General features: G+C 68.7%; 54 protein-coding genes, 1 tRNA gene and 1 pseudogene. 35 read left to right on the plus strand and 21 right to left on the minus strand.

The window, feature by feature from the left end:
* From mtrB to secA, 4 genes are all read left to right on the plus strand, one after another.
* Positions 1-940: MtrAB system histidine kinase MtrB (mtrB, locus tag VKG81_RS10635; RefSeq protein ID WP_324395877.1), on the plus strand; the 940-nt coding region annotated here is incomplete at its 5' end.
* Positions 937-2703: an MtrAB system accessory lipoprotein LpqB gene (gene lpqB, locus VKG81_RS10640; protein WP_324395878.1), complete on the plus strand. Its 1767-nt coding sequence runs from the start codon at positions 937-939 to the stop codon at positions 2701-2703. The genes mtrB and lpqB, both read left to right, overlap by 4 nt.
* Before the next feature lie 273 nt (positions 2704-2976).
* Entirely contained in the window at positions 2977-3663 is a 687-nt protein-coding gene (gene hpf / locus VKG81_RS10645) for a ribosome hibernation-promoting factor, HPF/YfiA family (protein ID WP_324395879.1), read from the plus strand.
* Positions 3664-3759: 96 nt separating this feature from the next.
* Complete coding sequence (gene secA, locus VKG81_RS10650) at positions 3760-6639, plus strand: preprotein translocase subunit SecA (RefSeq protein ID WP_324395880.1); 2880 nt, start codon at positions 3760-3762, stop codon at positions 6637-6639.
* On the opposite strand, the gene VKG81_RS10655 is transcribed toward secA, so the two are convergent.
* Positions 6636-7109, minus strand: a complete 474-nt coding sequence (locus tag VKG81_RS10655) for an SRPBCC family protein (protein WP_324395881.1) — start codon at positions 7107-7109, stop codon at positions 6636-6638. The genes secA and VKG81_RS10655 overlap by 4 nt on opposite strands.
* Positions 7110-7223: 114 nt before the next feature.
* On the opposite strand from VKG81_RS10655, the gene VKG81_RS10660 reads away from it, so the two are divergent.
* The 5 genes from VKG81_RS10660 to VKG81_RS10680 all read left to right on the plus strand — a co-directional run bounded on the left by VKG81_RS10660 (position 7224) and on the right by VKG81_RS10680 (position 12551).
* Positions 7224-8633, plus strand: coding sequence for a wax ester/triacylglycerol synthase family O-acyltransferase (locus VKG81_RS10660; RefSeq protein WP_324395882.1), 1410 nt, complete (start codon positions 7224-7226; stop codon positions 8631-8633).
* 79 nt (positions 8634-8712) lie between these two features.
* The gene (ppk2, locus tag VKG81_RS10665; protein ID WP_414685231.1) at positions 8713-9519 is read left to right on the plus strand and encodes a polyphosphate kinase 2; all 807 of its coding nucleotides are present in this window, start codon (positions 8713-8715) and stop codon (positions 9517-9519) included.
* Complete coding sequence (locus VKG81_RS10670) at positions 9519-10016, plus strand: DUF6912 family protein (protein ID WP_414685232.1); 498 nt, start codon at positions 9519-9521, stop codon at positions 10014-10016. The genes ppk2 and VKG81_RS10670 overlap by 1 nt, the downstream gene beginning before the upstream one ends.
* Before the next feature lie 69 nt (positions 10017-10085).
* Positions 10086-11225, plus strand: a complete 1140-nt coding sequence (locus tag VKG81_RS10675; protein ID WP_324395885.1) for a ferredoxin reductase — start codon at positions 10086-10088, stop codon at positions 11223-11225.
* 72 nt (positions 11226-11297) lie between these two features.
* Positions 11298-12551 carry a fatty acid desaturase gene (locus VKG81_RS10680; RefSeq protein WP_324395886.1) on the plus strand — a complete coding sequence of 418 codons (1254 nt, stop codon included), beginning with the start codon at positions 11298-11300 and terminating at the stop codon, positions 12549-12551.
* Here the strand turns inward: VKG81_RS10680 and VKG81_RS10685 are convergent.
* The 3 genes from VKG81_RS10685 to aroA form a co-directional block, all read right to left on the minus strand.
* The gene (locus tag VKG81_RS10685; protein WP_324395887.1) at positions 12544-13536 is read right to left on the minus strand and encodes an alpha/beta hydrolase family protein; all 993 of its coding nucleotides are present in this window, start codon (positions 13534-13536) and stop codon (positions 12544-12546) included. The two genes, VKG81_RS10680 and VKG81_RS10685, sit on opposite strands and share 8 nt — an antisense overlap.
* 81 nt (positions 13537-13617) lie before the next feature.
* Positions 13618-14598 carry a ribosome small subunit-dependent GTPase A gene (gene rsgA, locus VKG81_RS10690; RefSeq protein ID WP_324395888.1) on the minus strand — a complete coding sequence of 327 codons (981 nt, stop codon included), beginning with the start codon at positions 14596-14598 and terminating at the stop codon, positions 13618-13620.
* The gene (gene aroA / locus VKG81_RS10695; RefSeq protein WP_324395930.1) at positions 14595-15893 is read right to left on the minus strand and encodes a 3-phosphoshikimate 1-carboxyvinyltransferase; all 1299 of its coding nucleotides are present in this window, start codon (positions 15891-15893) and stop codon (positions 14595-14597) included. Before aroA ends, rsgA begins: the two co-directional genes overlap by 4 nt.
* 65 nt (positions 15894-15958) lie before the next feature.
* Here aroA and VKG81_RS10700 point away from each other — a divergent pair, with 65 nt between their 5' ends.
* The 3 genes from VKG81_RS10700 to VKG81_RS10710 are packed head-to-tail and all read left to right on the plus strand — an operon-like array spanning position 15959 to position 18482.
* Entirely contained in the window at positions 15959-16879 is a 921-nt protein-coding gene (locus tag VKG81_RS10700) for an LLM class F420-dependent oxidoreductase (RefSeq protein WP_324395889.1), read from the plus strand.
* Positions 16880-16881: 2 nt separating this feature from the next.
* On the plus strand, positions 16882-17697 hold the full coding sequence (locus VKG81_RS10705) for an SDR family oxidoreductase (RefSeq protein ID WP_324395890.1): 816 nt from the start codon (positions 16882-16884) through the stop codon (positions 17695-17697).
* A gap of 20 nt (positions 17698-17717) precedes the next feature.
* A complete protein-coding gene (locus VKG81_RS10710) occupies positions 17718-18482 on the plus strand; it encodes an SOS response-associated peptidase (RefSeq protein WP_324395891.1) in 765 nt (254 codons plus the stop codon).
* Here VKG81_RS10710 and VKG81_RS10715 read toward each other — a convergent pair.
* Entirely contained in the window at positions 18479-19327 is an 849-nt protein-coding gene (locus VKG81_RS10715) for an NAD(P)-dependent oxidoreductase (RefSeq protein ID WP_324395892.1), read from the minus strand. The two genes, VKG81_RS10710 and VKG81_RS10715, sit on opposite strands and share 4 nt — an antisense overlap.
* A 160-nt stretch (positions 19328-19487) precedes the next feature.
* Here VKG81_RS10715 and VKG81_RS10720 point away from each other — a divergent pair, with 160 nt between their 5' ends.
* Both VKG81_RS10720 and rsrA read left to right on the plus strand, forming a co-directional pair.
* Positions 19488-20222 carry a sigma-70 family RNA polymerase sigma factor gene (locus VKG81_RS10720; RefSeq protein ID WP_414685227.1) on the plus strand — a complete coding sequence of 245 codons (735 nt, stop codon included), beginning with the start codon at positions 19488-19490 and terminating at the stop codon, positions 20220-20222.
* Complete coding sequence (rsrA, locus tag VKG81_RS10725; protein ID WP_414685228.1) at positions 20219-20521, plus strand: mycothiol system anti-sigma-R factor; 303 nt, start codon at positions 20219-20221, stop codon at positions 20519-20521. Before VKG81_RS10720 ends, rsrA begins: the two co-directional genes overlap by 4 nt.
* Here rsrA and VKG81_RS21525 read toward each other — a convergent pair.
* Entirely contained in the window at positions 20518-20592 is a 75-nt protein-coding gene (locus tag VKG81_RS21525) for a 50S ribosomal protein bL37 (RefSeq protein WP_085976515.1), read from the minus strand. The genes rsrA and VKG81_RS21525 overlap by 4 nt on opposite strands.
* Positions 20593-20688: 96 nt before the next feature.
* Between VKG81_RS21525 and VKG81_RS10730 the strand changes: the two genes are divergently transcribed.
* Both VKG81_RS10730 and VKG81_RS10735 read left to right on the plus strand, forming a co-directional pair.
* Positions 20689-20904, plus strand: a complete 216-nt coding sequence (locus VKG81_RS10730; RefSeq protein ID WP_324395933.1) for a biotin/lipoyl-binding carrier protein — start codon at positions 20689-20691, stop codon at positions 20902-20904.
* 7 nt (positions 20905-20911) lie between these two features.
* The gene (locus VKG81_RS10735; RefSeq protein ID WP_324395893.1) at positions 20912-22405 is read left to right on the plus strand and encodes a sensor histidine kinase; all 1494 of its coding nucleotides are present in this window, start codon (positions 20912-20914) and stop codon (positions 22403-22405) included.
* 77 nt (positions 22406-22482) lie between these two features.
* Here the strand turns inward: VKG81_RS10735 and VKG81_RS10740 are convergent, their stop codons facing one another.
* Both VKG81_RS10740 and VKG81_RS10745 read right to left on the minus strand, forming a co-directional pair.
* Complete coding sequence (locus VKG81_RS10740; RefSeq protein WP_324395894.1) at positions 22483-22737, minus strand: WhiB family transcriptional regulator; 255 nt, start codon at positions 22735-22737, stop codon at positions 22483-22485.
* Between the two features lie 246 nt (positions 22738-22983).
* Positions 22984-23958, minus strand: coding sequence for a diacylglycerol kinase family protein (locus VKG81_RS10745; RefSeq protein ID WP_324395895.1), 975 nt, complete (start codon positions 23956-23958; stop codon positions 22984-22986).
* Between the two features lie 38 nt (positions 23959-23996).
* Here VKG81_RS10745 and VKG81_RS10750 point away from each other — a divergent pair, with 38 nt between their 5' ends.
* Entirely contained in the window at positions 23997-24425 is a 429-nt protein-coding gene (locus tag VKG81_RS10750; RefSeq protein ID WP_324395896.1) for a hypothetical protein, read from the plus strand.
* Here the strand turns inward: VKG81_RS10750 and VKG81_RS10755 are convergent.
* From VKG81_RS10755 to VKG81_RS10765, 3 genes are read right to left on the minus strand one after another with little or no spacing between them, the layout of a single operon-like run.
* Positions 24380-24850, minus strand: coding sequence for a GNAT family N-acetyltransferase (locus VKG81_RS10755; RefSeq protein WP_324395897.1), 471 nt, complete (start codon positions 24848-24850; stop codon positions 24380-24382). The genes VKG81_RS10750 and VKG81_RS10755 overlap by 46 nt on opposite strands.
* On the minus strand, positions 24847-25944 hold the full coding sequence (locus VKG81_RS10760) for an isochorismate synthase (RefSeq protein WP_324395898.1): 1098 nt from the start codon (positions 25942-25944) through the stop codon (positions 24847-24849). Before VKG81_RS10760 ends, VKG81_RS10755 begins: the two co-directional genes overlap by 4 nt.
* Complete coding sequence (locus VKG81_RS10765; RefSeq protein WP_324395899.1) at positions 25941-26552, minus strand: acid phosphatase; 612 nt, start codon at positions 26550-26552, stop codon at positions 25941-25943. The genes VKG81_RS10760 and VKG81_RS10765 overlap by 4 nt, the downstream gene beginning before the upstream one ends.
* 58 nt (positions 26553-26610) lie before the next feature.
* On the opposite strand from VKG81_RS10765, the gene VKG81_RS10770 reads away from it, so the two are divergent.
* Positions 26611-27405, plus strand: a complete 795-nt coding sequence (locus VKG81_RS10770; RefSeq protein WP_324395900.1) for a ParA family protein — start codon at positions 26611-26613, stop codon at positions 27403-27405.
* A 9-nt stretch (positions 27406-27414) separates the two neighbouring features.
* On the opposite strand, the gene VKG81_RS10775 is transcribed toward VKG81_RS10770, so the two are convergent.
* Positions 27415-28632 (minus strand): hypothetical protein, encoded by a 1218-nt coding sequence (locus VKG81_RS10775; RefSeq protein ID WP_324395901.1) that lies wholly within the window; start codon positions 28630-28632, stop codon positions 27415-27417.
* An 8-nt stretch (positions 28633-28640) separates the two neighbouring features.
* Entirely contained in the window at positions 28641-30110 is a 1470-nt protein-coding gene (locus VKG81_RS10780) for a DEAD/DEAH box helicase (RefSeq protein WP_324395902.1), read from the minus strand.
* Between the two features lie 255 nt (positions 30111-30365).
* On the opposite strand from VKG81_RS10780, the gene VKG81_RS10785 reads away from it, so the two are divergent.
* Positions 30366-31049, plus strand: a complete 684-nt coding sequence (locus VKG81_RS10785) for a ferritin-like fold-containing protein (protein ID WP_324395903.1) — start codon at positions 30366-30368, stop codon at positions 31047-31049.
* Here VKG81_RS10785 and VKG81_RS10790 read toward each other — a convergent pair.
* The gene (locus VKG81_RS10790) at positions 31046-31732 is read right to left on the minus strand and encodes a hypothetical protein (RefSeq protein WP_324395904.1); all 687 of its coding nucleotides are present in this window, start codon (positions 31730-31732) and stop codon (positions 31046-31048) included. The two genes, VKG81_RS10785 and VKG81_RS10790, sit on opposite strands and share 4 nt — an antisense overlap.
* Positions 31733-31911: 179 nt before the next feature.
* Between VKG81_RS10790 and VKG81_RS10795 the strand changes: the two genes are divergently transcribed.
* A complete protein-coding gene (locus VKG81_RS10795; RefSeq protein WP_324395905.1) occupies positions 31912-32136 on the plus strand; it encodes a DUF3107 domain-containing protein in 225 nt (74 codons plus the stop codon).
* A gap of 4 nt (positions 32137-32140) precedes the next feature.
* On the opposite strand, the gene VKG81_RS10800 is transcribed toward VKG81_RS10795, so the two are convergent.
* Positions 32141-32818 carry a TetR/AcrR family transcriptional regulator gene (locus VKG81_RS10800; RefSeq protein ID WP_324395906.1) on the minus strand — a complete coding sequence of 226 codons (678 nt, stop codon included), beginning with the start codon at positions 32816-32818 and terminating at the stop codon, positions 32141-32143.
* 141 nt (positions 32819-32959) lie between these two features.
* On the opposite strand from VKG81_RS10800, the gene VKG81_RS10805 reads away from it, so the two are divergent.
* The 5 genes and pseudogenes from VKG81_RS10805 to VKG81_RS10825 all read left to right on the plus strand — a co-directional run bounded on the left by VKG81_RS10805 (position 32960) and on the right by VKG81_RS10825 (position 37142).
* Positions 32960-33991, plus strand: coding sequence for a DUF3152 domain-containing protein (locus VKG81_RS10805; protein ID WP_414685229.1), 1032 nt, complete (start codon positions 32960-32962; stop codon positions 33989-33991).
* A gap of 124 nt (positions 33992-34115) precedes the next feature.
* The gene (gene moeZ / locus VKG81_RS10810) at positions 34116-35291 is read left to right on the plus strand and encodes an adenylyltransferase/sulfurtransferase MoeZ (RefSeq protein WP_324395907.1); all 1176 of its coding nucleotides are present in this window, start codon (positions 34116-34118) and stop codon (positions 35289-35291) included.
* A gap of 65 nt (positions 35292-35356) precedes the next feature.
* On the plus strand, positions 35357-36211 hold the full coding sequence (locus tag VKG81_RS10815) for a TIGR02569 family protein (RefSeq protein ID WP_324395908.1): 855 nt from the start codon (positions 35357-35359) through the stop codon (positions 36209-36211).
* Between the two features lie 11 nt (positions 36212-36222).
* Positions 36223-36546 (plus strand): annotated as a pseudogene (locus VKG81_RS10820) (uroporphyrinogen-III synthase); the annotation flags it as partial.
* Positions 36547-36620: 74 nt separating this feature from the next.
* On the plus strand, positions 36621-37142 hold the full coding sequence (locus VKG81_RS10825) for a sirohydrochlorin chelatase (protein ID WP_324395909.1): 522 nt from the start codon (positions 36621-36623) through the stop codon (positions 37140-37142).
* Here VKG81_RS10825 and VKG81_RS10830 read toward each other — a convergent pair.
* Positions 37116-37412 (minus strand): MGMT family protein, encoded by a 297-nt coding sequence (locus tag VKG81_RS10830; protein ID WP_324395910.1) that lies wholly within the window; start codon positions 37410-37412, stop codon positions 37116-37118. The genes VKG81_RS10825 and VKG81_RS10830 overlap by 27 nt on opposite strands.
* A gap of 2 nt (positions 37413-37414) precedes the next feature.
* Positions 37415-38239 carry an alpha/beta hydrolase gene (locus VKG81_RS10835; protein ID WP_414685230.1) on the minus strand — a complete coding sequence of 275 codons (825 nt, stop codon included), beginning with the start codon at positions 38237-38239 and terminating at the stop codon, positions 37415-37417.
* A gap of 6 nt (positions 38240-38245) precedes the next feature.
* Between VKG81_RS10835 and VKG81_RS10840 the strand changes: the two genes are divergently transcribed.
* The gene (locus VKG81_RS10840; protein ID WP_324395912.1) at positions 38246-41353 is read left to right on the plus strand and encodes an ATP-dependent DNA helicase; all 3108 of its coding nucleotides are present in this window, start codon (positions 38246-38248) and stop codon (positions 41351-41353) included.
* Complete coding sequence (locus tag VKG81_RS10845; protein ID WP_324395935.1) at positions 41350-44628, plus strand: ATP-dependent DNA helicase; 3279 nt, start codon at positions 41350-41352, stop codon at positions 44626-44628. The genes VKG81_RS10840 and VKG81_RS10845 overlap by 4 nt, the downstream gene beginning before the upstream one ends.
* Here the strand turns inward: VKG81_RS10845 and VKG81_RS10850 are convergent.
* Positions 44568-44993 (minus strand): hypothetical protein, encoded by a 426-nt coding sequence (locus VKG81_RS10850; protein WP_324395913.1) that lies wholly within the window; start codon positions 44991-44993, stop codon positions 44568-44570. The two genes, VKG81_RS10845 and VKG81_RS10850, sit on opposite strands and share 61 nt — an antisense overlap.
* Positions 44994-45033: 40 nt before the next feature.
* Between VKG81_RS10850 and VKG81_RS10855 the strand changes: the two genes are divergently transcribed.
* Positions 45034-46104, plus strand: a complete 1071-nt coding sequence (locus tag VKG81_RS10855; protein ID WP_324395914.1) for a potassium channel family protein — start codon at positions 45034-45036, stop codon at positions 46102-46104.
* Positions 46105-46108: 4 nt separating this feature from the next.
* Positions 46109-47035, plus strand: coding sequence for an NAD(+) diphosphatase (gene nudC / locus VKG81_RS10860; protein ID WP_324395915.1), 927 nt, complete (start codon positions 46109-46111; stop codon positions 47033-47035).
* On the opposite strand, the gene mrx1 is transcribed toward nudC, so the two are convergent.
* Complete coding sequence (mrx1, locus tag VKG81_RS10865) at positions 47032-47292, minus strand: mycoredoxin Mrx1 (protein WP_324395916.1); 261 nt, start codon at positions 47290-47292, stop codon at positions 47032-47034. The two genes, nudC and mrx1, sit on opposite strands and share 4 nt — an antisense overlap.
* A gap of 65 nt (positions 47293-47357) precedes the next feature.
* Here mrx1 and VKG81_RS10870 point away from each other — a divergent pair, with 65 nt between their 5' ends.
* The 3 genes from VKG81_RS10870 to VKG81_RS10880 all read left to right on the plus strand — a co-directional run bounded on the left by VKG81_RS10870 (position 47358) and on the right by VKG81_RS10880 (position 50131).
* On the plus strand, positions 47358-49490 hold the full coding sequence (locus tag VKG81_RS10870) for an ATP-dependent DNA helicase UvrD2 (RefSeq protein ID WP_324395936.1): 2133 nt from the start codon (positions 47358-47360) through the stop codon (positions 49488-49490).
* A gap of 66 nt (positions 49491-49556) precedes the next feature.
* Positions 49557-49721, plus strand: coding sequence for a hypothetical protein (locus VKG81_RS10875; protein ID WP_324395917.1), 165 nt, complete (start codon positions 49557-49559; stop codon positions 49719-49721).
* Between the two features lie 134 nt (positions 49722-49855).
* Complete coding sequence (locus VKG81_RS10880) at positions 49856-50131, plus strand: WhiB family transcriptional regulator (protein ID WP_324395918.1); 276 nt, start codon at positions 49856-49858, stop codon at positions 50129-50131.
* An 86-nt stretch (positions 50132-50217) separates the two neighbouring features.
* On the opposite strand, the gene VKG81_RS10885 is transcribed toward VKG81_RS10880, so the two are convergent.
* Positions 50218-51549: an ABC1 kinase family protein gene (locus VKG81_RS10885; protein WP_324395919.1), complete on the minus strand. Its 1332-nt coding sequence runs from the start codon at positions 51547-51549 to the stop codon at positions 50218-50220.
* Between the two features lie 91 nt (positions 51550-51640).
* Positions 51641-53008, minus strand: coding sequence for a zinc-dependent metalloprotease (locus tag VKG81_RS10890; RefSeq protein ID WP_324395920.1), 1368 nt, complete (start codon positions 53006-53008; stop codon positions 51641-51643).
* A gap of 80 nt (positions 53009-53088) precedes the next feature.
* Here VKG81_RS10890 and VKG81_RS10895 point away from each other — a divergent pair, with 80 nt between their 5' ends.
* The 3 genes from VKG81_RS10895 (at position 53089) to VKG81_RS10905 (ending at position 57338) form a co-directional block, all read left to right on the plus strand.
* Complete coding sequence (locus VKG81_RS10895) at positions 53089-54111, plus strand: PDZ domain-containing protein (protein WP_324395921.1); 1023 nt, start codon at positions 53089-53091, stop codon at positions 54109-54111.
* 68 nt (positions 54112-54179) lie between these two features.
* A complete protein-coding gene (locus VKG81_RS10900; RefSeq protein ID WP_324395922.1) occupies positions 54180-57188 on the plus strand; it encodes a UPF0182 family protein in 3009 nt (1002 codons plus the stop codon).
* Positions 57189-57261: 73 nt separating this feature from the next.
* A tRNA-Met gene (locus VKG81_RS10905) sits at positions 57262-57338 on the plus strand.
* Positions 57339-57671: the final 333 nt, after the last annotated feature.

Genomic DNA, 57671 nt, shown 5'->3' on the forward strand with positions numbered 1-57671 from the left:
GCGGTCGGCGTCGCGGATCGCCGAGCGGTTCGCCGAAGGACACCTCACCGAGCGGATGCCGGTACGCGGCGAGGACGACATGGCCAGGCTGGCGGTGTCGTTCAACGACATGGCCGAAAGCCTGTCGCGGCAGATCACCCAACTGGAGGAGTTCGGCAATCTGCAGCGCCGCTTCACCTCAGACGTCAGCCACGAACTGCGCACACCACTGACCACCGTGCGGATGGCCGCGGACCTGATCTACGACCACAGTGAGGACCTCGATCCGGCACTTCGGCGTTCCACCGAGCTGATGGTCAACGAGCTGGACCGTTTCGAGACGCTGCTCAGCGACCTGCTCGAGATCTCGCGGCACGACGCCGGCGTGGCGGAGCTGTCAGTCGACTCGGTGGACCTGCGGACCACCGTGCGCAGCGCCTTGGAGAACGTCGGTCACCTCGCCGATGACGCCGGCATCGAGTTGAAGGTCGATCTGCCCGACTACGAGGTGATCGCCGAAGTCGACGCACGCCGCGTCGAGCGGATCCTGCGCAACCTGATCGCCAACGCCATCGACCACGCCGAGCACAAGCCGGTGCAGATAACGATGGCCGCCGACGTTGACACCGTGGCGGTCACGGTCCGCGACTACGGCGTGGGGCTGCGCCCCGGCGAGGAGAAACTGGTGTTCAGCCGGTTCTGGCGGTCCGACCCGTCGCGGGTGCGCAGCTCCGGGGGCACCGGCCTCGGCCTGGCCATCAGCATCGAGGACGCGCGGCTGCACCAGGGCCGCCTCGAGGCGTGGGGTGAACCGGGCAAGGGTGCCTGCTTCCGGCTGACGCTGCCGCTGGTCCGCGGCCACAAGGTCACCACAAGCCCGCTGCCGTTGAAGCCCGTCGCACCCGAACGCAAGGAGCGGCGCCCGGTTCGTCAGCGCGAGCCGGCCGGGGAGACCGTATGAGACGCATCGCGGCGCTGCTGGCCGCGGTGCTGGTGGCTGCCGTGGCGGCCGGATGCGCCGGGGTGCCGACGTCGTCCGCGCCGCAGGCGATCGGGACCGTCGAACGTCCGCCCGCACCCAGCCTGCCGGAGCCCTCGCCGGGTATGGATCCCGACGTGTTGCTGCGTGAATTCCTCAAGGCGACAGCAGATCCCGCGAATCGGCATCTCGCTGCCAGGCAGTTTCTCACCGAGTCGGCGTCGCGCGGCTGGGACGACGCGGGCAGCGCGTTGTTGATCGACAAGGTCGTGTTCGTCGAAACCCGAGCCGCTGAGCGGGTTTCGGTGAGCATGCGCGCCGATATCCTGGGCTCGCTTTCCGACATGGGAGTGTTCGAGACCGCCGCCGGGGCGCTGCCCGACCCGGGCCCGATCGAGCTGGCCAAAACGCCCGGCGGCTGGCGCATCGACAAGCTGCCCAACGGTGTCTTCCTGGACTGGCAGCAGTTTCAGGAGACCTACAAGCGCCACAACCTCTACTTCGCCGACCCGACCGGCAAGACGGTCGTCCCGGACCCCCGCTACGTTGCGGTGTCCGACCCCGACCAACTGCCCACCGAACTGGTCAGCAAGCTCATCGCCGGCCCGCGCCCGGAGATGGCCAACGCGGTGCGCAACATGCTCGGGCCGCCGCTGCGCCTGCGGGGGCCCGTCACCCGCGCCGACGGCGGCAAGACGGGCATCGGCCGCGGCTATGGCGGCGCGCGTGTCGATCTGGAGAATCTGACGACCACCGACCCGCACAGTCGGCAACTTCTTGCGGCGCAGATCATTTGGACGTTCGCACGGGCCGACATCACGGGGCCGTACGTGATCAACGCAGACGGGGCGGCGCTGGACGACCGGTTCGCCGACGGCTGGCAAGCCTCCGACGTCGCCGCGACCGACCCCGGTGCGGCCGACGGGGCCGCGGCGGGCGTGCACGCGCTGGTCGGTGGGTCGCTGGTCTCGGTCGACGGGCGGAACGCGCCGCGGGTGGCAGGCTCGTTCGGGCAGATGCCGAACCAACAGTCGGCGGCATTGTCGCGCAGCGGCCGTGACGTGGCGTCGGTAGTCGCGCTGCGCGGCGGGCAGCCCGACGCCGCGTCGTCGCTGTGGGTCGGCCCCACCGGCGGCGACGCGGTGGAAGCCACTGACGGGCATTCGATTTCACGGCCCTCGTGGGCTCTGGACGACGCGGTGTGGGTGGTGGTGGACGGTATCAACGTCGTGCGGGTGATCCAGGAGGCGGCGTCAGGCCAGCCGGCGCGGATACCGGTGGACGCGACCGCGGTCGCGACGAAGTTCCCCGGCCCGATCACCGAGCTGCAGTTGTCCCGCGACGGCACCCGTGCGGCGATGGTCATCGGTGGCCAGGTGATCCTCGCGACCGCCGAGCAGACGCCGGGCGGCGAATACGCGCTGACATATCCGCGGCGGCTGGGCTACGGGCTCGGCAACTCGGCCGTTTCGCTGGCGTGGCGCACCGGCGACGACATCGTCGTCAGCCGCACCGACCCGCAGCACCCGGTGTCCTACGTCAACGTGGACGGAGTCAACTCCGACGGGCCGAACAACAATCTGGCGGTACCGGTCGGAACCGTGGCCGCCAACCCGTCGACGGTTTATGTCGCCGACCCGCGCGGCGTGTTGCAGCTGTCGGGCACCGGCGCCGAAGACAACCGGACGTGGATCGGCGTTGCGGCGCTGATGGTGCCCGGCGCGGTGCCGGTACTGCCGGGCTGACTCGTCCTCAACGGCGAAGGCAATTACCCGGTCGTCAAACCGGTGTGAAGAACAGGCAACAGGTCTGCCAAATAGGTGGCACGGTGCGGTGAACACGGACTACCGTCGGGGCCAAGAACCCGTGAACACTTCACGGTGGCGGCCCACACCTCGTTGGGGCGCTTGCCCGCCCTCACACGTGGCAGGAGGTGAGTCTTCGACATCTGGCCATGCGGGGCAGGTCCCGCGGGCGCATTCCGGCAAACCGACTCCGCAGAGAAACGAGTTGTCTACATGTCAAGCCGATCCGTGGACTCCGACCAGGTTCTCGACGATGCCGACGAGCAGACCGAACCGAAGCCGAACGCCGAGGTCGTGGTCAAGGGCCGTAACGTCGAGATTCCAGATCACTACCGCATCTACGTCTCGCAAAAACTCGCCCGCCTCGAGCGGTTCGACCGGACGATCTACCTGTTCGACGTCGAGCTAGAGCACGAACGCAACCGGCGTCAGCGCAAAAACTGCCAGCACGTGGAGATCACTGCTCGCGGTCGCGGCCCGGTAGTTCGCGGCGAGGCGTGCGCCGACAGCTTCTATGCAGCGTTCGAGTCGGCGGCGTGCAAACTCGAGAGTCGGCTGAGGCGCAGCAAGGACCGCCGCAAGGTCCACTACGGCGACAAGACCCCGGTCTCGCTGGCCGAGGCCACGGCCGCCACGCCGTCGGCTGATGCGGCGCAGGCATTCAGGCCCGGCGAGGCCCCGCAGCCAGCCGTCGACGGCGCGGCCGTCGAGGAACACGAACCGGGCCGGGTCGTGCGAACCAAGGAGCACCCGGCGAAACCGATGACGGTCGACGACGCCCTGTACGAGATGGAGCTGGTCGGCCACGACTTCTTCCTGTTCCACGACAAGGAGAGCGACAAGGCCTGCGTGGTCTACCGTCGGCACGCCTACGACTACGGACTGATCCGGCTCGCCTGAGCCGGGTGGACTGATCCGGCTCGCCTGAGCCGGCCACATCGGCGTGTCACCTAGGATGGTGGACGCTGAATATTTCAATCAACAGGGGATACTGCTGTGCTGTCGAAGTTGCTGCGCCTTGGTGAAGGTCGCATGGTCAAGCGCCTTGCGCGCGTCGCCGACCATGTCAGCACGTTGTCCGACGACACCGAGAAGCTGACCGACGCCGAGCTGCGCGCCAAGACCGACGAGTTCAAGAAGCGCCATGCCGACGGCGAAAGCCTCGACGACCTGCTGCCCGAGGCGTTCGCGGTGGCCCGTGAGGCGGCCTGGCGGGTGCTGGACCAGCGTCCGTTCGACGTCCAGGTGATGGGCGCCGCGGCGCTGCACTTCGGGAACGTCGCCGAGATGAAGACCGGTGAGGGCAAGACGCTGACCTCCGTGCTGCCGTCGTACCTCAACGCGATCGGTCGCAACGGCGTGCACGTCGTCACCGTCAACGACTATCTGGCCAAACGCGACAGCGAGTGGATGGGCCGTGTGCACCGGGTCCTCGGCCTCGACGTCGGCGTGATTCTGTCCGGTATGACGCCCGACGAGCGCCGCATCGCCTACAGCGCCGACATCACCTACGGCACCAACAACGAGTTCGGATTCGACTACCTGCGCGACAACATGGCCCACTCGCTGGAAGACCTCGTGCAGCGCGGTCACTCCTACGCGATCGTCGACGAGGTCGACTCCATCCTGATCGACGAGGCCCGAACCCCGCTGATCATCTCCGGGCCGGCCGACGCGGCGTCGAACTGGTACAGCGAGTTCGCCCGGCTGGCGCCGCTGATGGAGAAGGACCTCCACTACGAGGTCGACCTGCGCAAGCGGACCATCGGCGTCCACGAAGTGGGCGTGGAATTCGTCGAGGACCAGCTCGGGATCGAGAACCTCTACGAGGCGGCCAACTCGCCACTGGTCAGCTACCTCAACAATGCGCTGAAGGCCAAGGAGCTGTTCCAGCGCGACAAGGACTACATCGTCCGCAACGCCGAGGTGCTGATCGTCGACGAGTTCACCGGACGGGTGCTGATCGGGCGCCGATACAACGAGGGCATGCACCAGGCCATCGAGGCCAAGGAGCACGTCGAGATCAAGGCGGAGAACCAGACGCTGGCAACGATCACGTTGCAGAACTACTTCCGGCTCTACGAAAAGCTGGCCGGCATGACCGGCACCGCACAGACCGAGGCGGCCGAGCTGCACGAAATCTACAAGCTCGGCGTGGTGAGCATCCCGACCAACAAGCCGATGGTCCGCACCGACCAGTCCGACCTGATCTACAAGACCGAGGAAGCCAAGTACATCGCGGTCGTCGACGACGTCGCCGAGCGGTACCAGAGGGGCCAGCCGGTGCTGATCGGCACCACAAGCGTCGAGAAGTCGGAGTATCTGTCGCGCCAGTTCCAGAAGCGGCGCATCCCGCACAACGTGCTGAACGCGAAGTACCACGAGCAGGAGGCCGGGATCATCGCCGAGGCGGGCCGGGCCGGCGCGATCACCGTCGCCACCAACATGGCCGGCCGTGGCACGGACATCGTGCTCGGCGGGAACATCGACTTCCTCACCGACAAGCGGCTGCGCGCGCGTGGCCTCGATCCGGTTGAGACGGACGACGAATACGAAGCGGCCTGGCACCAGGAACTGCCGAAGGTCAAGGCGGAGGCCGCCGAGGAGGCCAAAGACGTCATCGAGGCAGGCGGGCTCTACGTGCTCGGCACCGAGCGCCACGAGTCGCGCCGCATCGACAACCAGCTGCGCGGCCGGTCCGGCCGCCAGGGCGACCCCGGCGAGTCGCGGTTCTACCTGTCGCTGGGCGACGAGCTGATGCGCCGGTTCAACGGCGCGACGCTGGAGTCGCTGCTGACGCGGCTGAACCTGCCGGACGACGTCCCGATCGAGGCCAAGATGGTCACCCGCGCGATCAAGAGCGCGCAGACGCAGGTCGAGCAGCAGAACTTCGAGGTACGCAAGAACGTCCTCAAATATGACGAGGTGATGAACCAGCAACGCAAGGTGATCTACGCCGAGCGCCGCCGCATCCTCGAGGGCGAGAATCTCAAGGAACAGGCGTTGGAGATGGTCCGCGACGTGATCACCGCCTACGTCGACGGCGCCACCGCCGAGGGATACGCCGAGGACTGGGACTTCGACGCGCTGTGGACCGCGCTCAAGACGCTGTACCCGGTGGGCATCGACCATCGCTTGCTGCGGCATCGCGACGAGGAATCCGACCGCGACGACCTGACCCGCGAGGAACTGCTCGATGAGCTCGTCGAGGACGCCGAGCAGGCCTACGCCAGGCGAGAGGCCCAGATCGAGGAGCTGGCCGGCGAGGGCGCGATGCGACAGCTCGAGCGCAACGTGCTGCTCAATGTCATCGACCGCAAGTGGCGCGAGCACCTCTACGAGATGGACTACCTCAAGGAGGGCATCGGACTGCGGGCGATGGCGCAGCGCGACCCGCTGGTCGAGTACCAGCGCGAGGGCTACGACATGTTCGTCGGCATGCTCGAAGGGCTGAAGGAAGAGTCGGTCGGGTTTCTTTTCAACATCGCCGTGGAACCGGTTCCCGCCCCGGCGGTCGCACCGGTCTCCGCACCCGAAGGGCTGGCCGAGTTCGCCGCCGCCGCCGCGGCGCAGGCCACCGAGCGCACTGCCGACGCGGCACCGCAGCCCAGTCCGGCCGGGCGGCACTCGTTGCCGGAAGGCCCTGCTCAACAGGGATTTTGGGCAAAGGGCCTGGACGGCGACGATGATCAGCGGGCGGCGGCGCTGACCTACAGCGGCCCGTCGGAGGATGGCTCCGCCCAGGTGCAGCGCCGCAACGGCGGCGGGTCGACCCCGGCCGGCGCGCCCGCCGGGGCCAGCCGCCGCGAGCGTCGCGAGGCCGCCCGCCGACAGGGCCGCGGCCCGAAGCCACCGAAGTCGGTGCGCAGGGGCTAACGGCTTTTCTCGAGCAGTTCGGCGATGCGCTGCAGCGTCGCCCGCATGCCGTCTTCGGCCTGTCTGGGCATCCCGCTCATTTTCAGCAGCAGCCGCTGCCGGTCGCGTGACACGTCCCATGTTTCGCGTACCAGCGTGCCGCCGGGTTCGGCGGGCGCCAGCTCGTAGCGCCAGATCCGGCCGCCCAACAGGCCGCCGAACGCCGTGGGTTGCCAGGCGATGCGGCGGTCCTTCTCGAACTCGATCACCTTGTTGTGCATCGTGTACGGCACGAACATCGTTTCGGGTCGACCGTGCATCCTCATGGAGAACGTCGACCCCAGCGACAGCGGCATCGACTCGGCGGTGGTGTGGCCGACCGTCCCGGACCCATCGATAGTGGCGTGTCTCCCAGCGTCGGCCAGCAGCGCGAAGATCTCGCCGGCCGGCGCGTTGATCACGCGTTCAACGCTGACAGTGTTGCCTTCCACGGCAGACAGGTTAGCCAATCCCGGCGGCGGCGGTGCCACCACCCGCGATGTGCCTACGCTTCGATCTGCCGCTACGGTGGCGGATGCGTCGAGCGAGGGGAAGGTTGCGCCGCGATGGTGACGAGATTGTCCGCATCGGACGCCGCTTTCTACACCCTCGAGGACACCGCCACCCCGATGTATGTCGGGTCGCTGTCGATCCTGCGTCCCCCCCGCGCGGGGCTCAGCTACGAAAGCCTTCTCACAACCGTCGAGCGGCGGTTGCCACAGATCCCGCGCTACCGGCAGAAGATCCGCGAGGTCACGTTCGGCCTCGCCCGCCCGGTGTGGATCGATGACCGCGACTTCGACATCACCTACCACATCCGCCGCTCCGCGCTGCCGTCACCGGGAAGTGACGACCAGTTGCACGACCTGATCGCCCGGCTCGGCTCCAGGCCGCTGGACCGGACGCGGCCGCTGTGGGAGATGTACCTGGTCGAGGGCTTGGCCAAGAACCGGGTCGCGATCTACACCAAGTCCCATCAGGCGCTGGTCAACGGGATGACCGCGCTGGAGATCGGGCATGTGATCGCCGACCGCACCCAGCGCCCGCCGGATTTCGGCGAGGACATCTGGATTCCGGCACGGGAACCGAGCACCACCGAGCTGGTGGCCGGCGCCATCGGCGAATGGATCGTTCGCCCGACCACCCAGCTGGCGGCGGTCCGTTCCGCGGTGAGCGACATCGCGACCAACGCCGGCTACCTCGCCGACATCGGCCGCTCCGCCGCCCACACGGCGCGCACGATCATCCGCGGCACGGCGCCCAGCAGCCCGTTGAACACCACGGTTTCGCGCAATCGGCGCTTCACCGTGGCCAAAGGCCCCCTGGAGCGCTACCGCCATCTGCGGTCCCGCTACGACTGCGATGTCAACGATGTCGTGCTGGCGGTGGTGGCGGGCGCGCTGCGCAACTGGCTGTTGTCGCGCGGCGAACCTGTCACACCCACATCGACCGTGCGGGCGATGGCGCCGATGTCGGTGTATCCCGAGGCGGATCTGGACACCAACGCCGGGCCGGGGCAGGCCATCAGTGAGGTGTCGCCGTTTCTGGTCGACCTTCCGGTCGGCGAGAACAATGCCGTGGTAAGACTGTCGCAGATCGCGCACGCCACCGAGTCGCACCCCACCCCGACGCGTGTCGACGCGCGCACGATCGTCACGCTGTCCGGCTTCGCCCCGCCGACCCTGCACGCGATGGGCATCCGCGTTGCGACGACCTACTCGGCCCGGGTCTTCAACGTGCTGATGACCAACGTGCCGGGCCCGCAGTCGCAGATGTACGTCGCCGGAGCGAAGCTGCTCGAGACCTACGCGGTGCCGCCGCTGCTGCACAACCAGGTGCTGGCCATCGGTGTGACGTCCTATTGCGGGAATGTGTATTTCGGCATCAACGCCGACCGCGACGCGATGAGCGACGTGGACGTGTTCCCGACGTTGCTGCGCGAATCGCTGGAGGAGCTGTTAGAGGCCGCACAGTAGCGCCCGGCAGTACGATTCGGCAGTGGGCAAGGACAACGCGGGGAAAGCCGCCAAGCCAAAGAAGCCGCGGCGAAACCAGATCCCCAACGACATCTACGAAGCCGAATTGTTCCGTCTGCAAGCGGAATTCGTGAAGTTGCAGGAGTGGACCCGGCACACCGGCGCACGGATCGTGATCGTGTTCGAGGGCCGTGATGCAGCGGGCAAAGGCGGCACGATCAAGCGGATCACCGAATACCTCAGCCCGCGCATCACGCGCATCGCGGCGCTGCCGGTTCCGACTGAGCGCGAACGTGGCCAATGGTACTTCCAGCGCTACATCGCACATCTGCCCGCCAAGGGCGAGATCGTGCTCTTCGACCGGTCCTGGTACAACCGCGCCGGCGTTGAAAAGGTGATGGGATTTTGCACACCATACGAGCATTCGCTGTTCCTACGGCAGACGCCAATTTTCGAGCAGATGCTGATGGACGACGGAATCCTGCTCCGCAAATACTGGTTCTCGGTATCCGACGACGAGCAGCTGCGGCGGTTCCGGTCACGGCTCCACGATCCGGTGCGGCAATGGAAACTCAGCCCGACGGACATGGACTCGGTGTATCGATGGGATGACTACTCAAGGGCGCGCGACGAGATGATGGTGCACACCGACACCCCGATAAGCCCGTGGTATGTCGTCGAATCAGACGTCAAGAAGCATGCGCGGCTGAACATGATGGCCCACCTGCTGTCGACCATCGAATACCACGAGGTGCCGCAGCCGGACGTCAAGCTGCCGCGGCGGCCGGTGCATTCAGACAACTATCGCAGGCCGCCGCGCGAGTTGTACAACTATGTCGACGACTTCGTCGCGGAGCTGCTCGGCGACCCCGAGCTGACGTCGTGATGCGGGTCTACATTCCGGTGACGCTGACCATGCTGCAGCGGCTTGTCGCCGACCGCATGCTGCACGCCGCCAACGGCACCGCGTTCGCGGTCACCCCGACGCTGCGGGAGGCCTACGCCGAGGGTGACGACGACGAGCTTGCCGAAGTGGCGTTGCGCGACGCGGCGCTGGCCTCGCTGCGGCTGCTGGGCGGCGAGCAGCCCGGTGACGGGCCCAGGCGTCGTGCCGTGCTCGTGGCCGACGTCGACGACGCGAGGCCGCGCCCCGACCTCGACGACGCCGTGGTGCGGCTGGCGGGACCGGTGCCCTTCGACCGCGTGGTCTGCGCGCACGTCGACAACGCCGATGCCGAATCCGCGGTGGCCACCGCGATCGACGCGATCGACGCCGCCGACCTGGGCGACGAGGACGCCGAGCTGGCGGTCGGTGACGCGCAGGACCACGACCTCGCGTGGTACGCACCGCAGGAGTTGGCTTTTCTGCTGGACCTACTCTGACCAGGGACTTGTTACGCCCTCGTAGGTTACGGTACCGTAGGTTCTGACGGACGGACCTACTGGAGTGCCATGCGTTCGAAGATTTCCAAGCCCACCGCGGTGGTCGCCGACACGCGGCCACCGACCATTTCGGGGCCCGGGGGCAAGCACCCGGTTTTGAAGGCGCTGCGCGCGGTGGCCAGCCGCATCACCACGCCCCTGCTTCCCGACGACTACCTGCACCTGGCCAATCCATTGTGGTCTGCGCGCGAACTCCGAGGCCGGGTGCTGGAGGTCCGCCGGGAGACCACCGACTCGGCGACGCTGGTGATCCAGCCGGGGTGGGGGTTCGAATTCGACTACCAACCGGGCCAATTCATCGGGATCGGACTGCTGGTCAACGGCCGGTGGCGGTGGCGCTCGTACTCGTTGACCTCCAGTCCGCAGACGCGTGAGCGCACGATCACGATCACCGTCAAGGCGATGCCGGAGGGTTTCCTGTCCACCCACCTGGTCGGCGGTGTCGCGCCCGGCACGATCGTGCGGCTTGCCGCGCCCCGGGGCAATTTCGTGATGCCCGATCCCGCGCCGGCGTCGGTGCTGTTCCTCACCGGCGGCTCCGGCATCACCCCGGTCATGTCGATGCTTCGCACACTGGCCCGCCGCGACCAGGTCACCGACATCGTGCACCTGCACTCGGCGCCAACCGAGTCCGACGCGATGTTCGCGGGCGAGTTGGCCGAGTTCGGGCGCAGGTATCCGGGCTACCGATTGAAATCCCGCTTCACCCGCGCGGAAGGGCGGCTGGATCTGGCCAGGCTCGGCGACGAGGTGCCGGACTGGCGTGACCGCCAGACGTGGGCGTGCGGCCCCGAAGGCATGCTTACCGCGGCCGAACGGGTGTGGGCCGATGCGCGCATCGCCGAGCGGCTGCATCTCGAGCGGTTCGCGGTGTCGCGGGCGGCGGCACACGGCGCGGGAGGCAGGGTGACGTTTGCGCGCAGCGGCAAGACGGTCACCGCCGACGCAGCCACGTCTTTGATGGATGCCGGCGAAAACATAGGCGTGTCAATGCCCTTCGGGTGCCGAATGGGTATCTGCCAGTCATGCGTCGTCGGGTTGCTCGACGGCCACGTCCGTGACCTGCGCTCGGGCGCCGAGCACGAACCGGGCAGCCGCGTGCAGACCTGCATTTCGGCGGCGTCCGGTGATTGTGTACTCGACGTCTGATGTGTACCGGGTGGTAACCTACGGCTTGGTAGGTTACGCTACCGTAGGTTAGCGACGACGGAAGGAGGCGCGATGGCAATCTCAGACGTGCCGGCGTTCGCTCATCTGACCGACGCGGACATCGAGGGCCTGGCGGTCGAGCTCGACGCGATCCGCCAGGACATCGAGGACTCGCGCGGTGAGCGCGACAGGCGTTACATCCGCCGCACGATCGCCGCCCAGCGCGCCCTGGAGGTCGCGGGGCGAGTGATCCTGGCCGCCAGCTCCAAGCGCTCCGCGTGGTGGGCGGGCGCGGCCACGCTGGGTTTGGCCAAGATCATCGAGAACATGGAGATCGGCCACAATGTCATGCACGGCCAATGGGATTGGATGAACGATCCCGAGATCCACTCGTCATCATGGGAATGGGACATGGGTGGCGCGGCCAAACACTGGCGGTTCACCCACAACTTCCAACATCACAAGTACACCAACATTCTCGGCATGGACGACGACGTGGGCTATGGGATGCTGCGCGTCACCCGCGACCAGCGCTGGAAGAAGTTCAACATCGCCAACGTGCTGTTCAACACCACGCTCGCGCTCGGTTTCGAGTGGGGAGTCGCGCTGCAGCACTTGGAGTTGGGCAAGCTCTTCAAGGGCCGGGCCGATCGCGCGGCCACGCAGGTGCGGCTGCGCGAGATGTCGACCAAGGCCGGCAAGCAGCTGTTCAAGGACTACATCGCGTTCCCGGCGCTGACGTCGCTGTCGCCCGGAGCGACGTACAAGTCAACGGCCAGCGCGAACGTGCTGGCCAACGTGATCCGCAACGTGTGGTCCAACGCGGTGATCTTCTGTGGGCATTTTCCCGACGGCGCAGAGAAATTCACGAAGTCGGATATGGAGGGCGAGACCAAGGGCCAGTGGTACCTGCGCCAGATGCTCGGCAGCGCAAACATCGACTCGGGGCCGGTGATGGGGTTCATGACCGGCAACTTGTCGTATCAGATCGAGCATCACCTGTACCCGGATCTGCCCAGCAACCGGCTGGCCGAGATCGCGGCGCGGGTGCGGGGGGTCTGCGACAAGTACGACCTGCCTTACACCACCGGATCGTTTCTGGTCCAGTACGGCAAGGCGTGGCGCACGATCGCCAAGCTGTCGCTGCCGGACAAGTACCTGACCGACACCTCCGACGACGCGCCGGAAACGCGCAGCGAGAAGATGTTCGCCGAGCTGGAGGCGGGCTTCGCTCAGACCGACCCGGCGACCGGGCGGCGGCGCGGCCTGAAGACCGCGATCGCGACCGTCCGGGGCTGGCGTCCTCGCCGTCGCGAGCTCAGCTGAGTGTCGGTGTAGCGGCGAGCACCCGTTGCAGATCGGGCTTCATCTGCTGCAGCTGCTGACCCCAGTAGCCCCAGTTGTGGGTGCCGTCGGGCGGGAAGTTGAACACCCCGTTGTTGCCGCCGGCCGCGACGTAATTGTCACGGAAGGCCAGGTTACTGCCGACCGCGAAGCCCTCCAGGAAGCCTTCTCCGGCCACGGGTGCGGGGTTGGCGAAAGCGATGCCTGTCGGGACGCCGTTGCCGCAGTACACCCAGATGCGGGTGTTGTTGGCGACGAGCCTGCCGACATTGATTGTCGGGTCGTTGCGCGCCCAGGCCGGGTCGCCCGGTGGTCCCCACATCGCGTTCGGGTCGAAGCCGCCGTTCCATCTCATCGAGATGGCGACCAGGGCCGGCCACTGCCCCTGAGAGAGGTTCAGGAAGCCCGACAGTGACCCGACATAGATGAACTGCTGCGGATGCCAGGCCGCCAGCACCAGCGCCGACGAGCCACCCATTGACGCGCCCACCGCTGCGTTGCCGTTCGGTGCGACGTTCTTGTCAACCGCCAACCACCCCGGCAGTTCCTGAGTCAGGAACGTCTCCCACTTGTAGGTGACGGTCTGGCCGTTACCCACGGCAGGTTGATACCAGTCGCTGTAGAAACTCGACTCACCCCCCACCGGCATCACAACCGACAGCCCCGACCCGTGGAACCAGTCGAACGCCGCTGTGTTGCGGTCCCAGCCGTTGAAGTCCTCGGGCGCCTCCATGCTGTCGAGGAGGTACAGCGCATGCGAGCCGGGACCCCCGGTCTCGAACTCGACGCGGACATTGCGACCCATCGACGGCGACGGGACGTCGAGTTGTTCGACCGGCGCGCTCTGGCTGAACGCCCCCGCGGTCGCCAACCCCTCCGTGCCGCAGGCCAAGCCGGGCAATGCCGCCGCTGCCGCGACGGCGGCCGCGAGCCGGCAGATCTGTTGGATCTTCGCAACGGACGCCATCTCTGCCCCATCCGATCGTCGTTGAACGGCTTCCGCTCCAGCGGACAATACGCCGAGAACGCGCGTCGCGGACGTGGTTTGCTAGCCCTCGGTGAGCAGACGCAGCAGCCGCCGGGCCGCGGTGACGCGGTGTGCGGCGGCGCCGGTCAGCGTGTCGAGTGCGCACTCCGGGTCGGCGGGTGGTCCCAGATGCCCACAGCCCCGCGGGCAGTCTTTGACCGTCTCGGCCAGGTCGGAGAAGGCCAGCAGCACGTCGTCGGGCGCGATGTGGGCAAGCCCGAACGAACGGATGCCCGGTGTGTCGATCACCCAGCCGGAGTCCTGCAGCGACAGCGCCACCGACTGCGTCGAGGTGTGCCGTCCCCTGCCGATATCGGTGACCTCGCCGACCGCCCGATCTGCTTCTGGCACAAGGCGGTTCACCAGCGTGGACTTGCCAACTCCGGAATGCCCGAGCAGCACGGTGACCTTGCCGGCCAGCAGTGGCGCTACCGCGTCGAGCGGGTCGTCGCGGCCGGCGGTCATGATGGTCAGGTCCAGGTCGGCGAACTGCTCGGCGAACGGCTCCGGCGGTGCAAGGTCGGTCTTGGTAAGGCACAGGATCGGCGTGAGGCCACCGGCATAGGCGGCGATCAGCGCACGGTCGACCAGGCCGGTGCGCGGGGGCGGATCGGCCAGCGCGACGACGATCAGCAACTGGTCGGCGTTTGCGACGACGACCCGCTCGGTGGGGTCGGTGTCGTCGGCGGTGCGGCGCAGCACCGTGCGTCGCGGTCCGCGCCGCACGATGCGGGCCAGCGTGTCCGGACGCCCGGACAGGTCGCCCACCACGTCGACGTCGTCACCCACGACAATCGGGGTGCGGCCCAGCTCGCGGGCCCGCATCGCAGTCACCCGGCGGTCCGGGTCTGCGCCGAGCACGCAGCCCCACCGGCCGCGGTCGACGCTCACCACCATCGCCTGACTGGCATCGGCATGTTCGGGGCGGGTCTTGGTCCGCGGCCGCGAGCCTCGGCCGGACCGGACCCGGACGTCGGACTCGTCGTAGTCGCCGGGCCTCAAGGACAGTGGTCCCGGCCGGACAGCATCTCCGCCCACAGCTGTGGGAACTCCGGCAGCGTCTTGGAGGTGGTGGCGATGTCGTCGACGGTGACCTCGGGCACGCGCAGCCCGACGATCGCCCCGGCCATCGCCATCCGATGGTCGGCATAGCTGTGCCACGTTCCCGCGTGGAGCGGCCCGGCGGTGATCACCAGGCCGTCGGGCGTCTGCTCGCAGCACCCGCCAAGCGCGTTGATCTCGGTGCTCAGGGCCGCGAGCCGGTCCGTCTCATGGCCGCGCAGGTGAGCGATGCCCGTCAGGCGAGACACCGAGCCGGGGCTGGCCAGCGCGGCAAGCGCCGCCACCGCGGGCGTCAGCTCGCCGACCGCGCGCAAGTCGACATCGATTCCGTTACAAACCGTCGAACCCCGCACCTCGAGGTACGTATCAGTGCGCCGCACAACGCAACCCAGCGACCGGAGAATGTCGAGGATGTGGCCGGCCGGCTGCACGCTCGTCTGCGGCCAACCCGCGATGCGGACGATCCCTCCGGTCACCACCGCCGCGGCGAGAAACGGCACGGCGTTGGACAGGTCGGGTTCGATGACCCAGTGCCGTGCCGCCACCGCGCCGGGCGCGACACGCCAACGGTCGGGCTCGCGGTCGTCGACCTCGACGCCGGCTTCGCGCAGCATCGCCACGGTCATCGCAATGTGCGGCGCCGACGGCAGCGCGGCGCCGGTGTGCTCGACCGTCAGCCCATCCTCGAAGGCCGCGCCGGACAGCAGCAGGGCCGACACGAACTGCGACGAGCCGGACGCGTCGATCGCGACGGTGCCGCCGGCCACCGAGCCGCGGCCACGCACGACGAACGGCAGGCCGGCACCGTCGATCTGGACGCCCACCGTGCGCAGCGCGTCGAGCAGCGGCGTGATCGGCCGGACGCGGGCCTGCTCGTCGCCGTCGAAGGTGACCGCCGCCGTGGAGAGCGCCGCCAGCGGCGGCACGAACCGCAACACCGTGCCGGCCAGCCCGCAGTCGACGCGCGCGTCGCGGCCCGGCTGGATCCGGCCGCTGACCATCAGGGCGGTTTCGGCCTCGCACTCATCGCCACCAATTGCGATCCCGAGCGCGCGCAGTGCGCCGATCATCAGGTTGGTGTCGCGGCTGCGCAGCGCTCCGCGGATCGTCGACGTGCCGTTGCCCTGCGCGGCGGCCAGCGCCGCGAGGACCAGGGCCCTGTTGGTCTGCGATTTCGAGCCGGGCACGGTGACCGTGGCGTGGACGGGCGCCGGGGTCGTCGGTGCCGTCCACAGGTCACTGCTCACCTCACCATCATGGCGTGTCGTGCACCGGGCGGGTGATAACGTCATTCTCAAATATGCGCTATGCCTTTACCTACCCCATCCTCAGCCACCCCTGCCATCCCGACCTCGTCTCAGGTGCAGGGGTCGCTGTCGTGGCCGAGGCGGCGCAAGCCGCAGGCTTCCACGGGTTCGGATTCACCGATCACCCCGCCCCGACGGACCGCTGGCTCAACGCCGGCGGCCACGACGCTCTCGATCCGTTCGTCGCCATGGCCTTCGCCGCGGCCAGGACGACAACCCTTCGGCTCATCCCGAACGTCGTTGTGCTGCCGTACCGCAACCCGTTCGCGGTGGCCAAGGCGGGGGCGACACTGGACCTGCTTTCGGGCGGTCGATTCACGCTGGCCGTCGGAACCGGCTACCTCAGACGCGAGTTCGCCGCACTCGGGGTCGACTACGACGAACGCAACGCACTGTTCGACGAAGGCCTCGACGCGATCAGGGCGATCTGGACCGACGACGACATCACCTTCGAGGGCCGGCATTTCAGCGCGCGTGGCATCACCGCCCATCCGCGGCCGGCGACGCGGCCCCACCCCCCGATCTGGATCGGTGGAAACACCGGGACCGCTCGCCAGCGGGTCGCGACACGCGGCGACGGCTGGTGCCCGTTTCCGGCGCCGGCCGGCCTTGCCAACACCGCCGGCACCACGGCCTTGGACACACTCGAGAAACTCCGCGACGGCATCGACGACCTGCGGCGCCGATTCGAGGCAGCCGGGCGGGACTGGTCGGGAACCGACGTCACGTTCACCAACCTCGCCGGCGGCAACCCCAGCCGCGACGACTTCAACGGCGACGCGTACCTGAGCGGCCTCGACAAGCTGGCGGCGATCGGCGTGACCTGGGTGCAGGTGCCGATGCCGGGGGACAGCGTCACACATGTCCTCGAGGCGATTGCCCGGTTCGGCTCGCTGGTGATCGACGCGGCCTGACGATGGTGCTGCAGCGTGACGCCGACTCGCTGGACGGGCGCGTGGCCATCGTCACCGGCGGCGGGTCCGGCATCGGGCGTGGCATCGCGATGGCCTTCGCCGAGTTCGGGGCGCGGGTCGCGGTATGGGAAAAAGACGAGGCCTCGGCGGAGTCCTCGGCAGCCCAATCGGGCGGCCTCGCCTGCGTCACCGACGTGCGCGACCCCGAGCGGGTCGACGCCGCGATGGCTGCCACCGTCGAAACACTGGGCATGCCAACAATTCTGGTGAACAATGCCGGTGGCGTGTTCTGGTCGTCGTTGCTCGACACGACGTCCAACGGATGGGACGCGCTGATTCGGGCCAACCTCACGCAGGTGCTGCTGTGCACACAGCGGGTGGCGCGGGCGATGGTCGAGGCGCACGCCGGCGGCAGCGTCATCAACATCAGCTCGATCGAGGGAACCCGGGCCGCACCCGGCTACGCCGCCTACGCCGCGGCCAAAGCCGGCGTCATCAACTTCACCAAGACCGCCGCACTCGAACTGGCCCCGCACGGCATCCGGGTCAATGGACTGGCGCCCGATGTGACAGTGACCGAGGGCATCCGCAACCTGGGTGGGCCGGGATTCGAGCAACACGCGGCGCACATGATTCCGATGGGCCGCGTCGGCCACGTCGACGAGATGGCCGGCGCCGCCGTGTTCCTCGCATCCGATCTCAGTTCCTACGTCACCGGGCAAACGCTGCACGTCGACGGCGGCACCGCGGCAGCCGGCGGCTGGTATCACCACCCGGATGACGGGCACTACGTGCTTGGCGCGGGCGGGCTGTCGTAAAGCTCTGCCACGATGGAGGCATGTGCGGGCGATTCGCGGTGACGACCGATCCGGCCCTTCTGGCGCAGAAGATCCACGCCATCGACGAGGCGACGTCGGGTCAGAAGGATGCCGCCGGGCCGAACTACAACGTCGCGCCGACCGCCAGCATCGCGACCGTCGTCAGCAGGCACAGCGACCCCGGCGACGAGCCCACGCGGCGGCTGCGGGTGATGCGGTGGGGATTGGTGCCGCCGTGGGTCAAGGCCGGCCCAGACGGAGCACCTGAGGGCAAAGGCCCGCTGCTGATCAACGCCCGCGCCGACAAGGTGGCCACCTCCCCGGCCTTCCGCTCCTCGGCCAAGACCAAGCGATGCCTGGTGCCGATGACGGGGTGGTATGAGTGGCGGGCCAACCCCGACACACCAGCGGGCAAGAGGGCGCGCAAGACGCCGTTCTTCATGACCCCCGGCGACGACAACCTGATCTGCATGGCGGGTCTGTGGTCGGTGTGGAAGCCGGACAAGGAAGCGGCACCGCTGCTGAGTTGCACGATCATCACCACCGACGCCGTCGGTCCGCTCGCCGAGATCCACGACCGGATGCCGCTGATGGTCGACGAGCGGGACTGGGATCACTGGCTCGACCCCGACACCCCGCTCGACCCCGAACTGCTCACCGTGCGAGCCGACCTGTCGCACTTGGAAATTCGTGAGGTTTCCACGCTCGTCAACAGCGTCCGCAACAACGGACCGGAGCTGATCGAGCCAGCGGAGCCGCAGGGCAGGCAGGCGACGCTGCTCTAGGGTTGGTGGTAGCCCGGGGGATCGGGACTGTCCACCCACAGATCGACCCCGAGTTCGCCGCCGGGGACGCAGTCGTACACCGACAGGTCGGTCACCCCGGACTCGACGAGCACGTCCTCGCACAGCAGGCTGTTGCCGGTGTAGGTGTTGGCGGGCTTGGTGACGACCGCGTACGCGGCGTCGGCATACACCTCGGGTTTGCGGGCCCGGGCCATCGCCGTGTCGCCGCCCAGCAGGTTCTGCACCGCCGCGGTGGCCACCAGCGTGCGGGGCCACAGCGTGTTCGACGCGATGCCCTGGCTGCGGAGTTCCTCCGCCAGGGCAAGCGCGCACAGCGTCATCCCGTACTTGGCCATCATGTAGGCGGTCGGCTTGAGCCACTTCTTCTCCAGCCGGACGGGCGGCGACAGCGTCAGGATGTGCGGGTTCTGCCGGCCGACCAGGTGGGGGATGCAGGCCTGCGACACCGCATAGGTGCCGCGGACGTTGATGCCGTTCATCAGGTCGAACCGCTTCAACGGCACTTCGGTGATCGAGCCCAAATTGATGGCCGACGCGTTGTTGACACAAATGTCGATGCCGCCGAACTGCGCCACCGCCTTCGCGACGGCGGCCACCACCACGTCGCCGTCGCGGATGTCGCCGATGATCGGCAGCGCGTGGCCGCCGGCATCCTCGATCTCCTTCGCCGCCGTGTAGACGGTGCCGGGCAGCTTCGGGTGCGGATCGGCGGTCTTGGCGATCAGCGCGACGTTGGCGCCGTCCTGCGCCGCGCGTTTGGCGATCGCGAGGCCGATGCCGCGGCTGGCCCCGGAGATGAACATGGTCTTGCCGGAAAGGGACATGGGGTCACCCTATAAAGCGGAACGTGCGGATCGTCGGGAAAAGTGCACGTTCGGCGGGAGCCGCCGCCGATGCGGGGAACAAGTAGCCCCTGACCCGGTGTTATTGGGTGCAGTCAAGCGGAGTCGGTCCGCGGTTCTACGATTGATCAAGGGGAGTGTGGTGTTGACGGCATGCCTCGACCGCCCGGCGCAGGTGCCGTCGTGGTTTGATGACTCCGTCAGGAAAGGGACCGCGATGACCGACGGCGAAGGCGCGCCAGACGCGTCGTCGGACCGCGCCGGGCCGGCCGATCGGGCGGTACAAGAGACCGACGCCGAGCTGACCGCGCGCTTTGAACGCGACGCGATCCCGCTGCTCGACCAGCTGTACGGCGGCGCGCTACGGATGACGCGCAACCCGGCCGACGCCGAGGATCTGCTCCAGGAAACGATGGTGAAGGCCTACGCGGGCTTCCGGTCGTTCAAGGAGGGCACCAACCTCAAGGCGTGGCTGTACCGCATTCTGACGAACACCTACATCAACAGCTACCGCAAGCGCCAGCGCCAGCCCGCGGAGTACCCGACCGAGGAAATCACCGACTGGCAGTTGGCCTCCAACGCCGAGCACTCGTCGACAGGCCTGCGCTCGGCCGAGGTCGAAGCGCTGGAGACCCTGCCCGACAACGAGATCAAAGCGGCCCTGCAGGCCCTCCCGGAAGAATTCCGGATGGCGGTGTACTACGCCGACGTCGAAGGGTTTCCCTACAAGGAAATCGCCGAAATCATGGATACTCCGATCGGCACCGTGATGTCGCGGTTGCACCGCGGTAGGCGGCAGTTGCGAGAACTGCTGGCCGACGTGGCGAAGGAACGCGGTTTCATGCGTGGGCACGCCGCACAGGAGGTGTCATCGTGAGCGAGGACGAGTTTCGTCCGCCGGTAGGGCAAGTCGACCCCGAGCATCCCGATTGCGCGGCCGTGATGGCCGAGGTGTGGACGCTGCTCGACGGCGAATGCACTCCCGAAACCAAGGACAAGCTGCGCCGCCATCTGGAGGAGTGCCCAGGCTGCCTGCGCCACTACGGCGTCGAGGAGCGGATCAAGCAGCTGATCGCCCGCAAGTGTGGTGGCGAGAAGGTGCCGGAGCGGCTCCGTCAGCGGCTGATAGTCGAGATCAGCCGCACCACGATCATTCGGGGCGGATTCTCCTCCTAGCTGTTGGGGCGCTTGCCGTGGTTGGCCTTGCTGTGCTTACGGTCGCGCTTCTTGCGGCCCCTTTTGGCCATTGCTGATCCCTCCCTAGGTCGTCTGCACTCAAGTGTCTCATGTCGCTTTGTGGTTCGATGGAGCGGCAAGTAGCGCAGTGGATGATCGGGGTGAGGATGGCCGAGGACGTTCGCGCGGAAATCGTGGCCAGTGTGCTCGAGGTTGTGGTCAACGAGGGCGATCAGGTCGGCGAAGGGGACACCCTGGTGCTTCTGGAGTCGATGAAGATGGAAATCCCGGTGCACGCCGAGGTCGCGGGCACGGTGACCGAGGTCAAAGTCGCGGTGGGTGACGTGATTCGGGCCGGCGACCTGATCGCGGTGATCTCCTAGCTGACACATGTCCACTCTCGGTGACCTGCTCGCCGAGCACACCGTTCTCCCGGGCAGCGCGGTCGACCATCTGCACGCGGTCGTCGGGGAATGGCAGCTGCTGGCGGATCTGTCCTTCGCCGACTACCTGATGTGGGTCCGGCGCGACGACGGCGTGCTGGTGTGCGTCGCGCAGTGCCGGCCCAACACCGCGCCGACGGTACTGATGGCCGACGCGGTCGGAACGGTCGCGGGTGCCGAGCAGTTGCCGCTGGTGACAGCGGCGTTCGTTACCGGTGCGATCGGGCGGGAAAGCGACGGCGCCGCGGCGGAGGCCGAGGGCCTGAACGTCGAGGCAGTGCCCGTGCGGTGCGACAACCACGTGGTGGCGGTGCTCACCCACCAGACCGCGGTGGCCGCGCGACGCAAGTCCAGCCCGCTGGAGATCGCATATCTCGACTGCGCCAACGACCTGGTGCAGATGCTGTCGGAGGGCACGTTCCCGAACGTCGGTGATCTGCCGATGTCACGCTCGAGTCCACGGGTGGGGGACGGCTTCATCCGCATCGATGTCGACGGCAACGTCGTCTTCGCCAGCCCCAACGCCCAGTCGGCCTACCATCGGATGGGCCTGACGTCGGAACTCGAGGGTCAAAACATGGTTACCGTCACCAGGCCGCTGATCTCCGACCCGTTCGAGGCGCAGGAACTCGCCGAGCATGTGCGTGATTCGCTGACCGGTGGATCCAGCATGCGGCTGGAGGTGGACGCCGGTGGGGCCGCCGTGCTGCTGCGCACGATTCCGCTCGTCGTGCACCAGAGGCCCGCCGGGGCCGCGGTCCTGATTCGTGACGTCACCGAGGTCAAACGCCGCGACCGGGCGCTGCTGAGCAAGGACGCCACGATCCGCGAGATCCATCACCGAGTCAAGAACAATCTTCAGACGGTCGCCGCCCTGCTGCGGCTGCAGGCCCGCCGCACCAGCAACGCAGAGGGCCGCGAGGCGCTGATCGAGTCGGTGCGACGGGTGTCATCGATCGCCCTGGTCCACGACGCGCTGTCGATGTCGGTCGACGAAGAGGTCAACCTCGACGAGGTGGTCGACCGGATTCTGCCGATCATGAACGACCTCGCCACCGTCGACTCGCCGATCCGTGTCACCCGCGTCGGCGCCCTCGGGGTGCTCGACGCCGACCGGGCCACGGCCCTGATCCTGGTGATCACGGAGCTGGTGCAGAACGCGATCGAGCACGCCTTCGACTCGACCGGCAAGCACGGGTGCGTGACGATCCGCGCCGAACGCTCGGCGCGCTGGCTCGACGTCGTCGTCCACGACAACGGCCGCGGGCTGCCCGACGGCTTCAGCCTCGAGAAGTCCGACCGGCTTGGCCTGCAGATCGTGCGGACGCTGGTATCGACCGAACTCGACGGCTCGCTGGGCATGCACGACGCGGCCGGCGGCGGAGCCGACGTCATATTGCGTGTGCCGATAGGCCGCCGCGCCAGGGTCGCGGGCATTTAGGCCCGCAAACTACCGCTGCCGAAAATTGCGCAAGCTATTGCGGTGTGGACTTATTGTGAATTGGCAACGCGCAGCGGCTAGACGCTGCTGCGGGCCCGGGTGCGGGCGTTGCGGCGCTTCAGCGCACGCCGCTCGTCTTCGCTCATGGCACCCCACACGCCGGCGTCCTGTCCGGTGTCCAACGCCCAGGTGAGGCATTCGGTGGTCACCGGGCACCGGTTGCATACGAGTTTTGCGTCAGCGATCTGGGCAAGGGCCGGGCCACTGTTTCCCACCGGGAAGAACAGTTCCGGATCCTCGTCACGACAGACCGCCTTGTGGCGCCAATCCATGAAAATACTCCTTGCTGTGTGCGCGGCGATGCGCGCACAGGTGTGTCTTCAGCTGTTAACGCGCGCGCGCGAAATGTTTCGGCACTGTTGCATGTGATCGTTTCACAAGCTCAACAGATGTCAATACCGCGCGGTAACACGTGTGCTATCTCACTATCGCGATCTGTTAGGGGACCTCTTACTCGTTTGTACTACACTCAATCCACCTGCACCATCCACCTGCACCCAAAAATTGGCCGACGAGAGTTAGTCAGTGCAGGTCAGAATGGGTTTTGCAGGTGGCGCGACCACGCCCAGAGCGTCCGGAACCGACGCGAACGTCATCGCCTTGCGCAGTCCGACGTAGTCACCGTCGATCTGGCCGGCCACCGGTGTGTCGGCGCTCACCTTGACCCACGGCAGGTCGTCGCGGCGGATCAGGTGCTTCGCCCGCAGTCGAGGCTGCTTGGCGAGCATCTGGCGCACCAGCAGCAGGTTTGCCCACACGTTCATGCTGGTGGTCGCGAACACCCCCAGACCTGTCTCATACGTGGTTCCCGGGTTCGTCCAGACCGGGCGCGCGTTGGCATACGTCCACGGGTTGGCGTTGGAGACGAACGCCAGATGCACGCCGGTGATGACCTCCCCCCCGGGTAGCTGCAGCGTCAGCCGCGGCTCGCGGCGCGCGCTGCGCAGGACCAATGGCACGGTCGTGCGGATGTAGCGGGAGCTTGTAACTTGCCGGCCTTTGTCGCGCTGCGCTTCCACCGCGGCCACCACCTCGCCGTCGACGCCCATCCCCGCGGTGAACAGGGCCCAGCGTTCGCCGCAGTCCATCAGGCCGATCCGCCGCCAGCACCGGTCGCGCTGATGCTCACCCAGCAGATCGACGAGCTGGTTCGTGGCCTCGACCGGATCGGGGCTGATGCCCAGTGAGCGGGCGAAGACGTTGGCCGAGCCCCCCGGCACCACGCTGACAGCCGGGACATGCCCGTGGTACGCCCCGCCCGGCGCACCCAGCACCCCGTTGACCACCTCGTTCACGGTCCCGTCCCCGCCGTGCACGATCACCACGTCCACCCCGTCGCGCGCGGCTTCTCGCGCGATCTGGATCGCGTGGCCCCGGTGATCGGTGTGCGCGACCGTCAGCTTGGCGCGGCTCTCCAGCGCGTGCGCGAGCAGGTCACGCGCGGCCGCGGTCGTCGACGTCGCGTTCGGGTTCACGATCAGCACGGCGCGCACGGGGGATCAGCCTAGCCGGATGCCTCTACGCTGAAGCCGTGACCAGTCGCCCGCCGGCCGCCGTGCGTCGCGCCGGGCTTCTCGTCGGCGCCGAGGGTGTTGCCGCGGTGGTCGTGGCCGTGATCCTGGTGATAGTCGGAATCTCGGGGGGTCACCAGAAAATCGCGTTCGGAACCGCCGGCTGGTTTGTCATCATCGGGGGCGGAGTACTCGCGGCTGGGCGGGCATTGTTGAACGGACGGCGCTGGGGCCGCGGCCTTGCGGTGCTCGCGCAGTTGCTGCTGCTTCCGACGGCGTGGGCGATGGCGGTGGGTTCGCACCGGCCGGCGTACGGCATCCCGGTCGGCGTCGTCGCGATCGGCACCCTGGCGCTGCTGTTCAGTCCCGCCGCGTTGCGCTGGGCGTCCGGCGCAGACGAGGCTCACGGTCCGGCCAGTTCGGACAGCGCCGGACCCGATACGCGGTAGGTGATCCACTCGCTCAGTGGCCGGCCACCGATCGCCTCGTACAGCGCGATCGCGTCGCCATTCCAGTCCAGCACCGCCCACGTGAGCCGGGTGTAGCCGGCCCTCACACACTCACGGGCCAGCTCCGAGAGCAACGCGCGAGCCAGCCCGCGGCGCCGAAACGCGGGCCGGACGAACAGGTCCTCTAGGTAGATGCCGGCTTCGCCGTCCCAGGTGGAAAAGTTCAAGAACCACAGCGCGCAGGCGGCCATCTCGCCGGCTACCTCCGCCACGTGTGCCTGAACGGTGGGGTCGTTTCCGAAGAGCGCTGCGCGGAGCCGGCTTTCGGTGATCGTGCACTGTTCGGAGGCCCTCTCGAACGCTGCCAGTTCGTGGATCATCTTGGTCAGTCCCGCCTCGTCGCCGCGAACCGCCCGCCTGATCATGCCTGCACCCCCAGCGCCGAAAGGATCGTCCTGAATTTCGTTGTTGTTTCGGCTAATTCGTCGGTGACATCGGAGTCCGCGACGATCCCCCCACCCGAGTAGGCGCGGGCGTTGCGCCGATCGGCGGACAGCTGGGCGCACCGGATCGCGACAACCCACCGGCCGTCGCCGTGCCGGTCGCACCAGCCCGCCGCTCCGGCGTAAAAGCCGCGGTCGCCCTCGAGCCCGGCGATCATCGCGACCGCGTCATCGGTCGGCACGCCGCCGACCGCCGGTGTGGGATGCAGTGCACGTGCGAGATCCAAAGCGGTGGTGGAGGTGTCGCGGAGCCGGGCGGTGATCGGCGTGCTCAGATGCCATAGGGCCGCCGTGCGGTTCAGCTGCGGTGTCGGCGCGATCTGCAGGTCGACGCACAGCGGGTCGAGCGCTTTGCGCATCGCGTCGACCACCAGCGCGTGCTCGTGCCGGTTCTTGGCCGACGCGGCGAGCCCGGCGCCGTTTTCGCGGTCGGTGTCCGGGTCCGGGGAGCGCGGCGCGGAGCCGGCGAACGGTTGGCAGACGACCCGCTCGCCATTGCGGGCCACCAGCAGTTCCGGGCTCGCGCCGACCAGAGCGCCGCCCCGGTAACGGGTACCGGCCGCCGACAGGTCGGTGCCGTAGACATAGGCCGCCGGATCGGCGGCGGCGAGCCTTGTCAGCAGGGTCCGGATGTCGAGCGCGTCGTCCGCCGCAAGGTCCAGCGCGCGGGCCAGCACCACCTTGCGCAACGCCGTATCGGGATCGTTCAGAGCGGCCAGTGCCCGTCGGATCCGGGCCCGGTGTTCGTCGGGGGCCGGGACGGTGGCCGCCACGCGCGTCGGGGGCAGAGGGTGTGTCGGCCACAACGGCAACGCGTCGCTGAAGGCATAGGTCTGCGGTCGGAACAGGGCGACCGGCTGGGAAACGTCAAAAGGCAGCGCGCCCACAATGATCGGGGTTGTCCCCCGGCGCAGCGCTGCCTGCGCGGCGGCGACGTCGCGGTAGGCGGAGTGGGTGCCCTCGGCAACGAGCGTTCCGCCCGGGCCGCTGAGCACGAAGGTGGGCGCGCCGGTCACTGGTACGCGGCCGGATGAGGGTAGCCCGTCAGCCCGAGCGCCGCGAGTTGCCGCAGTCCGTACTCGAAGCCGCAGACCGCAAGCGAGGCGGCGGGCATCGCAAACCGGGCGCCCGCCGACACCGGCAGCTCGAGCCAGCGGGCGATCATCGCACGGGAGAAGTGGCCGTGTCCGACGAAAACCACGTCGCGTGATTCCATGTGCTCCAGGGCCACGGCGACCGCCTTGTCGGCGCGCTCACCGATCTGTTCGAGGCTCTCGCCGCCCTCCGCGCCGTGGGTCCACAGAAACCAGCCGGGAACCTTTGTGCGGATGTCGTGCGTCGTCAGACCCTCGTAGATGCCGTAGTCCCATTCGGCCACCAGTGGTGTCACCTCATCGATCTTCAGCCCAGCCAACTCCGCGCTGACGATGGCGCGTTTGCGCGGGCTGCTGACCACGTACGGATTGTCGAGGTGCAGGCGTGCGAGCGCCTCGGCGACCAGCTTCGCTTCCTCACGGCCGTGCTCGGTGAGGTCGAGATCGGTGCGGCTGGTGTGCTGGCCCGACAGGGACCATTCCGTTTCACCGTGTCGCAGCAGTACGAGTCGATGGGTCCCGATGGCCACGTTGCCGATTGTGCCGCACCGGCGGCGTGTCTGTGCGTGTGCATGCTTGGATGGACATGTGACCCGAGTACTGGCGGTGGCCAACCAGAAGGGCGGTGTCGCCAAGACGACGACGGTGGCGTCGTTGGGTGCGGCGATGGTGGAGAAGGGCCGGCGGGTGCTGCTGGTCGATCTGGATCCGCAGGGGTGCTTGACGTTCTCACTCGGCTATGACCCCGACAAGCTTCCGGTATCGGTCCATGAGATCCTGCTCGGCGAGGTGGAGCCGTCGGCCGCCCTGGTGGACACCGAGGAGGGGATGACGCTGATGCCGGCCAACATCGACTTGGCCGGCGTCGAGGCGATGCTGCTGATGAGGGCGGGCCGGGAGTATGCGCTCAAACGCGCGCTGGCCAAGCTCAAAGAAGAGTTCGATGTCGTGATCATCGACTGTCCGCCGTCGTTGGGTGTGCTGACACTGAACGGACTGACTGCGGCAGACGAGGTGATCGTGCCGCTGCAGTGCGAGACGCTCGCGCACCGCGGCGTCGGCCAGTTCCTGCGCACCGTGACCGACGTGCAGCAGATCACCAACGCCGGTCTGGCGCTGCTCGGAGCGCTGCCGACGCTCTACGACTCGCGGACCACGCACAGCCGTGACGTGCTGCTCGACGTCGCCGACCGCTACGGCCTGCCCGTTTTGGCGCCGCCGATCCCGCGGACGGTGCGGTTCGCCGAGGCGTCCGCGTCGGGATCCTCGGTTCTGGCCGGCAGGAAGAACAAGGGCTCGGCGGCCTACCGCGAGCTGGCCGCCGCGCTGCTCAAGCACTGGAAGTCGGGCAAGCCGCTGCCCAGCTTCACTCCCGAGGTGTGACCCAAGCGCTCATCGGGACCCGAGCCCGACGAGGGTGGCGCCGCGCTGCTCCAGGATCGTCGCCCCCGCCACAGCGGACATGATCGGGCCGGTGACGGCGCCGCGGTCGACGGGCAGCACCCGCTCGAGCACGCCGGTGGGCGGGTCGTAGACGCCGATGCCGCCGGTGACCGGGATCAGCAGCCGATTGGCCATCATCGTGGCGGGACCCAGCGGGACCGCCGCGCCGGCATTCACGGTGTACCGGTAGACCAGCGTGGCGGCGTCGAGCACGACGACGCTGTCGCCGGTCCAGTACGTGACGTAGGTGCCGACATGCGACACCGTGCCGTTGGGGGCGGCGGGCCTGGGCAGCAGGGTGCTCGAGGTTTGCTGCCCCGTTTGGTCGTAGATCACGATCCGCGGTTGCGGTGTGGGCAGATACACGGCGGTGGTGAGGTCCGAGACCGCAAGCACTCTGGCGCCGGAGTCAGGGCTGACTCCGGGCTGCTGAGCGTACTGCTGATCGGGTGAGACGTCCTCCTTGGCAACCTTGAGCATCGTCAGGCGCACGTCCGGGTTGTTCGGGCAGGTCTCCAGGATCGACACCGCCGACGAGCTCGCCGCGGACGACAGGAACCGGCACGGAGGATTGGGCGGCACCGGCGGGTTGAGCGGGGCGTCGATGGCGCCCCAGGCCAACGTGCGCACCATGTCGGAGCGCCACATCTCCAGGTAGGTGCGCCCGGCCGACAACACGGTCGTGTCGTCCGACGACAACGTGACCTGCTTGTCGGCGTAGCCGCTGCGGGTCGGCCCCCGCTGCCCGGTACGCGCGTCGACGGTGCTGACCTGACCGCAGCCGCGGTCGTCGGGATAGGCCGCGACCGCCAGGTTGTAGATCCACGTCACCCCGCACAGGTCACGGTCGCGGGCGAAACTCCAGCGCTGCGCGCCGCTGGCCGGATCGCGGCCGACCACTTCATGCCCGCTGCCGGTGACGACCGTGCCTTCCACGACGACGGGTGCACGGGGGGTGGCGGGGCTGGGCGCCGTCCACAGCTGCTGCACCGCGGCCGGCACGGCCTCCGCCGGCGCCAGCACGGGGGCCACCGCCGTGGCGGGTCGGCTGATCGTGGCCCGGGCGTCGCTGGTCCACCAGGTCAGGACCGCGGCCGCGGCGATGATCACGACGATCGCGGCCGCGGCCAGCAGGTCGGCCCGGGTGCGGCGCTCGGGTTGGATCAACGGCCCGGCTAAGACGCGTTGGCGGTGGCCGCGCTGCGGGGACGACGACGGCGACGACGTCGAGGTGCGGCGCCATCCTCCGGCTCGGCGGGTGCGTCGGCCGCGACATGGCCGGTGGCCGACTTGCCACCGCGGGTGCGCCGTCGCGACCGGGTGCGGGCCGCAGTGGACCGCTCGGCGGTCTCGCGACGCGGGGTGCGCTTGGCCGGGCCGACGGTGCCGCGGGCATCCTCGGGAATGTCCAGCTCGGCATACAGGTGCGGCGAGCTGGAGTACGTCTCGGCCGGAGCGGGGCAGCCCAGGTTCAGCGCCTTATCGATCGCCGACCAGCGCGCCAGCTCGTCCCAGTCGATCAGCGTGATCGCCACACCGGCCTTGCCGGCGCGGCCGGTGCGACCGATGCGATGCACGTAGGCCTGCTCGTCCTCGGGGCACTGGTAGTTGATGACGTGGGTGACGTCGTCGATGTCGATGCCGCGGGCGGCGACGTCGGTGGCGACCAGCACGTCGATCGCACCGCCGCGAAACGCCTTGAGCGCTTTTTCGCGCGCGCCCTGGCCGAGATCTCCGTGCACCGCACCGACTGCGAAGCCACGTTCGGCCAGGTCGTCTGCGACCTTCTGCGCGGTGCGCTTGGTGCGGGTGAAGACCATCGTCGCCCCGCGGCCGCGGGCCTGCAGCAACCGGCTGACCAGTTCGACCTTGTCCAGCGCATGCGCCCGGTAGACGAACTGATCGGTGGTGGCGTGCACGGCCGACGAGTGGGGCGCCTCGGCGCGGATGTGGGTAGGCCGGTTCATGAACGTCCGGGCGAGCGTGATGATCGGGTCGGGCATCGTCGCCGAGAACAGCATCGACTGCCGCTCATCGGGAATCTGTCGCAGGATGCGCTCGATGTCGGGCAGGAAGCCGAGGTCGAGCATTTCGTCGGCCTCGTCGAGGACCAGCACCGACAGCCCGCCAAGCTGTAGGTGGCCCTGCTGGGCCAGGTCAAGCAGTCGGCCCGGGGTGCCGACCACGACGTCGGCGCCGGCCTGCAGCGCTTCGATCTGCGGCTCGTAGGGCCGCCCGCCGTAGATCGCCACGACCGACAGCGGCCGGGTTTGAATCGATGCCGGCGCCGTAGCGCCTCCGGCAATCGACGCCGGCGGCGTAACGCTCAGGTACTTCGCCGCGCCCGCCAGGTCACTGGAAACCTGCAGGCAAAGCTCGCGGGTGGGTACCACGACCAGCGCCCGCGGGACGCCGGTGAGCGGGCGCTCCGGGTCGCCCGAAATGCGGTGCAGAAGCGGCGCACCGAACGCGAACGTCTTGCCCATGCCGGTGCGGGCCTGGCCGATCAGGTCGTCGCCCGCGAGCGCGAGCGGCAGCGTCAGTTCTTGGATAGCAAAGGGGTGTTCGATGCCTTCCTCGGCTAGTGCCCGGACTATTTCGTCGCGCACACCGAGTTTGGCAAATGTTGGGTTAAGGGCGGTCATCTGGCCTTCCGTGTCATTCCTCGTCACGCCGGCGCGGGCGCCGGCAGTCGTCCTCGTCCACGCGCGCACGAGTTCTGAAAGACACGTCCTGGCACCGGCGACGACGCCGATTCGCGAGGCCCTGCACATTCGTCAGGCGGGCCAACTGCGTGCACGCACACATATCCCAGGCGGCGGCGCAGTCGCGCCGGCCGCCGGCCGGAACGACGTTTGTCACCACCTGTACCTTCATCATACCGGGCTACAGTGTGGGGCATGTCCTCCACGCAGCCCACCGTTCCGGCTGCCCCGCGGGTCGCGGCCGATCATCCGGGGGTCGACAAGCTTTTCGCACTGTTGGCCTACGGCGAGGTGGCGGCGTTCTACCGGCTCACCGACGAGGCCCGGATGGCGCCGAACCTGCGTGGGCGCATCGCGATGGCCAGCATGGCCGCCGCCGAGATGCAGCACTTCGAGATGCTGCGGGATGCGTTGGCCGCCAGAGGAATCGATGTCGAGCGGGCGATGTCGGGATACGTCTCGGCGCTGGAGAACTACCACCGGCTCACCACGCCGAGCACCTGGCTGGAGGCGTTGGTGAAGACGTACATCGGCGACGCGCTGGCCGCCGACTTCTACCGGGAGATCGCCGACGTGCTGCCCGACGAGGTGGCCGATGTCGTGCGCGGAGTGCTCTCGGAGACCGGGCACTCGCAGTTCGTGGTGGCCGAGGTGCGGGCCGCTGTGGGCTCGAGCGGCAGGCAGCGCAACCGCCTCACCCTCTGGGCGCGCCGATTGCTCGGCGAGGCGATCACGCAGGCGCAGTACGTGCTCGCCGACCACGACGAGCTCGCCGACCTGGTCGTGTCCGGCACCGGCGGTCTCGGCCAAATCACCGTCTTCTTCGATCGGCTGCAGCGCACGCACGCCGAGCGGATGGGCGAACTGGGCCTGGCCTAGCGATTGCAGGTCGCCGCGATCGTGTTGTAGGTCTGCGACACCAGCGTCTGACCGTTGCCGTCGCTGATCGTGCAGTTCAGGTGGCTGGCGAAGCTGACCGCGGTGACCGAGTTGACCAGCGCGTTGCCGCTCAGCACGAGCTTCTTGCTCCACGGCAGTGAGACATCGAAATCGGTGCGCAGCGCACCGGTCTCGTCGGTGTAGGTCACGGTCACCGGGTCGAAGGGCTGCTTGGTGCCCGAAACCGTGTAGATGAGGGTTTGGGTATCCGCCGCCGGCGGCGGCGCGGTTTCGGCCGGCGGCGGCTCGGAAGACGGCGCGGCGTCCGCGGTGGACGGGCTGGTGGTCGATGGCGTCAGCGTGGTCACCGTCTCCGGCGGCAGCGATGTCGACGGGGACGGCTTCGGTGGCGGCGGCGTGTAGACGGGGCGGCTTTCCGACGGGACGACCCTGGCGGTCGTCGAGGCGCTGTCGCCCCCGGTGACGATCACGATGGTGCCTACGACGGCGATCAGCAAGACCGCACCCGCCACCGCGGCGACCCAGCGCCAGCGGCCCGATTCGGGCGCTATGAACGCGTCATAGTCCTCGACCTGGTCGTCGACGTCATCGCTGAATTCGGGCTCGGGGGTGTTGTACGGGTCACCGCCGCGGGACATGTCCGTCGAATAGTGCCAGCTCATTGCCCTTTACTCCCGAACTTCGCCGCTCCGATGGTAAGGGCGGGCACCGCCTGCTTCCGGTTAGCCGACTGGCGTGTCGGGTGTGACTTCGCTGACCGCGAACGACCGAGGCCGACCCCTGGGCTGCAGCGTCCATTAGCCTGCTGACGGGAGTACGGATCGACGGAAAGGGTGCAACCGTGGAGGTCAAGATCGGCATCGCGGACAGCCCGCGGGAGTTGAACTTCACCAGCGCGCAGACGCCCGCGGAGATCGAGGAGCAGGTCAGCGAAGCCCTGGCCAAAGGCGCCGACCTGCTGAAGTTGACCGACGAGCGGGGCCGCACGTTCCTCGTCCAGACCGCCAAGGTCGCCTATGTCGAGATCGGCGCGGCCGATGTACGCAGGGTCGGTTTCGCGGGGTAGGGGGCTACGACCGGGTCAGGGGCACGTGCGACAGGCCGCCCCACGCGAACTGCACGGTGCCTTCGACGGCGTCCTCCTTCGAGATCGGCCTGTCGGCGCCGAGCCAGTACCGAGCGCAGTCGACACTGATGGCCACCAGCCCGACGGCGATCATCCTGGCGCGGTGGGCTTCAAGACCAGAATCGCGGCTGATGAGGTCGAACACCGCGTCGGTGCACGCTTCGGTGGCGACCCTGACCTGTGCGGCCACCTGCGGTTCGCTGACATAGTCATTTTCGAAGATCAGGCGGTAGCCCTGGCCGTCGTGCTCGATGAAGTCGAAGAAGGCCTGCACCGCTGCGCGCAGTCGCTGGCGGTTGTCGGTGGTGGTGCGCAACGCCTGCCGGACGCCTGACACGAGGTTGTCGACGTGGCGCTGCAGCACCGCCAGGTACAGCTCGAGCTTGCTGGAGAAATGTTGATAGAGAACCGGTTTGCTCACGCCCGCGCGATCGGCGATCTCGTCCATGCCGGCAGCATGATAGCCGCGGTCAACGAAAACCTCACTGGCAGCGGCGAGTAGCTGGCCTCGCCGCTCGTCGCGGGGTAACCTGTTGCCGCGCCGGTTAGCGCCGTGGCTCACATCGTCGCCGTTGGCGAACCTGGCGCCTCGCCGGTCGGCGGCGTTGGCGAGATCGCTCATGCTCCCTCTATCTGATGGTCTATCGCTGTCTGACGCTCTGCCGGAACTGCAATCTGAGTCAGGTCCGAGAGTCCGACACTACTACCCGACGCCGGGGGCGCGCCGGAAGTGCGACCTCCGCGGCTGTGACATTCTGGGTCGGTGACCGTTGACCCGGGGCCTCCGGGCGAGAGCATGCCGGTGCTGCGCAGCGAATACAGAGAGCCGTTGCGCGCCCAACGTGACCCCCTAGCCGATGATTCCGGGCGCGTCCGGTCCAACCGCGAGGGCCGGCGGCGGTGGCGCAAGCAGACCTGGCTGGGCAGGTTCATCTCCACCTACGGGTGGCGTGCGTACGCGCTGCCGGTGCTGGTCGCCCTGACCGGCTTCGTCATCTTCCAGACGGTCACCGGAACGAGCACGCCTGCACCGTCGCGGGAGGGACCCGCGCAGGGCCCCCCGACGATCGGTGCGATCGGCACGGCGATCATCGGCGCCCCCCCGAAGGGGCTCACGCAGTTCGACGCGAACCTGCCGACCGGGGTCCTGCCCGACGGCGGCCCGGTCACCGAGGCGGGCGCCAAGACGTGGCACATCGTGCCGGGCACCGGGCCGAAGGTGGGGCAGGGGACCGCCAAGGTGTTCAAATACACCGTCGAGGTCGAGGACGGCATCGACACCATGTCGTTCGGCGGCGACGAAGGGTTCGCCCGGATGGTCGACGAGACGCTCGCCAACCCGAAGAGCTGGACCCACAATCCGCAGTTCGCGTTCGTGCGCGTCGACAGCAGCATCCCGGGCAATCCGGACTTCCGTGTCTCGCTGAGCACACCGATGACCGTGCGCGAGGGCTGCGGGTACGAAATCCAGCTGGAGGCGTCCTGCTACAACCCGTCCTACGGACCCGACGGGCAACCCCGCGTGTTCGTCAACGAGGCCCGCTGGGTGCGTGGCGCGGTGCCGTTTCAGGGCGATGTCGGCTCGTACCGTCAGTACCTGATCAACCACGAGGTCGGGCACGCGATCGGCTACCAGCACCACGAGCCGTGCCCCGACAACGGCGCGCTGGCCCCGGTGATGATGCAGCAGACGTTCTCCACCAACAACAACGACGAAAGCAAATTCGACCCGGACACGGTGAAGCCCGACGGCAAGGTCTGCCGGTTCAATCCCTGGCCGTATCCGATCGCGTAGCCCATGCGCACCCCGCGGGGGCTCCGGGAAGGAGTGGGGGGCGGTTGCTGTTGATCGGGGTACACGTGTGGTTGTGTAGAGGTCACGACGCGCACCACCGCTTGTTAGTGAAGGGGACAATCCGGTGTCGACATTGCCACCGTTGGTGGAGCCAGCCGCCGAGCTGACGCGCGAAGAGGTCGCACGGTACAGCCGTCATCTGATCATCCCGGACCTCGGGGTCGACGGACAGAAACGGCTCAAGAACGCCCGCGTGCTGGTCATCGGCGCGGGCGGGCTGGGTTCGCCGGCGCTGCTGTATCTGGCCGCCGCCGGCGTCGGCACCATCGGCATCGTCGAATTCGACGTCGTCGACGAATCGAACCTGCAGCGCCAGATCGTCCACGGCCAGTCCGACATCGGACGGTCCAAGGCGGCCAGCGCCAGCGACTCCATCCGCGAGATCAACCCGCTGGTCGAGGTGCGGTTGCACGAGCTGCGACTGGAGCCGTCCAATGCGGTCAATCTGTTCAAGCAGTACGACCTGATCCTCGACGGCACCGACAACTTCGCGACGCGGTATCTGGTCAACGACGCGGCGGCGCTGGCCGGAAAGCCCTACGTGTGGGGGTCGATCTACCGGTTCGAGGGCCAGGTCTCGGTGTTCTGGGAAGACGCACCCGACGGACTGGGCCTGAACTACCGCGACCTATATCCCGAGCCGCCGCCGCCCGGCATGGTGCCGTCCTGCGCGGAGGGTGGCGTGCTGGGGATCTTGTGCGCGTCGATCGCGTCGATCATGGGCACGGAGGCGATCAAGCTGATCACCGGCATCGGCGAGCCGCTGCTCGGCCGGCTGATGGTCTACGACGCCCTGGACATGAGCTACCGCTCCATCAGGATCCGCAAAGACCCCGACACCCCGAAGATCACCGAGTTGATCGACTACGAGTACTTCTGCGGCGTGGTGTCCGACGACGCTGCCCAGGCCGCGGCGGAGTCGACGATCACCCCGCGCGAGGTGCTCGAACTGCTCGACTCCGGCAAGAAGGTCGCCTTGATCGATGTGCGCGAACCGGTGGAGTGGGAAATCAACCACATCGAGGGCGCCGAGCTGATCCCCAAGTCGACGCTCGAATCGGGTGAGGGCCTGGCCAAGCTGCCGCAGGACCGCATTCCGGTGCTGTACTGCAAGACCGGTGTCCGCTCCGCCGAGGCGCTGGCCGCCGTCAAGAAGGCGGGTTTCTCCGACGCGCTGCACCTGCAGGGCGGAATTGTGGCCTGGGCGAAGCAGCTTGAACCCGACATGGTGATGTACTGAGTCGCGCTGCGACACAGCGTGGCAAACCCGGCCGGGCCGGGCCTTTACCCCGGTAACCTGGCGGTATGACAGTCGAACGGCCGCCTGAGCATGTGCTGGCGACGTTCGGTTTGACCGGATTTCGGCCCGTGCCGCTTGGAGCCGGCTGGGAAGGCGGCTGGCGTTGCGAGGAAGTGGTGCTGTCGATGGTCGCCGATCACGCCCGCGCTGCGTGGTCGGCGAAGGTACGCGAAACGCTGTTCGTCGACGGCGTGCGGCTGGCCCGGCCGGTCCGCTCGACGGACGGGCGCTACGTCGTGTCCGGTTGGCGCGCTGACACATTCGTCGCCGGTACCCCAGAACCTCGGCACGACGAGGTGTTGTCGGCGGCGGTGCGCCTGCACGAGGCGACCGCCAAGCTGGAGCGGCCGCGTTTTCTGACTCAGCCACCCGCCGCGCCGTGGGGGGACGTCGACGTGTTCATCGCTGCTGACCGTGCCGCCTGGGAGGAGCGCCCGCTGCAGGCGTGGCCGTCCGGCGCGCGGGTGTCGCCCGGTTCCGCGGACGGCCAGCGATCCATCGAATTGATCCACCAACTGGCCGGACTGCGCACGCCCACCAAGAGTCCAAGTCAGCTGGTGCACGGAGATCTTTACGGCACAGTACTTTTCGCCGGTACTGCGGCGCCGGGCATCACCGACATCACCCCGTATTGGCGGCCGGCCTCATGGGCCGCCGGGGTCGTCGTCGTCGACGCGCTGTCGTGGGGCGAGGCTGACGACGGGCTCATCGAGCGCTGGGCGTCGCTCCCGGAATGGCCACAGATGTTGTTGCGGGCGTTAATGTTTCGGCTCGCAGTGCATGCACTCCACCCGCGGTCCACGGCCGCGGCGTTCCCCGGTCTTGCCCGCGCCGCGGCCCTCGTTCGGCTTGTACTGTAGCTCACCGCTGCGCTCAGGTGATTCAGGTGCCGGTCTACCGCTGGGAACCGCCGGTAAACCGCCACCGGCTGGACCAGCTGATCGGCATGATCGTCAACGCCGAGGTCGATGCCGTCAGTTTCACAAGCGCACCGGCCGTCGCTTCGATCCTGGAGCGCGCCAAGGCCATCGGTTGCGTCGCCGAGCTGCTCACCGCGCTTCGCGGCGACGTGGCCGCGATCTGCGTCGGGCCCGTCACCTCCGCGCCGCTGCGCCGTCCGGGCGTGCCCGCCACGCATCCCGACCGGTACCGGTTAGGCGCGCTGGCACGGCTGATCAGATCGTCCTGCCCGCGTTTGGGGCGTACGGCTATCACGTGCACACCGACCTACCGGCGAGGATCGCCCAGAGCGGGCACGAGGACGCGAGGGTGACTCAGCCGCTCGGACCCGATCCGGTGTCGGCCGCGGTGATGCACGAACGGCTGGTCGAGGCGGGCCGGCGGCCGGGCGATGTGGTGGTCATGGCCGCCGCGGGTTCGTCGGATCCGCGGGCTCGCCGCGACGTGTACTGTGCCGCAACGATGTTGGCGGATCACGTCGGCGAAGTCCATCTGGGCTTCGTGGCCACCGGCGCACCGCGGGTGCAGGACGTCGTGCGCGTGCTCCGGGGGAACGGCCGCCGCCGAATCTTCGTCGCGCCGTATCTCCTGGCGCGCGGAATCTTTCACGATCGGCTGGCCGAATGCCCAGCGACGGCGGTGGCCGCACCGCTGGGGGCGCATCCCGGCGTCATCGACGTGATGACCCCCGCTTCACTCGGGTGGGCGCGGACTAGGCCGGCTAATCCCGCGCTGAGTGGTGAACGGGTCGCCGTCCACCATCGGCATCGGCTTCCTGCGATCGGCTCGAGCATGGCCTCGGCATCAGAACCGGTGGCGCACCTCGCTTAGCGGGACCCTCCCGTCGACGGCGAGCACACTCTCCGCCCGTAGCAGTTCGAGTTGGCGGGTGGACAGGTTCGGGGCGGGACGCCCCGTCGCGCGGATGACCCGGTGCCAGGGCAGATCCGCGGAATCCGTGCGCATGATCCAGCCAACGATGCGGGCGCTGGAAAGCCCTGCGGCCTCGGCGACGTCGCCGTAGGTCGCGACCTTCCCCGGGGGGATCGTCGCGACCAGGGCCCGCACGCGCTCGACCTGCTCGTCGGTGATCGCGGCCACCGTTACGCCAGCCGCTCGCGGATCACGGCGGCGGTTTCGGCCGGCAACGCCAGCGGCACCATGTGGTTGCAGTGGAAGTCGATCTTCGTGAAGTCGGGCCCGAGGCCGACATCGAGCGCCTCGATCAGCGTGTCGCTGACGTACGGCGGATCGGTGCGGGTGGCGCGGACCAACGTGGTCGGAGTTCCGCTGCGCGGCACCACAACCGGACGGGCCAGCTCGCTCCAGTAGCTGATCATCGCCGGCAGGCTCAGCCGCCAGCCCACCCGGCCGCCCGGCCAGGAAACCAGGTGCTCGTCGAGTTCGGCCTCCAGCGCGGACGGGTCCACGTCGGCCCACGACCCGGTTGCCTTCTCGGCGCGGGCCTCTTCCCGGTCGGTGTAATCGGGCGAGGCGAGCATGTTGGCGGCGATCTCGCGCATCCACTCGCCGTCCAGACCGATGGCCGGGTCCAGAAGCACCAAGCCGGCCACCACGTCCGGGCGCCCGGCGGCCAGGTTCAACGCCAGCGCCCCGCCGAACGAGTGCCCGACCACCACCACCGGACCGTCAGCCTCGTCGTCGAGCAGGGAGGCCAGCTTCTCGACGTTCGCGTCGATGGTCCACGGCGCCGACCACGGTGAGCGGCCGTGGCCGAGCAGGTCGGGCGCGGCGATGGCGACGTCACTCAGGTGCCTGGTGGCGAGGCTTTCCCAGCGCCTGCCATGACCGGTCAGGCCGTGGATCGCGAGCAGGCGGATGCCCGTCACCGGACCGTAACGGTAGACGTGCAGATCGCAACCCACGGATCGATGGTGCCAGAGCTTGTCGGTGCCGCGTGGTGTCATGCGGGCATGACCGAACCGCTGACCCGGGAGTGGGAACCCGACGCGCGAAGCGTCATCGATCCGCACGCGCGCGGACCGGTGCGGGTGCTCGGCGGCCCGGGCACAGGCAAGAGCCAACTGCTCGTCGACGCGGCCGCGGCTCACCTCGCCGCCGGTGTGGATCCCGAATCGGCTGTGCTGTTGTGTGGTTCGGCTCGGGCGGCCGCCCGCTGCCGTGCCGCCCTGACGGGTGCCTGGTCGCGGTCGGGTGGCCGGGCGGCTATCAGGGAGCCGCTGGTACGCAGCGTGCACTCGTATGCGTTCGCGGTGCTGAGGTCAGCCGCGCGGCGCACCGGTGACCCGCCGCCGCGGCTGGTGACCGGCACCGAGCAGGAAGGCATCATCCGCGAGCTTTTGGCCGGCGATCTCGAGGACGGCGCGGGGGCCGCTGTCGCGTGGCCGGAGTCGTTGCGACCAGCATTGACCACGGCGGGGTTCGCCACTGAGCTGCGCGACCTGCTGGCCCGTTGCGCCGAACGCGGAGTCGATCCGCTGCGCCTTCAGCGCATCGGGCGGGCGGCGGGCCGGCCCGAATGGGTGGCCGCCGGCGTGTTCGCGCAGCAGTACGAGCAGGTGATGCTGCTGCGAGCGGCTGCGGGCACGGCCGCACCGCAGGCCACCGTTCCCGCGCTCGGTGCGGCCGAACTCGTCGGGGCTGCGCTCGAGGCGTTCGCCACCGACCCCGACCTGCTTGCCGCCGAGCGTCGCCGCGTGCGGCTGCTGCTCGTCGACGACGCACAGCACCTCGACCCACAGGCCGCCCGGTTGGTGCGGGTGCTGGCCGCGGGAGCGGCGCGCTCCGTGATCGCCGGCGATCCCAACCAGGCGGTGTTCGGCTTCCGGGGCGCCGATCCCGCCCTGCTCGACACCGACATCCCGGCGGTGACACTGATGCGCTCGTACCGTTGCGCGACAGCGGTGGCCCAAGCGGTCGGCGGCGTCGCCGCACGGCTGCCCGGACGCACGCCGTGCCGTGAAATCAGGCCCAGCGCAACCGATCCCGGATCCGTATCGGTGCGGCTCGCCGCGTCCGCGCACGCCGAAGCCGCGTTGATCGCCGACACTTTGCGCCGAGCGCATCTCATCGACGGCGTGCCCTGGTCGCAGATGGCCGTGATCGTCAGGTCTGTGTCGGAGGCGGGCGCGGTGCTGCCGCGAGCGCTTGCCGTCGCCGGCGTGCCGGTCGCGACACCGGCGCAGGCGATACCGCCGGGCGAGCTCCCGGCCGTGCGCGCGCTGCTGACCGTGTTGGCAGCCACCGCCGGGGAACTCGACGGCGATCAGGCACTGGAGCTGCTGACCGGCCCGATCGGCCGGGTCGACCCGGTGTCGCTGCGCCGGCTGCGGCGGGCCTTGCGGCGCCGCGACACCAGCGAGCCGCCGCGCGACTTCGGACGGTTGCTCGTCGACGTGCTGACCGGCGACGAACACGGCCTGCCCGGCGCGCACGTAGGTCCGCTGCGCCGGATCCGCGCGGTACTCGCCGCGGCCGCCGGTGCCGACCGGCAGGATCCGCGCTGCACGCTGTGGCGGGCTTGGAGCCGCTCGGGCCTGCAGCAACGGTGGCTGACGGCCAGCGCCCACCGCGGCACCGCTGGAACGCAGGCCGACCGCGACCTCGATGCGGTCACCGCCCTGTTCGACATCGCCGACGACTACGTGTCCCGCACGGCCGGCGCCACCGTCGGCGGCCTGGTCGACCATGTCAGGAATCTGAAACTGCCCCCGACGGAACGTGAACCGCTGGTTCCGCCCGACGCCGTCAGCGTCGTCAGCGCGCACGCGGCGCTGGGCCGCGAGTGGGATGTCGTCGTCATCGCCGGCCTGCAGGAGGGGTTGTGGCCGAACACCGTTCCGCGCGGCGGCGTGCTCGGCACCCAGCAGCTCGTCGACAGGCTCGACGGCGTCATCGCGCCCGTGTCGGGCCGGGCGCCGGTGCTCGCCGACGAGCGCCGGCTGCTTGTCGCGGCACTCGGCCGGGCCCGGTGGCAGCTGGTGATCACCGCCGTCGACAGCGACGCCGGTTCGGCTGGGGCGGCGGAGATACCGTCGGCGTTCTTCTACGAACTGGCCCAGTGGGCCGACGGCACCCCGACGGGGCCGGAGCCGGCGCCGCGGGTACTGTCGGCCGCCGCGCTGGTCGGCCGGCTGCGCTCGGTCGTGTGCGCGCCGCCAGGAGCCGTCGACGACAGCCGACGCCGCTGCGCGGCAACGCAATTGGCCAGACTGGCCGAGGCCGGCGTGCCGGGTGCCGACCCCGCGGGCTGGTACGGCATGACCGAGGTCAGCAGCGACGAACCGCTTCGCCGAGACGGCCGGCCGGTAACCATTTCGCCGTCGGCGCTGCAGACGCTCCGTGACTGCCCGCTGCGCTGGCTGCTGGAGCGCCACGGCGGCACCGACGGAAATGACCTGCGCTCGACGGTCGGATCGGTCCTTCACGCGCTCTTCGCCGACAGTGGACGCCCCGAGTCAGCGCTGCTTGCGGACCTCGAAAGGATCTGGGACGCGTTGCCATTCGAATCCCAGTGGTTCGCTCGCAACGAGCTGTCGCGGCACCGGGCGATGCTGGCCGCGTTCGTGCGGTGGCGGGCGCAGACACGCCACGAGCTGACAGAGGTAGGCACCGAGGTCGACGTCGACGGCGCATTGAGTTGCCCCGACCCCAAGCTTCCCGATGTGCGGGTCCGTGGCCGCGTCGATCGGCTGGAGCGTGACGGCGCCGGGCGGCTCGTCGTGGTTGATGTCAAGACCGGCAAGAGCCCGGTCAGCAAGGACGACGCGCAGCGGCACGCACAGCTCGCGCTGTATCAGCTGGCCGTCGCGGCCGGGCTGATACCAGCGGGTGATCGCCCGGGGGGCGGTCGCCTCGTCTACGTGGCGAAACCGAGTGCGGGTGGCGCGGTGGAACGCGACCAGGATGCATTGACAAGGGAAACACAGCAGGAGTGGCAAGACGTCGTGCACCGGGCAGCCGCGGCCGCCGACGGTCCGTTGTTCCTCGCCCGTGTCAACGACGGGTGCGGGCACTGCCCGGTGCGGTCCAGTTGCCCGGCCCGGAGCGCCGGGCGATGACACCTCGCCACAGCCCCGTCGAGTTGGCCCGCCTGCTCGGGATTCCCGAGCCCACCGACGAGCAGGCTGCCGTCATCGCCGCACCGCCGGGCCCGTTGGTGGTGATCGCGGGCGCCGGCGCCGGCAAGACCGAGACCATGGCCGCGAGGGTGGTCTGGCTCGTCGCCAACGGTTACGCCGAGCCAGGCCAGGTCCTCGGCCTGACGTTCACCCGCAAGGCCGCCGCGCAGCTGTTGCGGCGGGTGCGTTCGCGGTTGGCCCGGCTGTCCGGGGCGGGGCTGCGGCCCATCCCGGCCGACGCGGAGCCGGCCACGGTAAGCACCTACCACGCATTCGCCGGAACCGTGCTGCGTGAGCACGGGCTGCTGCTGCCACTCGAGCCCGACACCCGGCTGCTCAGCGAAACCGAGTTGTGGCAGTTGGCTTTTCGGGTCGTGAGCGACTACCGAGGCGACCTCGACACCGACAAGACCCCGGCCTCCGTCACCGCGATGGTGCTGCGGCTGTCGGGGCAGCTGGCCGAGCACCTGGTCGACACCACCGCGTTGCGTGACACCCACGTCGAGCTCGCGCGGCTGATCCAGACCCTGCCCACCGGCCCCCACCAGCGCGACCGGGGGCCGAGCCAGTGGTTGCTGCGGCTGCTCGCGGCCCAGCACGAGCGCACCCAGCTGGTGCCGCTCGTCGACGCGCTGCATCAGCGCATGCGGGAAGACAAGGTGGTCGATTTCGGTACGCAAATGGCGGCGGCCGCGCGGTTGGCCGTCGGCTTCCCGCAGGTCGGAGAACAGCTGCGGCAGCGGTACCGGGTGGTGCTGCTCGACGAGTATCAGGACACCGGCCACGCGCAGCGCGTCGCGCTGTCGGCGCTGTTCGGCCGCGGCGTCGATGAGCGCTTGGCGCTCACCGCGGTCGGCGATCCGATTCAGTCGATCTACGGATGGCGAGGCGCCTCGGCCACCAACCTGCCGCGGTTCGCCACCGACTTTCCGCGCGCCGACGGCGCGCCTGCGCCCACCCTCGAGCTGCGCACCAGCTGGCGAAACCCGCCCCGTGCGCTGCATCTGGCCAACGCCGTATCGGCGGAGGCGCGCCGGCGGTCGGTCGCCGTGCGCACGCTGCGGCCCAGGCCCGGCGCCCCGCCTGGAACGATTCGGTGTGTCCTGCTGGAAGACATTGCTGCTGAACGAGATTGGGTGGCAGCGCACCTGGCTCGGCGCTACCACGACGCGCGCTCCTGCGGCGCCGGCGCGCCCACCGCGGCGGTGCTGGTGCGCCGCAACGCCGACGCCGCGCCGATGGCCGAGGCGCTGACCGCCCGCGGGGTCCCGGTCGAAGTGGTGGGCCTGGCGGGGCTGCTCGGCGTCACCGAGGTGGCCGACCTCGTGGCAATGCTGGCGCTTGCCGCCGATCCAGCGGCCGGATCGGCGGCGATGCGCGTGCTCACCGGGTCGCGGTGGCGGCTCGCCGGCTGCGACATCGCCGCGCTGTGGCGCCGCGCCGGCGAGATCGCCGACGACGGGCGCGCCGACCCGACAACGGTGGAACGGATCGCGGCGCAGGCCGCGGCAGACGGAGACGCGGCCTGCCTGGCCGATGCGATCTGCGATCCGGGTGGCGCCGAGCGGTACTCCGCCGAAGGGCACCGGCGCATCGTCGCGCTGGCCCGCGAGCTCGGCGCGGTGCGGGCGCGGTTGACGCATCCGCTGCCCGACCTGGTCGCCGAGGTGCGTCGCGTGCTCGGCGTCGACATCGAGGCCCGCGCGGCCCGGCCCGTTTCGGCGGGATGGTCGGGCGGCGAACATCTCGACGCGTTCGCCGACGTGGTCGCCGATTACGCCGACCGGCCGAACGCATCGGTCAGCGGCTTCCTGTCGTATCTCGAAGCGGCGGCGGAAGTCGAGAACGGGCTGGCCCCCGCCGAGATCACGGAGTCCCACGACCGCGTCCAGGTGCTGACCGTGCACGCCGCCAAGGGCCTGGAATGGGAGGTCGTCGCGGTGCCGCACCTCAGTTCGCGCATCTTCCCGTCCGCCGCCTCGACGCGGACCTGGCTGACCGACGCCGCCGACCTGCCGCCGCTGCTGCGCGGCGACCGTGCCGCCGGTGGCATGCACGGCGTGCCGGTCCTCGACACGTCGAGGGTGAACAATCGAAAACAGTTGTCCGACAGCATCTCCGAGCATCGGAGAAGCCTCGGACAGCGTCGGCTCGACGAAGAGCGTCGGCTCCTGTACGTTGCGATCACACGAGCGCAGGACACGCTGCTGCTGTCGGGTCACCACTGGGGCGTGACCGGAGCCAAGCCCAGCGGGCCATCGGGCTTCCTGTCCGAGCTCAAGGACATCATCGACCGCTCCGCCACCGACGGGAACCCGTGCGGCGTCGTCGAGCACTGGGCGCCGGCGCCCCTCGAAGGAGAACCGAACCCGTTGCGCGACAGGAAGGTCGAGGCGGTATGGCCAGCCGACCCGCTGGCAGGCCGGCGCGGCGACGTCGAGCGTGGAGCCGCACTGGTGCGGGGCGCAGCCCGTGCACCGGCCGACCATGACCCCGACGGCTGGTCGGCCGACGTCGACGCCCTGCTCGCCGAACGCGCCCGAGGGTGCCAAAGGGCGAACCCATCCCTGCCGCCGCAGCTCTCGGTGAGCGTGAGCAGCCTGGTTGAGCTGGGCCGCGACCCTGCCGGCGCGACCCAGCGAATGCTGCGGCGGCTGCCGGTCCGACCCGACCCGCACGCGTTGCTGGGCACCGCCTTCCACGACTGGGTGCAGCGTTTCTACGGAGGTCAGCGGTTGTTCGACCTCGACGAGCTGCCCGCCGCCGACGAGCATTGCGCCGACGCCGCGGCCCTGGCTGAGCTGCAGGAGGCGTTCACCGCGTCGCCGTGGGCGGCGCGCACACCCGTCGACGTCGAGGTGCCTTTCGAGATGGTGATCGGCGACAGGGTCGTGCGCGGCCGGATCGACGCTGTGTTCGCAGACCCCGACGGCGGAACCACGGTCGTGGACTGGAAGACCGGCGAGCCGCCGGGCAGCGCAGATGCGTTGCAGCAGGCCGCTGTTCAACTTGCCGCATACCGGCTGGCGTGGGCGGCGCTGTGCGGTTGCCCGGCGTCGTCGGTGCGGGCGGCGTTTTACTACGTCCGCACCGGTCGCACGGTCAGCCCCGAGGCGTTGCCCGACGCCGACGAGTTGGCCGCCCTGTTGAGACCTCAGGGAGTGCCTGGAGTCGGGGGCCCCGCGGCTCCGGAGCGCCAGACCTTCAGCGCCTGAGTGATCATCGGGATCTGCAGCGGCAGCCGCGCGATCGCGGCGATCCGCATCGGCCATCCCCTGTCCCACCACAGCCGCACCATGTTCACGTTCGCGGGGAACACCGACGCGAACAGCACCACAGCGGCCCGCGCGGCCATCCGGCGGGTCCGCGGCACCAGTAGCAGCGAGCCGGTCGCCAGCTCCGCGACACCCGAGGCGTAGGTGTAGAACCGCGGGCTGCCGGGAAGCTCGGCCGGCACGATCGAGTCATATGGCTTCGGCAACAGGAAGTGCGTGGTCCCCGCGCCGAGCAGCAGCGCACCCAGCCGGTATGCGGCCGCTCGAGCTGATGTGGACGGACGTTCGGGCAGCCGGTTGGTCATGGTTACATTGTGCTCATGCGGCGCCGGCGGATCAGTCGTTGTGGTCAAAGGTAGGTTTCGCCGCCCCGGCGGACCGGAAGAGGCGCTGACGTCCCAGCCCGATTTCGCATTGGTCGGCGTGCTGCGCATCCCGGAGAGCCACGTGAGTCCCGGCCGCGCGATCTCGCGCCGCCTGGCACTGGCGCTGCTGGCGCTGTTGGCAGCGGTCATCATCGTCTACCTCGACCGCGACGGCTACCGCGACGTCCGGGGCGGGCGGCTGTCGTTGCTGGACTGCGTCTATTACGCCACGGTGTCACTGTCGACCACCGGCTACGGCGACATCACGCCGTACACGGAATCAGCGCGGCTCATCAACGTCTTGATCATCACCCCGCTGCGGGTCGCGTTCTTGATCGTCTTGGTCGGTACGACGCTGGAAGTCCTGACCGAGCGGTCCCGTCAGGCGTGGAAGATCCAGCGCTGGAGGAGCAGAGTGCGCAACCACACCATCGTCGTCGGCTACGGCGCGAAGGGAAGGACCGCCGTCGACGCGATGCTCGGCGACGGCGTGCCCCCCGCCGACATCGTCGTCGTCGACACCGACCAGACAGCGCTCGACCACGCCGCGGCCGCGGGCCTTGTCACCGTGCACGGCAACGCCACCCGATCGGAGGTGCTGAGGCTCGCCGGCGCCCGGCAGGCCGGCTCGATCATCGTCGCGACCAACCGCGACGACACCGCGGTGCTGGTGACGCTGACCGCGCGGGAGCTCGCGCCGAAGGCCAAGATCGTGGCGTCGATCCGGGAGGCCGAGAACCAGCACCTAGTGCGGCAGTCCGGCGCCGACTCGGTGGTCGTGTCGTCGGAGACCGCCGGCCGGCTGCTGGGCATCGCCACCACCACACCCACCGTCGTGGAGATGATCGAAGACCTGCTGACACCCGAACATGGGTTCGCGATCGCGGAGCGGGAAGCCGACCTCAGCGAGGTCGGCGGATCGCCCCGGCAGCTGCGCGACATCGTGCTGGGCGTGGTGCGCGGCGGCAGGCTGCTGCGAGTCGACGACGCTGCCGTCGACGCCGTCGAGCCCGGCGACCGTCTGCTCTACATCCGCAGCGTGGATCATTGAGCCCATGGCCCATTTCGAGCTGCGCAACGTTCCGCTGCTCGCCCGTGTCGGGGCGGATCGTGCCGACGAGTTACGCACCGACGTCGATGCGGCCCTGGCCGGCTGGCAGAAGGCTGCGGTGCTGCGGGTCGATTCACGCAATCGGGTGATGATCTCCGGCGGCCGGGTCGTGCTCGAGGACGCGGCCGGGGTCGGGGAACGACCACCGCAGGACGCGGTTTTCCTCGGCCGCATACCCGACGGGCGGCATGTCTGGGGCATCCGTGGCTCCCTGCAACCGCCGGACGATCCCGACGCCGACATCGAGGTCCTCGACCTGCGCCGCGCCGGGCCGGTCTTCGACGACGTCAGCGCGCAGTTGGTCGCGTCGGCGACAGCGTTGCTGAACTGGCACGACAACGCGCGGTTCAGCCCGGTCGACGGTCTGCCCACCACGCCGATCAAGGCGGGGTGGTCGCGGATCAACCCGGTCACCGGTCAGGAGGAATTTCCGCGCATCGACCCGGCGGTGATCTGCCTGGTTCACGACGGGCACGACCGCGCGGTGCTGGCCCGGCAAACCGTCTGGCCCGAGCGGATGTTCTCGCTGCTGGCCGGGTTCGTCGAGGCGGGGGAGTCGTTCGAGGCCTGCGTGAAGCGCGAGATCGCCGAGGAGACCGGCCTGGACGTGCGCGACGTGCGCTACCTGGGCAGCCAGCCGTGGCCGTTCCCGCGGTCGCTGATGGTCGGGTTCCACGCCATCGGTGACCCGGAGCAGGAGTTCTCGTTCAACGACGGGGAGATCGCCGAAGCCGCCTGGTTCACCCGCGACGAGATCCGCGAAGCGCTCGCCCAAGGTGACTGGACCAGCGATTCCCAGTCGAAACTGATGCTGCCCGGGACGATTTCGATCGCCCGGGAGATCATCGAGTCGTGGGCTGTGCAGGACTAAAGCCCGAGCTCCGCCAGCTTCTGCTTGATCTGCTGACCGCTGGGGTTCGTCAGTGTGGAGCCGTCGGCGAATTCGACGGTCGGAACGGTCCTGTTGCCGTTGTTCACCGAGCTGACGAACTCGGCCGCGTCGGGGTCCTGCTCAATGTCGACCTCGTCGTAGGCGATTCCGGCCGACTTCAGGATGGTCTTCAGCCGGAAGCAGTATCCGCACCATTCGGTGGTGTAGATCGTCAGTTGAGCGGCGCCAGCGGTCATGCCCAAAGTTAACGCACCGCGTCGCTGCAGCCTTCCTGTCGGTGCCCCCTGACAAGATGGACCGCATGCCGGTCGCCACTGCCCTGCTCGATGGCCTGGACGAAGAGCAACGGGACGCGGTGCTGGCGCCGCGCGGCCCCGTTTGCGTGCTGGCCGGCGCGGGCACCGGCAAGACGAGGACGATCACCCGCCGCATCGCGCATCTCGTCGCGACCGGTCACGTCGCGCCGGGCCAGGTGCTCGCTGTCACGTTCACGCAGCGGGCCGCCGGCGAAATGCGTAGCCGGCTGCGGGGTTTGGACGCGGGCGTCGGCACCGGCTCAGTGCAGGCCGTCACGTTCCACGCCGCCGCGCGCCGTCAGCTGCACTACTTCTGGCCCCGCGTCGTCGGCAACACAGCGTGGCAGCTGCTGGACAGCAAGTTCTCTGCGGTCGCGCAGGCGGCGTCGCGGCTGGGCGTGCAAGTCGGCACCGACGATGTGCGCGACCTCGCCGGGGAGATCGAGTGGGCCAAGGCGTCGCTGATCACCCCGGAGGGCTACCCGGCGGCGGTAGCAGAAGCGGGCCGTGAGACTCCGCTGGACGCCGGCATCGTGGCACGCGTGTACGCCGGCTACGAGACGCTGAAAGCAGGCCGCGACGGCGTGGCCCTGCTCGACTTCGACGACCTGCTACTGCACACCGCAGCCGCGATCGAAGACGACGCCGGTGTGGCCCAGGAGTTCCGCGACCGGTACCGCTGCTTCGTGGTCGACGAGTACCAGGACGTCACACCGCTGCAGCAGCGTGTGCTCACGGCTTGGTTGGGGGACCGCGACGACCTCACCGTGGTCGGCGACGCCAACCAGACCATCTACTCGTTCACCGGGGCCAGCCCGCGCTATCTGCTCGAGTTCCCGCGGCGCTTCGCCGACGCCACCGTGATCCGGCTCGAGCGCGACTACCGTTCCACCCCGCAGGTGGTGTCGCTCGCCAACCGGGTCATCGCGGCGGCGCGTGGCCGGGTGGCCGGAAGCAAGCTGCACCTGGTCGGCCAACGCGAGGCCGGACCGACGCCGTCGTTTGACGACTACCCCGACGAGGTCGCGGAAGCCGCCGCGGTCGCGAAGCGGATCGGCGAGCTGATCGACGCCGGCACGCCCGCGCCGGAGATCGCCGTGCTCTACCGCATCAACGCGCAGTCGGAGGTTTACGAAGAGGCGCTGACGGAGGCCGCGATCCCGTTCCAGGTGCGCGGCGGCGAGGGCTTCTTCACCCGGCAGGAGATCCGGCAGGCCTTGCTGGCGCTGCAGCGCGCGGCCGGGCGCGGTGCCGAGGGGGACGTGGCGGAGCTGGTCCGCCAACTGCTGGAGCCGGTGGGGCTGACCGGCGAACCGCCCGCCGGGACGAGGGCGCGGGAACGCTGGGAGTCGCTCAGCGCGCTGGCCGACCTCGTCGACGAGGAGGTGGCACGCCATCCCCAGCTGGACCTGCCCGGGTTGGTGGCAGAGCTGCGGGTTCGGGCCGACTCCCGGCACCCGCCCGTGGTGCAGGGTGTGACGCTCGCGTCGCTGCACGCCGCGAAGGGGCTGGAGTGGGACGCGGTGTTCCTGGTCGGGCTGGCCGACGGCACGCTGCCGATCTCGCACGCGCTCGCGCACGGCCCCGACAGCGAGGCCGTCGAAGAAGAGCGCAGGCTGCTGTACGTCGGTATCACGCGCGCGCGTGTCCACTTGGCGCTCAGCTGGGCGCTGGCGCGTACACCGGGCGGGCGGCAAAGCCGACGACCGGCACGCTTCCTGAACGGCATCGCGCCGCAGACCCAGGCCGACCCGGCGCCCGCCAAGCCGCGCCGGCCCCGCGGCAATGTGCCCCGCTGCCGCATCTGCAACGCCACGCTGTCAACACCGGCCGCGGTCCTGCTGCGGCGCTGCGAGAGCTGCCCGGCCGACCTCGATGACGAGTTGCTCGCGAAACTCAAGGAGTGGCGGCTGAATACCTCGAAGGCGATGAACGTGCCCGCCTACATCGTGTTCACCGACAACACGTTGACCGCGATCGCCGAGATGCTGCCCACCGACGATGCGGCGCTGGTGGCGATCCCGGGCATCGGTGCCCACAAGCTCGAACGGTTCGGCGCCGAGGTGTTGACGCTGGTCCAGAAACACGCGAAACAGCAGGTCAAAAATGGGTTGTCGGGGTCGACTGCTAAGCTCTAGCCTCAGTATGGGCCGACGAGCTCATGTTGTATGTCCGCAGCCAGCCGACGAGAGGAGGTCTCGATCATGAACAACGCCACCATTTTCGGCGGTGTATCGCGGGCCCCCCACGTCGCTGACACGTGGCCCGCGTCTGCGGCGCATGCCGCCGCCGCGCCGGCGGCTGCCGCGCGGCGCACGCGCCGCACCGCCGCCGCGACCGCCGCGTCCGTGGACGGAGGCACCATCTAGGTAAGCCCCCACACCCCAAGGCCACGGACCCGCAGTCAACAGGATCCGTGGCCTCATTGCTTTGGCGACAGCCTCCTGGTCCGGATCCAGAAGCAGACAACCGACGGAAACGACCAGGAAGCAGGTGATCGGACATGTCGGCCCTGACATGCCGTGAAAGGACACTGCCCGAGCTGCCATGTCATGTCGGCGATCCCGACCTATGGTTCGCCGACAACCCCGGGGACCTCGAGCGTGCCAAGGAGTTGTGCGGTGACTGCCCGATCCGCGCGCAGTGCCTTGCCTCGGCGCTCGAGCGCGAGGAACCGTGGGGCGTCTGGGGCGGGCAGATATTCGAGCGCGGTGTCGTCGTCGCTCGCAAGCGGCCCCGGGGACGGCCACGGAAGGGTGAGGCCGCCGCCGCCGCGTAGGCGCGGGGTTGCGCCCCGCGTAGGCGCGGGGTGCAACGAGACTGCGTGGGTATTTGCCATGCACGACCGCCGGCAACCGCGGCCGCTTAGACCGCCGCCGGCTCGTTCGGCTCGGCGAAACCTGTGAGATATTGCGTCACAATCGCTTTCACCGGCACATGGGCATCCAGCTGAGCGGAGATCGCCACCGTCGACGCGATCACCCGCAGCGGGAGTGCGAGCTTCGCCGGTAGGTCGAGCTGACGAGCCGTCTTGATCTGAGCCACCGACCTGTCCATCTGAACGGCGGTCATCTTCTGCAGCCATCTGCGTGTGTAGTGGAAGACATCGGTCTGCACCGGCTCAACGTACTGGCGGAGCATCTCATCGATTTCGCGCGCCGAGACCTGCTCACCGGGCTGGATGAAGCCGACCTTCTCCATCGTGTGCAGCAGCGGCTCGTAGTCCTTGTCCAGGGCATGCCGCAGCATGTGACCCAATTCGACGGGCAGGCCGCCGGGCAGCGGTGCGACCGCGCCGAAGTCGATGACGCCCATCCGGTCGTCGGTCATCAGCATGAAGTTCCCGGGGTGGGCGTCACCGTGCATCATGTCAAGGCGGCACGGCGCGCCGTAGGTCAGCTCGGCGAGGCGCGTGCCCATCAGGTCTCGTTGTGCGGTCGTGCCGCCGCGGATGATCTGCGCCATCGGGATGCCGTCGATCCACTCGGCGATCAACACCTTCGGTGCACTCGCCACGATGTGCGGGACCACGAACTTCGGATCGTTCTCATAGGCCTTGGCGAACGCCCGCTGGTTGTCGGCCTCGAGCCGGTAGTCCAGCTCCATCTCGGTGCGCTCGATGAGCTCGTCGACCACACCCTGCACGTCGGCGCCGGGGGAGAACTGCTTGAGCACGCCGATCATGCGCTGCATCGTCTTCAGGTCGGCGCGCAGGGCCTCGTCGGCGCCGGGGTACTGGATCTTGACCGCGACCTCGCGGCCGTCGGACCACACCGCCTTGTGCACCTGGCCGATGCTGGCCGACGCGACCGGCGTGTCGTCGAACGAACTGAACCGTTGCCGCCACCTGGTGCCCAGCTGCTGGTCGAGCACGCGGTGCACCTTGGCCGCCGGAAGCGGCGGGGCGTCCTTCTGCAACTTCGTCAACGCCTCCCGGTACGGCTCGCCGTACTGCTCCGGGATCGCTGCCTCCATCACCGACAGCGCCTGGCCGACCTTCATCGCGCCGCCCTTGAGCTCGCCGAGGACCGTAAACAGCTGGTTGGCGGCCTTCTCCATCAGCTCCGCCTGAACCGCGTCCTTCGACTTGCCCGTCAGCCGCTTGCCGAAGCCCAGCGCCGCCCGACCGGCGATGCCGACGGGAAGCGTTGCGAGCTTCGCATTGCGCGCGGCGCTCCTGCGTTTGATGTCAGCCACGCCACCATCATCCCTGACGGTTCAGACGAGCCCACAACGAAGTGGCAACAAATGCTGTCAGCCCGAGCATCGGCGGTGACGAGCCCGCGGCTCAGTCCTGCTTGTCGTCGCGATCCTCTTCGATCTTGGCGATCGCCTCGTCGATGCCGCTGGTGTCGCCGCCGATCACGCGGTCGATGAAGGCTGCCGGGTCGTCGAGGTCGCTGGAATCCGGCAGCAGATCGGGGTGCTGCCACACAGCGTCGCGGGCGTCGATGCCGGCGGCCTGCGTCAGCCGCTCCCACAGCACCGCGGCCTCCCGCATCTTGCGGGGCCGAAGCTCGAGCCCGACGAGCGTGCCGAATGTCTGCTCGGCGGGCCCGCCACTGGCGCGGCGTCGGCGCAGCATCTCGCTCAGCGCTGCCGTGGCGGGGATCCGGTCCCCGAGCGCGGCGGTCACCACGGTCTGCACCCAGCCCTCCACCAGGGCGAGCAGCGTCTCGAGCCGCTCCAGCGCCGCCGTCTGCTCGGGCGTGGCCTGAGGCTCGAACACTCCCTGCGTCAGGAGTTGTTCCATCGCCGCCGGGTCGCCCAGCGACATCGGGTTGAAACCGCGGGCGGCTTCCTCGATCCCGCTCATATCGATCTTGATGCCGCGGGCGTAGGCCTCGACCGCGTTGAGAAGCTGGCTGGGCAGCCACGGCACGTGGCTGAACAGGCGGTGATGCGCGGCTTCACGGGCGGCGAGGAATGTGACGATCTCGCTGCGTGGCTGCTCAAGACCCGTGCACAGCGCGTCGATCGCATTGGGCATCAGCGCCGCAACCCCCTTGGGGCCCAGCGGGAGCCCAATGTCGGTGGAGGTCAGCACCTCCTTGGACAACGTGCCCAGGGCCTGGCCCAGCTGCGAGCCGAACGCCATCCCGCCCATCTGCGACATCATCGACAGCAGCGGGCCGGCCATCGCCTTGGCCTCCTCGGGCAGCGCCGACGCCCACACCGTCGAAATCTGCTCGGCCATCGGATCGCACAGCCGCTTCCAGGTGTCCAGCGTGTTGTCGATCCAGTCGTTCGGCGTCCATGCGACCGCCCTGGACGTACCCGCAGGCAGTGCGCTGGCGCCGTCGAGCCAGGTCTCGGCCAGATGGACCGCGTCGGCGATCGCGGACACGGTTGCGGCGGGCACCGGTGCGACGAACCCGATCGAGCTCGACGCCAGCTGCCGCGCGAGGTCGTAGTTCACCGGGCCCGATGCGTTGCCGCCTGCCATCGCGCTGCCCGCGCCGGAGAACATCTGACCGAGGCGCGTGAAGATCTCGCCGAGGTCAGCTACGTCGGAGCCTCCGGAGCCGAACCCGAACGGGTTGGGACGAGTGTTGTCGCCCTCGTCGTCGGGGTTCTTGCCGTGCTGGTCGCGGTCCGGGTCGTCCCCGGCGGAGAAGCCGAAAGGCAGGTCAGCCATACCGTCAACGGTACTCACCGGGGCTCGACCACGCGGGACTCCCCGTCTCGCTGTCAGCGAACCGTGCCCCGGCCAGCGGTCCGTCTACCCTAGGCGGCGTGAACAGGCGGATTCTGACGTTGCTCGTTGCGTTGGTGCCGATCATCGCTTTCGGCGCGCTGCTGGCGGTGGTGACGGTACCCTACGTGTCGCTGGGCCCGGGCCCGACGTTCAACACCCTCGGCGAGGTTGACGGCAAAGAAGTGGTCGACATCGAGGGGACGCAGGTTCATCCTGCGACGGGACACTTGAACATGACGACGGTGTCCCAACGCGACGACCTCACGCTGGCCCAGGCGATGGGCCTGTGGATGTCGGGCCGCGAGCAACTGGTGCCCCACGACCTCGTCTACCCGCCCGACAAGACGCGCGACCAAGTGGACCGAGAGAACGACACCGACTTCAAGCAGTCCGAGGACAGCGCCGAGTACGCCGCGCTGGGTTACCTGAAGTACGCGCCGGCGGTGACCGTAGAGACGGTCAACGACCCCGGCCCGTCGGGCGGCAAGCTGCAGCCCGGCGATGCGATCGACGCGGTGAACGGCACCCCGATCACCGGCATCGACCAGTTCCAGTCACTGCTCAAGCAGACCAAGCCCGGCCAGGACCTGGTCATCAACTACCGCCGCAAGACCGCGCCGCCCGGAACAACCACGATCACGCTGGGCGCAAACCCCGACCGCGACTACGGATTCCTCGGTGTCGCGGTGCTGGAAGCGCCGTGGGCGCCGTTCAGGGTCACGTTCAACCTGGCCAACATCGGGGGTCCGTCGGCCGGGCTGATGTTCTCCCTTGCGGTGGTCGACAAGCTCACCGCCGGTGACCTCGCCGGATCGAAGTTCGTCGCCGGCACGGGCACCATCAGCGCCGACGGCAAGGTCGGCCCGATCGGTGGTATCACTCACAAGATGCTCGCCGCTCAGGAGGCCGGCGCCACCGTGTTCATGGTGCCCACCGACAACTGCGACGAGGCGCGCTCGGACAACGACGAAGGCCTTCAGCTGGTCAAAGTCGACAACCTGGGGCAGGCGGTCGACGCCCTGCACACGCTTTCAGCCGGTGGCGAACCGCCGCATTGTTGAGAATTTGCCGCGCACGGCGTGCGTACAGTTAGGTCCGTCACTACACCACCTGACCGGGAGTTGATGAAGTGGGAATGCGGCCGGCCGCGCGGATGCCGAAGCTGACCCGACGCAGCCGCCTCCTGATCGTTATCGCGCTTGCTGTGGTGGTGCTGCTGCTGGTCGGGCCGCGGCTGATCGACGGCTACGTCGACTGGCTCTGGTTCGGCGAACTGGGCTACCGGTCGGTGTTCACCACGGTGCTGTGGACACGCCTTTTGCTGTTTCTCCTCGTCGGGTTGATCGTCGGCGCGATCGTGTTCGCGGGTTTGGCGCTGGCCTATCGCACGCGGCCGGTGTTCGTGCCGGCCAACGGCCCCAACGACCCGGTGGCGCGTTACCGCGCCGCGGTGATGCCGCGGCTGCGACTGTTCGGCATCGGCATCCCGGCAATCATCGGAATCCTCGCCGGCATCGTCGCGCAAAGCTACTGGGTGCGCGTCCAGCTGTTCCTGCACGGCGGCAGATTCGGCGTCAGCGACCCGCAGTTCGGCAAGGATCTGGGCTTCTACGCGTTCGATCTGCCGTTCTACCGGCTGGTGCTGTCGTACCTGTTCGTCGCGGTTTTCCTGGCCTTCGTCGCAAACGTTGTGAGCCACTACGTCTTCGGCGGTATCCGGCTGTCCGGGCGCACGGGCGCACTGAGCCGCCCCGCGCGCATCCAGTTGGTGAGCCTGGTGGGAATCCTGGTGGTGCTGAAGGCGGTGGCCTACTGGTTCGACCGCTACGAGCTGCTTTCGCACACACGCGGCGGCAAGCCGTTCACCGGCGCGGGTTACACCGACATCAACGCGGTGCTGCCCGCCAAGCTGATCCTGCTGGCCATCGCGGTGATCTGCGCGGTGGCGGTGTTTTCCGCGATCGTGCTGCGTGACTTGCGGATTCCCGCAATCGGACTGGTGCTGCTGCTGTTGTCGTCGCTGATCGTCGGCGCCGGATGGCCGCTGGTTGTCGAGCAGATCAGTGTCAAACCCAATGCGGCGCAGAAGGAAAGCGAATACATCGGCCGGAGCATCACCGCGACACGGCAGGCGTACGGGCTCACGCCCGACGTGGTGGCCTACCGCGACTACACCGGAAACTCCGCGGCCACCGCGCAGCAGGTCGCGGCCGACCGCGCCACCACCTCCAACATCCGGGTGCTCGACCCGACGATCATCAGCCCGGCGTTCACGCAGTTCGAGCAGGGCAAAAACTTCTACTACTTCCCCGATCAGCTGTCGATCGACCGCTACCGCGGCGCTGACGGCAACCTGCGCGACTACGTCGTGGCCGCGCGGGAGCTCAACGACGACCGGCTGATCGACAACCAGCGTGACTGGATCAACCGGCACACCGTCTACACCCACGGCAACGGCTTCATCGCGTCGCCCGCCAACACGGTCCGCGGGATCGCCAACGACCCGACGCAGAACGGCGGCTACCCCGAGTTCCTCGTCAACGCCGTCGGCGCGAACGGCTCCGTCGTCTCCGAGGGTCCCGCGCCGCTGGACCAGCCGCGGATCTACTACGGCCCGGTCATCGCCAGCACCTCCGCCGACTACGCGATCGTCGGCAGGAACGGCGCCGACCGCGAGTACGACTACGAGACGAACACCGAGACCAAGAACTACACCTACACCGGTACCGGCGGCGTGCCGATCGGCAACTCGCTCTCCCGCACCGTGTTCGCCGCGAAGTTCGCCGAGCGGAACTTCTTGTTCTCCAGCGTGATCGGCCCGAACAGCCGAATTCTGTTCAACCGTGACCCCGCAGAGCGCGTCGAGGCGGTGGCGCCGTGGCTGACCACCGACAGCAACGTCTACCCGGCGATCGTCAACAAGCGCATGGTGTGGATCCTCGACGGCTACACCACGCTGGACAACTACCCGTACTCGGAGCTGACGTCGCTCACCGCTGCCACCGCCGACTCCAACGAGGTCGCGGTCAACCGGCTGGCGCCGGACAAGCAGGTGTCCTACATCCGCAACTCGGTGAAGGCTACCGTCGACGCCTACGACGGGACCGTGACGCTGTACGCGATGGACGAAAAGGATCCCGTGCTGCAGGCGTGGGAGAAGGTGTTCCCGGGGACGGTGAAGCCGAGGAGGGACATCTCGCCGGACCTGGCCGCGCATCTGCGTTACCCGGAGGACCTGTTCAAGGTTCAGCGCATGCTGCTGGCCAAGTACCACGTCAACGACCCGATCACGTTCTTCTCGACGTCGGACTTCTGGGATGTTCCGCTCGACCCCAACCCGACGGCCAGCAGCTACCAACCTCCCTACTACATCGTCGCCGAAGACCTTGCGCGCAACGACAACTCGGCGGCGTTCCAGCTGACCAGCGCGATGAACCGGTTCAAGCGCGACTTCCTGGCGGCCTACATCAGCGCGAGCTCCGATCCGGACACGTACGGCAAGATCACCGTGCTGACCATCCCCGGCCAGGTCAACGGGCCCAAGCTGGCCAACAACGCGATCACCACCGACACCGCGGTGTCGCAGGATCTCGGCGTCATCGGCCGCGACAACCAGAACCGAATCCGGTGGGGCAACCTGCTGACGCTGCCGGTGGCCCAGGGCGGGTTGCTCTATGTCGAACCGGTGTACGCCTCACCCGGTACCAGCGACGTGGCGTCTTCGTATCCGCGGCTGATTCGCGTGGCGATGATGTACAACGACAAGGTCGGCTACGGCCCCACAGTCAGTGACGCCCTGGACAAGTTGTTCGGAGCCGGTGCCGGTGCAACAGCGACAGGTCCCGCGCCGGCCGACAATGGGCAACAGGCGGCCGCCCAGCCGCTGACCAATTCGCCGCCGCAGGCTCCGTCTCCGGACGGCAACGCGACACTGCCGCAGGCCGCGACTCCGCCACCGGCAGCCACCCCGCCGGGAGGACCGATCCAGCTCTCGCCCGCAAAGGCCGCCGCGCTGCAGGACGTGCAGAACGCCCTTGCCCGCGTCAAGCAGGCGCAGCAGAGCGGCAACTTCGCCGACTACGGCGAGGCGCTGCAGCGGCTCGACGACGCGATGAACAAGTTCAACGCGACCAAGTAGGGACCTCGCGGCACCCGCCGGGTCCGCGATTTGGCGAGGAGGCGTGGCCTTCGGTAACCTTGCGTTTACCCGTCGCGGGGTGGAGCAGCTCGGTAGCTCGCTGGGCTCATAACCCAGAGGTCGCAGGTTCGAATCCTGTCCCCGCTACCAGCCGAAACGGCCCCTGGAGGCGTCTCCGGGGGCCGTTTTCATGCCGGTTGTGAACGGATTTGTGAACGTTAGCCTTGCTCATCTAACTATTTTCTTCGCCGCCTGAACCCCCACCCGTTGCAGATCAGGACGGACCGGAAACCGACTCGGCGCGTGCGCCAAGTGATCGGCGCAGAGCTGTTGCGGTGGCCGGTCTCGCGCCACTGTTGTCGCGAGGCGCTCACAAGGCCGCGAGCGACGCGGGGGTCAGCTGGGCGGCCGAACGCGAGAACCAGGGGGAGAGGCGGTGCGGATTGAACGGCGCCTTCGGGCTGGCATGAGTTGAGGGCACCA

Origin of the sequence: Mycobacterium sp. (genome assembly GCF_035314905.1) — a bacterium.
In the GTDB taxonomy this organism is placed as follows: domain Bacteria; phylum Actinomycetota; class Actinomycetes; order Mycobacteriales; family Mycobacteriaceae; genus Mycobacterium.

Coding starts and splice junctions, on each gene's coding strand:
- lpqB (WP_324395878.1), top strand. CDS start 937: ATGAGACGCATCGCGGCGCTGCTGGCCGCGGTGCTGGTGGCTGCCGTG.
- hpf (WP_324395879.1), top strand. CDS start 2,977: ATGTCAAGCCGATCCGTGGACTCCGACCAGGTTCTCGACGATGCCGAC.
- VKG81_RS10660 (WP_324395882.1), top strand. CDS start 7,224: ATGGTGACGAGATTGTCCGCATCGGACGCCGCTTTCTACACCCTCGAG.
- VKG81_RS10670 (WP_414685232.1), top strand. CDS start 9,519: ATGCGGGTCTACATTCCGGTGACGCTGACCATGCTGCAGCGGCTTGTC.
- VKG81_RS10675 (WP_324395885.1), top strand. CDS start 10,086: ATGCGTTCGAAGATTTCCAAGCCCACCGCGGTGGTCGCCGACACGCGG.
- VKG81_RS10680 (WP_324395886.1), top strand. CDS start 11,298: ATGGCAATCTCAGACGTGCCGGCGTTCGCTCATCTGACCGACGCGGAC.
- VKG81_RS10685 (WP_324395887.1), bottom strand. CDS start 13,536: ATGGCGTCCGTTGCGAAGATCCAACAGATCTGCCGGCTCGCGGCCGCC.
- VKG81_RS10700 (WP_324395889.1), top strand. CDS start 15,959: ATGCGCTATGCCTTTACCTACCCCATCCTCAGCCACCCCTGCCATCCC.
- VKG81_RS10705 (WP_324395890.1), top strand. CDS start 16,882: ATGGTGCTGCAGCGTGACGCCGACTCGCTGGACGGGCGCGTGGCCATC.
- VKG81_RS10710 (WP_324395891.1), top strand. CDS start 17,718: ATGTGCGGGCGATTCGCGGTGACGACCGATCCGGCCCTTCTGGCGCAG.
- VKG81_RS10715 (WP_324395892.1), bottom strand. CDS start 19,327: ATGTCCCTTTCCGGCAAGACCATGTTCATCTCCGGGGCCAGCCGCGGC.
- VKG81_RS10730 (WP_324395933.1), top strand. CDS start 20,689: ATGGCCGAGGACGTTCGCGCGGAAATCGTGGCCAGTGTGCTCGAGGTT.
- VKG81_RS10735 (WP_324395893.1), top strand. CDS start 20,912: ATGTCCACTCTCGGTGACCTGCTCGCCGAGCACACCGTTCTCCCGGGC.
- VKG81_RS10740 (WP_324395894.1), bottom strand. CDS start 22,737: ATGGATTGGCGCCACAAGGCGGTCTGTCGTGACGAGGATCCGGAACTG.
- VKG81_RS10755 (WP_324395897.1), bottom strand. CDS start 24,850: ATGATCAGGCGGGCGGTTCGCGGCGACGAGGCGGGACTGACCAAGATG.
- VKG81_RS10780 (WP_324395902.1), bottom strand. CDS start 30,110: ATGACCGCCCTTAACCCAACATTTGCCAAACTCGGTGTGCGCGACGAA.
- VKG81_RS10785 (WP_324395903.1), top strand. CDS start 30,366: ATGTCCTCCACGCAGCCCACCGTTCCGGCTGCCCCGCGGGTCGCGGCC.
- VKG81_RS10790 (WP_324395904.1), bottom strand. CDS start 31,732: ATGAGCTGGCACTATTCGACGGACATGTCCCGCGGCGGTGACCCGTAC.
- VKG81_RS10800 (WP_324395906.1), bottom strand. CDS start 32,818: ATGAGCGATCTCGCCAACGCCGCCGACCGGCGAGGCGCCAGGTTCGCC.
- VKG81_RS10815 (WP_324395908.1), top strand. CDS start 35,357: ATGACAGTCGAACGGCCGCCTGAGCATGTGCTGGCGACGTTCGGTTTG.
- VKG81_RS10835 (WP_414685230.1), bottom strand. CDS start 38,239: ATGACACCACGCGGCACCGACAAGCTCTGGCACCATCGATCCGTGGGT.
- VKG81_RS10840 (WP_324395912.1), top strand. CDS start 38,246: ATGACCGAACCGCTGACCCGGGAGTGGGAACCCGACGCGCGAAGCGTC.
- VKG81_RS10845 (WP_324395935.1), top strand. CDS start 41,350: ATGACACCTCGCCACAGCCCCGTCGAGTTGGCCCGCCTGCTCGGGATT.
- VKG81_RS10850 (WP_324395913.1), bottom strand. CDS start 44,993: ATGACCAACCGGCTGCCCGAACGTCCGTCCACATCAGCTCGAGCGGCC.
- nudC (WP_324395915.1), top strand. CDS start 46,109: ATGGCCCATTTCGAGCTGCGCAACGTTCCGCTGCTCGCCCGTGTCGGG.
- mrx1 (WP_324395916.1), bottom strand. CDS start 47,292: ATGACCGCTGGCGCCGCTCAACTGACGATCTACACCACCGAATGGTGC.
- VKG81_RS10870 (WP_324395936.1), top strand. CDS start 47,358: ATGCCGGTCGCCACTGCCCTGCTCGATGGCCTGGACGAAGAGCAACGG.
- VKG81_RS10875 (WP_324395917.1), top strand. CDS start 49,557: ATGAACAACGCCACCATTTTCGGCGGTGTATCGCGGGCCCCCCACGTC.
- VKG81_RS10880 (WP_324395918.1), top strand. CDS start 49,856: ATGTCGGCCCTGACATGCCGTGAAAGGACACTGCCCGAGCTGCCATGT.